At 38.4% G+C, this 57,671-nt stretch carries 56 protein-coding genes, 1 pseudogene and 1 riboswitch (1 of these 58 running past the window's edge); of the genes and pseudogenes, 46 read left to right on the plus strand and 11 right to left on the minus strand.

Features of this window, described 5'->3' with window-relative positions:
* Window positions 1–1,236 (plus strand): Rib/alpha-like domain-containing protein (locus HMPREF1117_RS06655; RefSeq protein WP_000585478.1); only part of this gene is annotated, 1,236 nt, incomplete at its 5' end.
* A 391-nt stretch (window positions 1,237–1,627) separates the two neighbouring features.
* Window positions 1,628–3,730: an AAA family ATPase gene (locus tag HMPREF1117_RS06660; RefSeq protein WP_001063445.1), complete on the plus strand. Its 2,103-nt coding sequence runs from the start codon at window positions 1,628–1,630 to the stop codon at window positions 3,728–3,730.
* A gap of 60 nt (window positions 3,731–3,790) precedes the next feature.
* On the opposite strand, the gene HMPREF1117_RS06665 is transcribed toward HMPREF1117_RS06660, so the two are convergent.
* Together HMPREF1117_RS06665 and HMPREF1117_RS06670 are read right to left on the minus strand one after the other, a co-directional pair.
* A complete protein-coding gene (locus HMPREF1117_RS06665) occupies window positions 3,791–4,273 on the minus strand; it encodes an S-ribosylhomocysteine lyase (protein ID WP_000159879.1) in 483 nt (160 codons plus the stop codon).
* A gap of 94 nt (window positions 4,274–4,367) precedes the next feature.
* The gene (locus HMPREF1117_RS06670) at window positions 4,368–5,852 is read right to left on the minus strand and encodes a DUF1846 domain-containing protein (RefSeq protein WP_000743633.1); all 1,485 of its coding nucleotides are present in this window, start codon (window positions 5,850–5,852) and stop codon (window positions 4,368–4,370) included.
* Between the two features lie 152 nt (window positions 5,853–6,004).
* Between HMPREF1117_RS06670 and HMPREF1117_RS06675 the strand changes: the two genes are divergently transcribed.
* From HMPREF1117_RS06675 to HMPREF1117_RS06755, 17 genes and pseudogenes are all read left to right on the plus strand, one after another.
* Entirely contained in the window at window positions 6,005–7,612 is a 1,608-nt protein-coding gene (locus tag HMPREF1117_RS06675; RefSeq protein ID WP_001156815.1) for a glycoside hydrolase family 13 protein, read from the plus strand.
* Between the two features lie 194 nt (window positions 7,613–7,806).
* Window positions 7,807–9,765, plus strand: coding sequence for a peptide ABC transporter substrate-binding protein (locus HMPREF1117_RS06680; RefSeq protein ID WP_000856956.1), 1,959 nt, complete (start codon window positions 7,807–7,809; stop codon window positions 9,763–9,765).
* A gap of 201 nt (window positions 9,766–9,966) precedes the next feature.
* A complete protein-coding gene (gene cpsA, locus HMPREF1117_RS06685; RefSeq protein WP_000040996.1) occupies window positions 9,967–11,412 on the plus strand; it encodes an LCP family glycopolymer transferase CpsA in 1,446 nt (481 codons plus the stop codon).
* Between the two features lie 6 nt (window positions 11,413–11,418).
* On the plus strand, window positions 11,419–12,150 hold the full coding sequence (gene cps4B, locus HMPREF1117_RS06690; RefSeq protein WP_000565387.1) for a capsular polysaccharide biosynthesis protein Cps4B: 732 nt from the start codon (window positions 11,419–11,421) through the stop codon (window positions 12,148–12,150).
* Window positions 12,151–12,158: 8 nt separating this feature from the next.
* Window positions 12,159–12,851: a CspC family polysaccharide chain length determinant protein gene (locus HMPREF1117_RS06695; RefSeq protein WP_000662190.1), complete on the plus strand. Its 693-nt coding sequence runs from the start codon at window positions 12,159–12,161 to the stop codon at window positions 12,849–12,851.
* 10 nt (window positions 12,852–12,861) lie between these two features.
* Window positions 12,862–13,563: a tyrosine-protein kinase gene (locus HMPREF1117_RS06700; RefSeq protein ID WP_000212228.1), complete on the plus strand. Its 702-nt coding sequence runs from the start codon at window positions 12,862–12,864 to the stop codon at window positions 13,561–13,563.
* 96 nt (window positions 13,564–13,659) lie between these two features.
* Window positions 13,660–14,253: a sugar transferase gene (locus tag HMPREF1117_RS06705; RefSeq protein ID WP_081480266.1), complete on the plus strand. Its 594-nt coding sequence runs from the start codon at window positions 13,660–13,662 to the stop codon at window positions 14,251–14,253.
* A gap of 215 nt (window positions 14,254–14,468) precedes the next feature.
* Entirely contained in the window at window positions 14,469–15,263 is a 795-nt protein-coding gene (locus HMPREF1117_RS06710) for a DUF4422 domain-containing protein (protein ID WP_000163434.1), read from the plus strand.
* Window positions 15,264–15,281: 18 nt separating this feature from the next.
* Entirely contained in the window at window positions 15,282–16,499 is a 1,218-nt protein-coding gene (locus HMPREF1117_RS06715) for a hypothetical protein (RefSeq protein ID WP_000707050.1), read from the plus strand.
* Between the two features lie 102 nt (window positions 16,500–16,601).
* Window positions 16,602–17,438, plus strand: coding sequence for a LicD family protein (locus HMPREF1117_RS06720; RefSeq protein WP_001280058.1), 837 nt, complete (start codon window positions 16,602–16,604; stop codon window positions 17,436–17,438).
* Window positions 17,439–17,445: 7 nt separating this feature from the next.
* A complete protein-coding gene (locus HMPREF1117_RS06725; RefSeq protein ID WP_000716960.1) occupies window positions 17,446–18,534 on the plus strand; it encodes a glycosyltransferase family 4 protein in 1,089 nt (362 codons plus the stop codon).
* Between the two features lie 8 nt (window positions 18,535–18,542).
* Window positions 18,543–19,547, plus strand: a complete 1,005-nt coding sequence (locus tag HMPREF1117_RS06730) for a glycosyltransferase family 2 protein (RefSeq protein WP_000650709.1) — start codon at window positions 18,543–18,545, stop codon at window positions 19,545–19,547.
* A gap of 1 nt (window position 19,548) precedes the next feature.
* Window positions 19,549–20,502, plus strand: coding sequence for a glycosyltransferase family 2 protein (locus HMPREF1117_RS06735; RefSeq protein ID WP_000275943.1), 954 nt, complete (start codon window positions 19,549–19,551; stop codon window positions 20,500–20,502).
* Window positions 20,503–20,639: 137 nt separating this feature from the next.
* Complete coding sequence (locus HMPREF1117_RS06740) at window positions 20,640–22,055, plus strand: flippase (protein WP_000866222.1); 1,416 nt, start codon at window positions 20,640–20,642, stop codon at window positions 22,053–22,055.
* Between the two features lies 1 nt (window position 22,056).
* Window positions 22,057–23,055: an acyltransferase gene (locus HMPREF1117_RS06745; protein ID WP_001173088.1), complete on the plus strand. Its 999-nt coding sequence runs from the start codon at window positions 22,057–22,059 to the stop codon at window positions 23,053–23,055.
* Window positions 23,056–23,068: 13 nt separating this feature from the next.
* Window positions 23,069–24,169, plus strand: a complete 1,101-nt coding sequence (glf, locus tag HMPREF1117_RS06750) for a UDP-galactopyranose mutase (protein ID WP_000272521.1) — start codon at window positions 23,069–23,071, stop codon at window positions 24,167–24,169.
* A 79-nt stretch (window positions 24,170–24,248) separates the two neighbouring features.
* Window positions 24,249–24,491: pseudogene (locus HMPREF1117_RS06755) on the plus strand (peptide ABC transporter ATP-binding protein); the annotation flags it as partial.
* 97 nt (window positions 24,492–24,588) lie between these two features.
* On the opposite strand, the gene recD2 reads toward HMPREF1117_RS06755, so the two are convergent.
* The 3 genes from recD2 to rnhC all read right to left on the minus strand — a co-directional run bounded on the left by recD2 (window position 24,589) and on the right by rnhC (window position 28,590).
* Complete coding sequence (gene recD2 / locus HMPREF1117_RS06760; RefSeq protein WP_000454454.1) at window positions 24,589–26,964, minus strand: SF1B family DNA helicase RecD2; 2,376 nt, start codon at window positions 26,962–26,964, stop codon at window positions 24,589–24,591.
* 126 nt (window positions 26,965–27,090) lie between these two features.
* Window positions 27,091–27,705, minus strand: coding sequence for a signal peptidase I (gene lepB / locus HMPREF1117_RS06765; RefSeq protein ID WP_000765270.1), 615 nt, complete (start codon window positions 27,703–27,705; stop codon window positions 27,091–27,093).
* A 3-nt stretch (window positions 27,706–27,708) separates the two neighbouring features.
* On the minus strand, window positions 27,709–28,590 hold the full coding sequence (gene rnhC, locus HMPREF1117_RS06770) for a ribonuclease HIII (protein WP_000146878.1): 882 nt from the start codon (window positions 28,588–28,590) through the stop codon (window positions 27,709–27,711).
* An 86-nt stretch (window positions 28,591–28,676) separates the two neighbouring features.
* Here rnhC and zapA point away from each other — a divergent pair, with 86 nt between their 5' ends.
* From zapA to HMPREF1117_RS06805, 7 genes are all read left to right on the plus strand, one after another.
* On the plus strand, window positions 28,677–28,979 hold the full coding sequence (gene zapA, locus HMPREF1117_RS06775; protein WP_000002024.1) for a cell division protein ZapA: 303 nt from the start codon (window positions 28,677–28,679) through the stop codon (window positions 28,977–28,979).
* Window positions 28,976–29,524 carry a CvpA family protein gene (locus tag HMPREF1117_RS06780; protein WP_000624350.1) on the plus strand — a complete coding sequence of 183 codons (549 nt, stop codon included), beginning with the start codon at window positions 28,976–28,978 and terminating at the stop codon, window positions 29,522–29,524. The genes zapA and HMPREF1117_RS06780 overlap by 4 nt, the downstream gene beginning before the upstream one ends.
* A gap of 121 nt (window positions 29,525–29,645) precedes the next feature.
* Complete coding sequence (locus HMPREF1117_RS06785) at window positions 29,646–31,982, plus strand: endonuclease MutS2 (protein ID WP_001035056.1); 2,337 nt, start codon at window positions 29,646–29,648, stop codon at window positions 31,980–31,982.
* Window positions 31,983–32,069: 87 nt separating this feature from the next.
* Window positions 32,070–33,623 (plus strand): DUF6287 domain-containing protein, encoded by a 1,554-nt coding sequence (locus HMPREF1117_RS06790; protein ID WP_000722588.1) that lies wholly within the window; start codon window positions 32,070–32,072, stop codon window positions 33,621–33,623.
* A 121-nt stretch (window positions 33,624–33,744) separates the two neighbouring features.
* Window positions 33,745–33,833: riboswitch (glycine riboswitch) on the plus strand.
* 90 nt (window positions 33,834–33,923) lie between these two features.
* Window positions 33,924–35,246, plus strand: coding sequence for an alanine/glycine:cation symporter family protein (locus HMPREF1117_RS06795; RefSeq protein ID WP_000891460.1), 1,323 nt, complete (start codon window positions 33,924–33,926; stop codon window positions 35,244–35,246).
* A 131-nt stretch (window positions 35,247–35,377) separates the two neighbouring features.
* Window positions 35,378–35,926: a carboxymuconolactone decarboxylase family protein gene (locus tag HMPREF1117_RS06800; RefSeq protein ID WP_000206768.1), complete on the plus strand. Its 549-nt coding sequence runs from the start codon at window positions 35,378–35,380 to the stop codon at window positions 35,924–35,926.
* A gap of 108 nt (window positions 35,927–36,034) precedes the next feature.
* Window positions 36,035–36,934 carry a TDT family transporter gene (locus HMPREF1117_RS06805; RefSeq protein WP_000735949.1) on the plus strand — a complete coding sequence of 300 codons (900 nt, stop codon included), beginning with the start codon at window positions 36,035–36,037 and terminating at the stop codon, window positions 36,932–36,934.
* Window positions 36,935–36,958: 24 nt separating this feature from the next.
* On the opposite strand, the gene serS is transcribed toward HMPREF1117_RS06805, so the two are convergent.
* From serS to HMPREF1117_RS06820, 3 genes are all read right to left on the minus strand, one after another.
* Window positions 36,959–38,233, minus strand: a complete 1,275-nt coding sequence (gene serS / locus HMPREF1117_RS06810) for a serine--tRNA ligase (protein ID WP_000884219.1) — start codon at window positions 38,231–38,233, stop codon at window positions 36,959–36,961.
* Window positions 38,234–38,448: 215 nt separating this feature from the next.
* Window positions 38,449–38,820, minus strand: a complete 372-nt coding sequence (locus HMPREF1117_RS06815; protein WP_000250839.1) for a DUF956 family protein — start codon at window positions 38,818–38,820, stop codon at window positions 38,449–38,451.
* A gap of 2 nt (window positions 38,821–38,822) precedes the next feature.
* Window positions 38,823–40,187: an aspartate kinase gene (locus HMPREF1117_RS06820; protein WP_000869656.1), complete on the minus strand. Its 1,365-nt coding sequence runs from the start codon at window positions 40,185–40,187 to the stop codon at window positions 38,823–38,825.
* Window positions 40,188–40,393: 206 nt separating this feature from the next.
* On the opposite strand from HMPREF1117_RS06820, the gene HMPREF1117_RS06825 reads away from it, so the two are divergent.
* From HMPREF1117_RS06825 to HMPREF1117_RS06885, 13 genes are all read left to right on the plus strand, one after another.
* Window positions 40,394–41,179, plus strand: a complete 786-nt coding sequence (locus tag HMPREF1117_RS06825; RefSeq protein ID WP_000400058.1) for an enoyl-CoA hydratase — start codon at window positions 40,394–40,396, stop codon at window positions 41,177–41,179.
* A gap of 92 nt (window positions 41,180–41,271) precedes the next feature.
* The gene (gene fabT / locus HMPREF1117_RS06830; RefSeq protein ID WP_000386360.1) at window positions 41,272–41,706 is read left to right on the plus strand and encodes a fatty acid biosynthesis transcriptional regulator FabT; all 435 of its coding nucleotides are present in this window, start codon (window positions 41,272–41,274) and stop codon (window positions 41,704–41,706) included.
* Window positions 41,706–42,680, plus strand: a complete 975-nt coding sequence (locus tag HMPREF1117_RS06835) for a beta-ketoacyl-ACP synthase III (protein WP_000852940.1) — start codon at window positions 41,706–41,708, stop codon at window positions 42,678–42,680. Before fabT ends, HMPREF1117_RS06835 begins: the two co-directional genes overlap by 1 nt.
* 57 nt (window positions 42,681–42,737) lie before the next feature.
* Entirely contained in the window at window positions 42,738–42,962 is a 225-nt protein-coding gene (locus HMPREF1117_RS06840) for an acyl carrier protein (protein ID WP_000257840.1), read from the plus strand.
* Window positions 42,963–43,032: 70 nt separating this feature from the next.
* Window positions 43,033–44,052, plus strand: coding sequence for an enoyl-[acyl-carrier-protein] reductase FabK (fabK, locus tag HMPREF1117_RS06845; RefSeq protein ID WP_196793360.1), 1,020 nt, complete (start codon window positions 43,033–43,035; stop codon window positions 44,050–44,052).
* Window positions 44,045–44,968 carry an ACP S-malonyltransferase gene (gene fabD, locus HMPREF1117_RS06850; RefSeq protein ID WP_000167618.1) on the plus strand — a complete coding sequence of 308 codons (924 nt, stop codon included), beginning with the start codon at window positions 44,045–44,047 and terminating at the stop codon, window positions 44,966–44,968. The genes fabK and fabD overlap by 8 nt, the downstream gene beginning before the upstream one ends.
* 43 nt (window positions 44,969–45,011) lie before the next feature.
* Window positions 45,012–45,743, plus strand: coding sequence for a 3-oxoacyl-[acyl-carrier-protein] reductase (gene fabG / locus HMPREF1117_RS06855; protein WP_001176109.1), 732 nt, complete (start codon window positions 45,012–45,014; stop codon window positions 45,741–45,743).
* 20 nt (window positions 45,744–45,763) lie between these two features.
* Entirely contained in the window at window positions 45,764–46,999 is a 1,236-nt protein-coding gene (gene fabF / locus HMPREF1117_RS06860; protein WP_000774057.1) for a beta-ketoacyl-ACP synthase II, read from the plus strand.
* 2 nt (window positions 47,000–47,001) lie between these two features.
* Complete coding sequence (gene accB / locus HMPREF1117_RS06865) at window positions 47,002–47,487, plus strand: acetyl-CoA carboxylase biotin carboxyl carrier protein (RefSeq protein WP_001052239.1); 486 nt, start codon at window positions 47,002–47,004, stop codon at window positions 47,485–47,487.
* Entirely contained in the window at window positions 47,484–47,906 is a 423-nt protein-coding gene (fabZ, locus tag HMPREF1117_RS06870; RefSeq protein WP_000565513.1) for a 3-hydroxyacyl-ACP dehydratase FabZ, read from the plus strand. Before accB ends, fabZ begins: the two co-directional genes overlap by 4 nt.
* A gap of 11 nt (window positions 47,907–47,917) precedes the next feature.
* Window positions 47,918–49,285 (plus strand): acetyl-CoA carboxylase biotin carboxylase subunit, encoded by a 1,368-nt coding sequence (gene accC / locus HMPREF1117_RS06875; RefSeq protein ID WP_000488673.1) that lies wholly within the window; start codon window positions 47,918–47,920, stop codon window positions 49,283–49,285.
* Window positions 49,286–49,321: 36 nt separating this feature from the next.
* Entirely contained in the window at window positions 49,322–50,188 is an 867-nt protein-coding gene (gene accD / locus HMPREF1117_RS06880; protein WP_001173349.1) for an acetyl-CoA carboxylase, carboxyltransferase subunit beta, read from the plus strand.
* A complete protein-coding gene (locus tag HMPREF1117_RS06885; RefSeq protein ID WP_001017404.1) occupies window positions 50,185–50,952 on the plus strand; it encodes an acetyl-CoA carboxylase carboxyl transferase subunit alpha in 768 nt (255 codons plus the stop codon). Before accD ends, HMPREF1117_RS06885 begins: the two co-directional genes overlap by 4 nt.
* Before the next feature lie 113 nt (window positions 50,953–51,065).
* Here the strand turns inward: HMPREF1117_RS06885 and nusB are convergent, their stop codons facing one another.
* From nusB to efp, 3 genes are read right to left on the minus strand one after another with little or no spacing between them, the layout of a single operon-like run.
* The gene (gene nusB / locus HMPREF1117_RS06890) at window positions 51,066–51,491 is read right to left on the minus strand and encodes a transcription antitermination factor NusB (protein ID WP_000203633.1); all 426 of its coding nucleotides are present in this window, start codon (window positions 51,489–51,491) and stop codon (window positions 51,066–51,068) included.
* Entirely contained in the window at window positions 51,484–51,873 is a 390-nt protein-coding gene (locus tag HMPREF1117_RS06895) for an Asp23/Gls24 family envelope stress response protein (RefSeq protein ID WP_000510578.1), read from the minus strand. Before HMPREF1117_RS06895 ends, nusB begins: the two co-directional genes overlap by 8 nt.
* Window positions 51,874–51,894: 21 nt before the next feature.
* Entirely contained in the window at window positions 51,895–52,455 is a 561-nt protein-coding gene (efp, locus tag HMPREF1117_RS06900; RefSeq protein ID WP_000568643.1) for an elongation factor P, read from the minus strand.
* A gap of 137 nt (window positions 52,456–52,592) precedes the next feature.
* On the opposite strand from efp, the gene HMPREF1117_RS12115 reads away from it, so the two are divergent.
* The 7 genes from HMPREF1117_RS12115 to HMPREF1117_RS06930 form a co-directional block, all read left to right on the plus strand.
* A complete protein-coding gene (locus tag HMPREF1117_RS12115; RefSeq protein ID WP_007556885.1) occupies window positions 52,593–52,724 on the plus strand; it encodes an LPXTG cell wall anchor domain-containing protein in 132 nt (43 codons plus the stop codon).
* 487 nt (window positions 52,725–53,211) lie between these two features.
* Window positions 53,212–54,189: an ABC transporter substrate-binding protein gene (locus HMPREF1117_RS06905; protein WP_000648932.1), complete on the plus strand. Its 978-nt coding sequence runs from the start codon at window positions 53,212–53,214 to the stop codon at window positions 54,187–54,189.
* A 10-nt stretch (window positions 54,190–54,199) separates the two neighbouring features.
* Window positions 54,200–55,093: an ABC transporter permease gene (locus HMPREF1117_RS06910; RefSeq protein WP_001012082.1), complete on the plus strand. Its 894-nt coding sequence runs from the start codon at window positions 54,200–54,202 to the stop codon at window positions 55,091–55,093.
* A gap of 12 nt (window positions 55,094–55,105) precedes the next feature.
* Window positions 55,106–55,909 (plus strand): ABC transporter ATP-binding protein, encoded by an 804-nt coding sequence (locus HMPREF1117_RS06915; protein WP_000157669.1) that lies wholly within the window; start codon window positions 55,106–55,108, stop codon window positions 55,907–55,909.
* A 330-nt stretch (window positions 55,910–56,239) separates the two neighbouring features.
* Entirely contained in the window at window positions 56,240–56,485 is a 246-nt protein-coding gene (locus HMPREF1117_RS06920) for a YneF family protein (RefSeq protein ID WP_001048971.1), read from the plus strand.
* 206 nt (window positions 56,486–56,691) lie between these two features.
* Window positions 56,692–57,486: a glutamate racemase gene (racE, locus tag HMPREF1117_RS06925; protein WP_000370388.1), complete on the plus strand. Its 795-nt coding sequence runs from the start codon at window positions 56,692–56,694 to the stop codon at window positions 57,484–57,486.
* Window positions 57,483–57,671, plus strand: partial view of a nucleoside-triphosphate diphosphatase gene (locus HMPREF1117_RS06930; RefSeq protein WP_000182448.1) — the start only. It continues 783 nt past the right edge of the window; only the first 189 of its 972 coding nucleotides appear in the window; its start codon is at window positions 57,483–57,485; its stop codon lies beyond the right edge, outside the window. The genes racE and HMPREF1117_RS06930 overlap by 4 nt, the downstream gene beginning before the upstream one ends.

The following is a 57,671-nucleotide window of genomic DNA, read 5'->3' on the forward strand; positions in this document are numbered from 1 at the left end:
AAAGGAATTAAGATTCCAGAAGGTGGAAAAGTAACGAATGTAGAAAACATTCCAGACTTGACAACTCCAGGTAAGAAAGACCCAGTTAAAGTAACGGTTGAATTACCAAATGGAAAAGTGATTACAGTCGAAGTTCCAGTAACAGTAACACCAACAAAAGACATCATTAAGAATGTTGGAGATCCAATTACAAATGATGATGTTGAGAAAAATGTTAAAATTCCAGAAGGTGGAAAAATCATTTCAATTGGTGAAAAACCAGGTACTGACACTCCGGGTGTGAAACCAGTGGTACCAGTAGTTATTGAATTACCAAATGGTAAACGAATTACAGTCGAAGTTCCAGTAATTGTTAAGCCTAAAGTTACCCCAGTGGTAGTAACGGTAGGAACTCCGGTTACCCAAGATGATGTCAAGAAACACATAGACTTACCTGAAGGATGGAAGATTACTAAGGTGGGAGATGTTCCAACAACAGAAACACCAGGGGCGAAACCGTTAGTACCAGTTGAGGTTGAGTTGCCAGACGGACGTAAGATTATTGTCGAAGTCCCAGTAATCGTAACACCTGGTGTGAGACCAATCATTGTTCCTCAAGGAACACCAGTAACACCAGAAGATGTGAAGAACCACATCGACATACCAAATGAACCAGGTTGGGAAATTATCGAAATTGGAGAAATTCCTTCAACAGTTCCGGCAGGAGTGAAACAAGGTGTTAAAGTGAAGATAAAAGTTCCTTCAGGAGAAATTATCGAAGTTGAAGTACCGGTTATTTCAACTCCTAAAGTAACGCCGATCGTTGTAGAAGTAGGTACACCAATTTCGAAAGAAGATGTGATTGGACGTATTGAACTTCCGAAAGAAAAAGGCTGGGAGATTGTAGAAGTTGGAGAAATACCTACAACAGAAACACCAGGTCAGAAATCAAGTGTTAAAGTTAAGGTTAAATTGCCAAATGGTCAAATTATTGAGTTAGAAGTACCGGTAACAGTAACTCCTAAATCAACAGCAACTCCAAGTCAAGAAATCCCTTCTAAACCTCAAGGGCAAACAAGTCCATCAACTCCGGAAGCACCAAAAGTTCTTGAATCTACAGAAGCTAAGGAAACGAAAGAAGTTGTAAAAGAATTGCCTAACACAGGTACAAAAGCCAATGCTAGTCTTGCAGCACTTGGACTTCTAGGAGCTTTAAGTGGATTTGGACTTCTTGGACGCAAGAAAAAAGAAGACTAATCACTGATTGACTTTTATTGTCGAAAATGAGTGAATAGACTTGAAAAACGATGAATCCTAGATTCATCGTTTTTTTTTAATTTATGTTTTAAAAAATAGTCAACTTTAGTCAAACAAAGTCATTGACTTTTACTGACCAAAGTGTTATATTAGGAACGTAAGGTAAATGAAAGCCTTACTAGAACACTTATTTAAAGTAAAATAGAAAGAGGTGGGTCTATGTTTAATCTAGAAATCTTCAGAAGTAAAGATAGTCTACTCCTGCTTGAAAAAGAAAAACCAGAAATAGTACGTAGAGTAGCGATTTAGCTAGTCTAAATTTTTTAAAACAAAGGTCAAAGATAGTCAATATCAGTAATCATAACTAAGTAAACAAAAAGAGGTAAAGAATATGAACAACAACTTTAATAATTTTAACAACATGGATGATTTATTTAACCAATTGATGGGTGGTATGCGTGGATATAGTTCAGAAAACCGTCGTTACTTGATTAACGGCCGTGAAGTAACGCCTGAAGAATTCGCTATTTACCGTCAAACTGGTCAACTTCCAAGCGAAGGAAGTGAACAAGCTCAGTACGTTCAAGGTAAAGGTATGAAACAAGATGGTGTCCTTGCTAAACTAGGGCGAAACTTGACAGCGGAAGCTCGTGAAGGAAAGTTAGATCCTGTTATCGGCCGAAACAAGGAAATTCAAGAGACTTCTGAGATCCTATCTCGTCGAACTAAAAACAACCCTGTTCTTGTCGGAGATGCAGGGGTTGGTAAAACGGCAGTAGTTGAAGGGCTAGCCCAAGCTATTGTAAATGGAGATGTCCCAGCTGCTATTAAGAACAATGAAATCATTTCAATCGATATCTCAGGTCTTGAGGCTGGTACTCAATACAGAGGTAGTTTTGAAGAAAATATTCAAAATCTAGTGAAGGAAGTAAAAGAAGCTGGGAATATCATTCTCTTCTTTGACGAAATTCATCAAATTCTTGGTGCGGGTTCAACAGGTGGAGACAGTGGTTCTAAGGGGCTTGCAGATATTCTCAAGCCAGCTCTTTCTCGAGGTGAATTGACAGTCATTGGGGCTACTACTCAGGATGAATACCGCAATACCATCTTGAAGAATGCAGCTCTTGCTCGTCGTTTCAATGAAGTCAAGGTCAATGCTCCTTCAGCAGAGGATACTTTTAAAATCCTTCAAGGTATTCGAGATCTTTATCAACAACACCACAATGTTATTTTGCCAGATGAAGTCTTAAAAGCTGCCGTTGATTACTCTGTTCAATATATTCCACAACGTAGCTTGCCAGATAAGGCTATCGACCTTGTCGATGTTACGGCGGCTCACTTGGCAGCTCAGCATCCAGTAACAGATGTTCATGCTGTTGAACGTGAAATTGAGGCAGAAAAAGACAAGCAAGAAAAAGCAGTTGAGGAAGAAGATTTTGAAGCAGCTCTAAACTATAAAACACGCATTGCAGAATTGGAAAAGAAAATCGAAAACCATACAGAAGATATGAAAGTGACTGCAAGTGTCAACGATGTGGCTGAATCTGTAGAACGAATGACCGGTATTCCAGTATCTCAAATGGGGGCTACGGACATCGAACGTTTGAAAGATATGGGTCATCGTTTGCAGACGAAAGTTATTGGTCAAGATAAGGCCGTGGAAGCAGTAGCAAAAGCTATTCGTCGTAACCGTGCCGGATTTGATGAGGGGAATCGTCCAATCGGCAGCTTCCTTTTTGTAGGGCCAACTGGAGTTGGTAAGACAGAGCTTGCTAAGCAATTGGCGCTCGATATGTTTGGTACCAAGGATGCTATCATCCGTTTGGATATGTCTGAGTATAGTGATCGCACAGCGGTTTCTAAGCTAATCGGTACAACTGCAGGGTATGTTGGTTACGATGACAACAACAATACCTTGACAGAACGCGTCCGTCGCAATCCATACTCAATCGTCCTTCTCGACGAAATTGAAAAGGCTGACCCTCAAGTCATCACCCTGCTACTTCAAGTCTTAGATGATGGTCGTTTGACTGATGGTCAAGGAAATACAGTGAACTTTAAAAACACTGTCATTATTGCGACATCAAATGCTGGATTTGGCTATGAAGCCAACTTGACTGAAGATGCGGACAAACCAGAATTGATGGATCGTTTGAAACCTTACTTCCGTCCAGAATTCCTTAACCGTTTCAATGCTGTCATCGAATTCTCACACTTGAGCAAAGAAGATCTTTCTAAGATTGTAGACTTGATGTTGGTTGAAGTTAACAAGACGCTTTCTAAGAAAGACATTGATTTGGCAGTGAGCGAAGCTGCTAAAGAATACATGACTGAGGAAGGCTACGATGAAGTCATGGGTGTTCGTCCACTCCGTCGTGTGGTTGAACAACAAATCCGTGACAAAGTCACAGACTTCCACTTGGATAACCTTGATGCTAAATACCTAGAAGCTGACATGGAAGATGGTGTTTTGGTCATTCGTGAAAAAGCCTAAGACAGAATTTTGAGCATAAAAAAGAAGGAGCCAGCTGAAAAACTGGTTCCTTTTTTGTGTTTAAATTACATGACGCTCAAAGGCATCATCTGAGATTCCTTGTTCCAGGATGAGTTTTGCCCATTCTTTGGCAGAAAAGAGACTGTGGTCCTTGTAGTTTCCACAAGATTCAATAGTTGTTCCTGGAACGTCTTCCCAAGTAGTAGTTTCAGCGATTTCCTTGAGTGAATCCTTGATAACAGCTGCAATTTCAGCGCTTGTGTGGCGTCCCCACATAATCATGTGAAAACCAGTACGGCATCCAAATGGTGAACAGTCAATCATGCCGTCGATTCGTGTGCGGATGAGTTTTGCCAAGAGGTGCTCGATAGTGTGAAGGCCAGCAGTAGGGATAGAGTCCTCATTTGGCTGCACCAGGCGAATATCATAGTTGGAGATGACATCTCCTTTTGGTCCTGTTTCTTCACCAATCAAGCGAACATAAGGGGCTTTAACAATGGTGTGGTCAAGTTCAAAACTTTCAACAATAACTTCTTTTGTCATGAGATTTCCTTTCAGTTTTCTTCTTTCATTATAACATAAAGCCGGCTTCTGAGACAGAGAGAAAACCTCTCCGAGGCTGGAGAGGTTGAAATCTTTACTTACGATATAAGCGATCGTATTGGTAGTAGGGGTCAAAGGTTACGTTGATACCTAATTTACGAAGGACATTCTTGTCTTCATCGGTCAAGATGATGGTTGAGTGGGCTTCGCTTCCTTTGAGGTTGCCAAGTTCTTCCATAGCACGAGCAGCATCAGGATTCTCCGTAGCTGTGATAGCAAGGGCAATGAGGATTTCATTTGAATGAAGGCGTGGATTGCGGCTACCTAGGTGGTTGATTTTCAGACCTTGAATTGGCTTAACAACTTCAGGCTCAATCAGTTTTACTTCTTTAGCGATGTTAGCTGATTTCTTGATAGCGTTGATAAGAGCAGCTGCTGTAGGACCAAAGAGTTCTGAGTTCTTACCAGTGACAATTTCTCCGCTTGGCAATTCAAGGGCTAGGGCAGGTCCGCCAGTTTCTTCTGCTTTTTGGCGAGCGGCAACAGCGACTTCACGGTCTGCTGGAGTGATGCCTAGGTCATTCATAAGTAACTCGATTTTCTTGACAGCTGCTTCACTAACTTTTTCGGCTTTAAAATCAAGAACAGTTTGATAGTAACGGCGGATGATTTCTTGCTTAGAAGCTTCGATAGCAGCGTCGTTATCAGTAATAGCAAAACCAACCATGTTGACACCCATATCTGTCGGTGAATCGTAAGGAGACTTACCTAGGATGCGTTCTAACATACGTTTAAGAACGGGGAAGATTTCGATATCACGGTTGTAATTGACAGTTGTTTCTCCATAGGTTTGGAGATGGAAGGGGTCAATCATGTTGACATCATCAAGGTCAGCTGTTGCTGCTTCATAGGCCAAGTTGACCGGATGATGAAGGGGCAGATTCCAAACTGGGAAGGTTTCAAACTTAGCGTAGCCAGACTTGATACCATTGATTTGGTCGTGGTACATATTGGACATACAGGTTGCCAATTTTCCTGAACCAGGTCCAGGAGCTGTAACGACAATTAAATTACGACTGGTTTTAATGTAGTCGTTTTTCCCCATGCCTTCTGGAGAAATGATGTGATCCATATCTGTTGGATATCCTTTGATAGGATAGTGGAGATAAGAATCAATTCCATTTTTCTCAAGCTGATTGCGGAAGGCATCTGCAGCTGGTTGACCAGCGTACTGTGTGATGACAACGGAGCCAACAAAAATTCCCAATTCATTGAATTTATCAATCAAACGAAGAACTTCTTGGTCATAAGAAATGCCCAAGTCACCACGGGCTTTGGAATGCTCGATGTTACTAGCATTGATGGCAATCACGACTTCGACCTGCTCTTTCAATTCCTGTAAGAGCTTGATTTTGTTGTCAGGCTCATAACCAGGAAGAACACGAGCAGCGTGGAAATCTTCTAACATTTTGCCACCAAACTCCAAGTAGAGCTTGCCGTCAAATTGGTTAATGCGCTCCAAAATGTGGTTGCGCTGTAGATTCAAATATTGTTCAGAACTAAAAGCTTGTTTTTTCATTTTTTTACCTCTGACCTCTATTATAATAAAAAATTGGAAGTTAGGAAACTATGGAGTTAAAAAAGGAATCAAAAAGATTAGGCAAACGCTTGCACAAAATTCTGAAAAGCGCTATCATAGACTATAGATTATTAAACTAATGAGGTAAGAAGATGCAAGAAAAATGGTGGCACAATGCCGTAGTCTATCAAGTCTATCCCAAGAGTTTTATGGACAGCAACGGAGATGGGATTGGCGATTTGCCAGGAATTACCAGTAAGTTGGACTATCTAGTCAAGTTAGGAATTACAGCGATTTGGCTTTCTCCCGTTTATGACAGCCCTATGGATGATAATGGCTATGATATTGCTGATTATCAAGCGATTGCAGCTATTTTCGGGACCATGGAGGATATGGACCAACTGATCGCAGAAGCTAAGAAGCGTGATATTCGTATCATCATGGACTTGGTGGTCAATCATACCTCTGATGAACATGCTTGGTTTGTAGAAGCCTGTGAAAATCCTGATAGCTCTGAGCGAGATTACTATATCTGGCGGGATGAGCCCAATGACCTTGATTCTATCTTTAGTGGATCTGCTTGGGAATATGATGAAAAGTCAGGTCAATACTATCTTCACTTTTTCAGCAAGAAACAGCCTGATCTCAACTGGGAAAATGAAAAACTTCGCCAGAAAATTTATGAGATGATGAACTTCTGGATTGATAAAGGCATTGGTGGTTTCCGCATGGATGTCATTGACATGATTGGGAAAATTCCTGACGAGAAGGTAGTCAATAATGGTCCCATGCTCCATCCCTATCTCAAGGAGATGAATCAGGCAACCTTTGGAGATAAGAATCTCTTGACAGTGGGGGAAACCTGGGGTGCAACTCCAGAGATTGCTAAGCTCTACTCTGATCCGGAGGGGCAAGAATTGTCTATGATTTTCCAGTTTGAACATATTTGTCTTCAGTATCAAGAAGGAGAGCCTAAATGGCACTATCAAAAAGAGCTGAATATCAGTAAGTTGAAAGAGATTTTCAACAAATGGCAGACAGAACTAGGAGTTGAGGACGGCTGGAATTCGCTCTTCTGGAACAATCATGACCTTCCTCGTATCGTCTCAATCTGGGGAAATGACCAAGAATACCGTGAAAAATCTGCCAAAGCCTTTGCAATTTTGCTTCATCTCATGAGAGGGACACCTTATATCTACCAGGGTGAGGAGATTGGGATGACCAATTATCCGTTTGAAACACTGGATCAAGTAGAAGATATTGAATCTCTCAACTATGCGCGTGAGGCTCTTGAAAAAGGTGTTTCGATGGAAGAAATCATGGACAGTATCCGTGTCATTGGACGTGACAATGCCCGTACCCCTATGCAATGGGACGAGAGCAAAAATGCTGGTTTCTCAACAGGTCAACCTTGGTTGGAAGTGAATCCAAACTATCAAGCAATCAACGTTCAAGAAGTGCTGGCGAATCCAGATTCTATTTTTTATACTTATCAGAAGTTGGTCCAAATCCGCAAGGAAAACAGCTGGCTGATTCAAGCCGACTTTGAATTGCTTGATACGGCTGACAAGGTCTTTGCTTATATCCGTAAAGATGGCGACCGTCGCTTCCTGGTTGTGGCTAACTTGTCCAATGAAAAACAAGACTTGACCGTAGAAGAAGAAGTCAAATCTGTCTTGATTGAAAACACCCTAGCTCAAGAAATCTTTGAAAAACATATCTTAGCTCCATGGGATGCTTTCTGTGTGGAATTACTATAGACATTTTTTACAGAAAAATCTAAAAATGAAATCGTATAAAAACAAGGGAGGACTGTATGAAAGACAGAAATCCTTTGCTTTTTTATGTATAAATCTTATAAAATTTCATTATAAAGTTTAAGTTTCTTTACAATTTGAGTGATTTTTGGTAAAATAAACTTATGTTATAAAAACTGACATATAAGGAGAGATGCATGAAAACTCAAAAGAAAGTCCTTGGTTTAGGCTTAACTTTTGCAGCGAGCTTGTTGTTAGCTGCTTGTGGCCAGTCAGGTACAGATACAAAAACTTACTCGTCAACCTTTAGTGGAAACCCAACAACATTTAATTATTTATTAGACTATTATGCAGATAATACGTCTATTATTACCAACTTGGTAGATGGTTTGTTAGAAAATGATAATTACGGGAACCTTGTTCCATCACTAGCAGAAGATTGGACTGTTTCTAAAGATGGGTTAACGTATACTTACAAACTAAGAAAAGATGCAAAATGGTTTACAGCCGATGGTGAAGAATATGCTCCAGTAAAAGCTCAAGATTTTGTTACGGGTATTAAATATGCAGTAGATAACAAATCACAGGCGCTTGACTTGATTCAAAATTCAATCAAGGGCTTAAATGATTATATTACAGGTGCTGATTCTGATTTTTCAAAAGTAGGTGTTAAAGCTTTAGATGACCATACAGTTGAGTATACTTTATCGCGTCCTGAGCCGTATTGGAACTCAAAAACGACTAACAATATTCTTTTCCCGGTTAACGAAGAATTTTTAAATTCAAAAGGCAAGGATTTTGGTACTCTTTCACCAGATAGCATTCTATACAGTGGTCCTTATTTGTTAAAAGAGTTCACATCAAAATCATCTATCGAGTATGTGAAGAATCCACATTACTATGATCAAGATAAAGTATCCATTGAACATGTAAAATTAGCTTACTTCGATGGTTCCGACCAAGAATTGACAATCCGTAATTTTGAAAGTGGAGCTTATTCAATTGCAAGTGTTTATCCAAATAGTTCAAATTTTGCTAAGACAAAAGAAAAATATAAGGATAATATCATTTATAGCTTGCAAGATAAGACTTCGTGGTACTTTAATTTCAATGTCAATCGTAAGGCTTACAATCATACTTCTAAAACAACAGATGAGCAGAAAAAGTCAACAGAAGCAGCTGTGTTAAATAAAAACTTCCGACAAGCGGTGAACTTTGCCTTGGATCGTACTGCCTACTCTGCCCAGTCAAATGGCGAAGAAGCAGCTAGCAAGACTCTGCGTAACATGTTAGTTCCACCAACATTTGTTCAAGTTGGAGATAAAACTTTTGGAGAAGTAGTGGCTTCAAAATTGGTAAACTACGGGACAGAGTGGTCAAACATGAACTTGGCTGATGCTCAAGATGCTTATTTTAACAAAGAAAAAGCTCAGGCTAAATTTGATAAAGCTAAAAAAGAGCTCTCAAGTCAAGGTGTGACCTTCCCAATTCATCTAGATGTAGCTGTTGATCAAACTAATAAAAATGTTGCGGCAGGTATGAACTCTATCAAGCAGACGCTTGAAACAGTTTTGGGTGCTGAAAATATTGTGATTGATGTACATCAACTTTCTACCGATGAATATACAAATGTCGCCTTTCTAGCACCAACCCCTGCAGATCGTGATTATGATTTGAATTTAGATGGTTGGTCACCGGATTACCAAGATCCATCTACTTATCTAAATCCGTTTAATGCAGAAGATGGTTTCTATCTTAAGATATTTGGACTAGACTCTAAAGCTGATCTAGAAAAGATTAAGAGCCTTGGTTTGGATACTTACACAAACATGCTGAAAGAAGCAGATGCTGAGAATAATAACGTTGAAAAACGTTATGAAAAATATGCCGATGCTCAGGCTTGGATGATTGACAATTCTTTACTAATGTCAGCTATGTCAAATGGTGGAACAGCCTCTGTCACCAAAGTGACTCCATTTACAAGAGGATTCTCATTAGTTGGTATCAAGGGTGACGGATTTAACTATAAATATATGAAGTTGCAAAAAGATACTGTGACAACTAAGCAGTTCGAAGAAGCTAAGAACAAGTGGGAGCAAGAAAGTAAAAAAGCAATCGAAAAAGCTCAAAAAGAAGCAGAAAAACATGTGAAATAATCTTTAGCAAGGTTCTATAAGGGACCTTGCTTTTTTATCAAAATCAGATAGTTATGTCAAATTTATACATGAAATGGTTTGAAAATGAAAAAAAGAGTGAGGAAAGTGGATGAAAACGCCTTACTGGAACGGATTTCCTCCACAATTATCTCTTTTTATGGTATAATGAAAGGAAATAAAAATTAAATACAGAGGTATATCGTGAGTAAGTTATCGAAGCGAACTCGTCAAGGGAAAACAAAAACAATCATTAGTTGGGGGTTGCTGCTTGTCTACACAATACTAGCGGTCTTTTTATTGTTTTTGATTTTTAGGTATAATCTGCTAGCATTTCGTTATTTGAATATCTTGGCTACGGTCTTGATTGTAGTGCTAGCTATTGTAATTTTCTACTTGATAAAAGCTAAAAAAGCTAAAAATTTTACTTTGTTTTTATTGATCTGTGGTATTTTGATTAATGGGACATCACTATTTGCAGTAGGACAGTTTATTGGCTTTACCAGTCACTTGAATGCCACATCTAATTACTCAAATTATTCTATGAGTGTAGCTGTACTTGCCGATAGTCCAATTGACAATATTGGAGAAGTGACTAGTCTTACAGCTCCAACTGCGACAGATAAGGCCAATATTCAACAGCTCCTAGAAGATATAAAGACTACTCAAAATAAGGAGCTAACAGTTGAAGAGAGTAGTTCTTATTTGGCAGCTTATAAGAGTTTGTTATCAGGTGAAGCAAAGGCTATCGTTTTAAATAGTGTATTTGAAAATATCATTGAAGCAGATTATCCTGATTATGCATCTAAGATCAAGAAAATTTATACAAAGGATCTAACAAAGACAGTTGAAACTCCCAAGTCTGTCAAGGGAGATAGTTTCAATATTTATGTAAGTGGTATTGATACTTATGGGCCTATTAGTTCCGTTTCTCGTTCAGATGTCAATATTATTATGACAGTGAATCGTGAAACGAAAAAGATTCTTTTAACAACAACACCTCGTGATTCTTATGTTTCAATCGCAGATGGTGGGAATAACCAAAAAGATAAATTAACCCATGCGGGTATCTATGGGGTAGATGCCTCCATTCATACTTTGGAAAATCTTTATGGAATTGATTTAAACTACTATGCTCGCTTAAATTTCACCTCTTTCTTGAAATTAATTGATTTGATTGGTGGAATTGATGTTTATAATGATCAGGAATTCAGAGCTCATACAAATGGGAAATTTTATCCTGTAGGAAATGTCCATCTTGACTCAGAACAGGCTCTTGGATTTGTTCGGGAAAGGTATTCATTAGCTGATGGGGATCGAGATCGTGGGCGCAATCAGCAAAAAGTAATCGTGGCGATTATTCAGAAGTTGACTTCATCTGAAGCTCTGAAAAATTATGATACGATTATTCAAGGCTTACAAGATTCACTACAGACTAATATGCCAATCGAAACTATGATTAGTTTAATAAATACTCAGCTTGAGCAGGGTGGTTCTTATCAGGTAACTTCACAGGACTTAAAAGGTACAGGTCGAATGGGCTTGCCATCATATGCAATGCCTGACAGTAACCTCTACATGATGGAAATTAGTGATAGTAGCTTAGAATCCGTGAAAACGGCTATCAAAGATGTGATGGAAGGAAGATAATATATCATGATTGATATTCATTCTCATATCGTATTTGGTGTGGATGATGGTCCAAAATCCAAGCAAGAAAGTAAAGCTCTCTTGACAGAAGCCTACAGACAAGGAGTTCGGACTATTGTATCGACCTCTCATCGACGCAAAGGGATGTTTGAAACTCCTGAGGAAGTGATAGAGGCTCATTTTAAAGAGGTTAAAGAACTGGCTAAAGAAGTGGCCCCTGACTTGACAATTCTTTATGGTGCAGAAATTTATTACACCCATGATGTACTTGAGAAATTAGAGAAGCAAGTGATTCCAAGACTCAATGAGACACGGTATGCCCTTATTGAGTTTAGTATGGCTACCCCTTATAGGGAAATTCATACTGCTTTAAGCAATGTTCTCATGCTTGGTATAACACCTGTAGTTGCTCACATTGAACGTTATCATGAGTTGGAAAATAACGAAAAGCGTGTCAAAGAGTTGATTGATATGGGGTGTTACACTCAAATCAATAGTTCCAGTATCTTAAAGCCAAAGTTATTTGGAGATACCTATAAATTTATGAAGAAACGAGCTCGGTATTTTCTTGATAGAGATTTGGTTCATGTTGTGGCAAGTGATATGCACAATCTAGATCAAAGACCTCCTTATATGGAAGAAGCATATGAGCTCATAGCAAAGAAATATGGTAAAAGAAGGGCGAGAGAACTCTTTATCGAAAATCCTCGCTTAATCATTGAAAATCAAATTATTTAGGAGTTAATATGAAAGAGAATAAAGAAATCTCAATTGATGTTTTTCAATTGTTAAAAATCCTTTGGAAGAAAAAAATTGTTATTCTACTAACAGCATTTGTTGCTGCTGTACTTTCTTTTGGAGTAAGTAGTTTTGTGCTGACGCCAGAGTACACAAGTACGACGCGTATTTATGTCGTTAACCGTAATCAGGGAGATAAACCAGGCTTGACCAACCAAGACTTGCAAGCTGGATCATACCTTGTAAAAGACTACAAGGAAATCATTCTTTCTCAGGATGTATTAGAAAAAGTTATTGCAAATCTCAAATTAGGGGCAACGGTTAAAGAGTTGGCTAAGAAGATACAGGTAACGGTACCGGTAGATACTCGTATTGTATCGATTGTTGTTAAAGATCATCAGCCAGAAGAGGCTAGTCGTATTGCAAACGCTGTTCGTGATGTCGCTGCTGAAAAAATTATTTCTGTAACTCGTGTCTCAGATGTGACAACTCTAGAGGATGCAAGACCCGCAGTAAATCCTTCCTCTCCTAATATCCGTCGCAATACCTTACTTGCTTTCTTAGTAGGTGCTACTGTGATGCTTGTTGCAGTGTTATTAATTGAATTGTTGGATGATCGTGTGAAACGACCAGAAGATGTGGAAGAGGTCATGCAGGTTTCGCTTCTAGGAATTATTCCTGATTTAGACAAGTTAAAATAAGGGAGAAAATATGGCAACATTAGAAATAGCACAAAAGCGTTTGGTTTTTGCAAAAAGAGCCGAAGAACATTATAATGCTTTGCGTACCAATATTCAATTGAGTGGTAATAATCTGAAGGTGATTTCTGTATCATCAGTAAAACCTGGTGAAGGAAAATCAACTACCTCAACAAATATAGCCTTGGCTTTTGCAAGAGCAGGTTATAAAACCTTATTAGTAGATGCTGATATTCGTAACTCGGTAATGTCTGGGGTCTTTAAATCACGGGAAAAAATTACTGGTTTAACTGACTTCTTATCAGGAACAACAGATTTATCTCATGGTTTGTGTGATACCAATGTTGACAATTTATTTGTGATTCAGGCAGGACCTATCTCACCAAATCCAACAGCTCTTCTCCAAAGTGAGAATTTCGACACTATGATTGATACATTACGTAAGTATTTTGATTATGTTATTGTCGATACAGCACCGATTGGGATGGTCATTGATGCGGCTATTATTGCTCAAAAATGTGACGCGTCTATTTTGGTAACAGCGGCAGGAGAAACAAAACGTCGTGATGTATTGAAGGCTAAAGAACAATTGGAACAGACTGGGGTACCATTTTTAGGTGTAGTCTTAAATAAATTTAACACAACAGTAGAGCGATACGGAGCTTATGGTGGATATGGATCCTATGGTTCCTATGGAAATTATGGGAAAAAGTAAGATTTTTCATAAATGAAAACCGTTTAGGATTATTATGAAGAGAGGAAGGATATTGTGAGAAAAAACAATATTATCTATATTGGTTTTAAAAAGATTATGGATATTGTAATTGGTTTTCTTGGGACAATATTTATAGTTTTACCGTGTTCTTTAATTATCTTTATAATTTATAAAGTAAAAGGCTATAAGGGAAGTATTTTCTTTACACAATATAGAGTAGGACGTTTTGGAAAAAAATTTAAAATTTATAAATTCAGATCAATGGTTGAAAATGCAGAGGAAATTTTAACTGATAATAAAGAGTTATATGCGAAATATAAAGAAAATAGTTACAAATTACCACCCGATGAAGATCCCAGACTTACTAATATTGGTGATTTTATAAGAAAAACAAGCATTGATGAATTTCCGCAGTTTATAAATTTGATACTAGGAGATATGAGTCTTATTGGACCAAGGCCGATTTTGGACAATGAGTTGAAAGAGTATTCTGAGGAAGAACAGAAAATTTTATTATCTGTGCGTCCAGGAATTACAGGGGTATGGCAAATTTCAGGAAGAAGTGAAGTTCATTACCCTGAGCGTTGTGAAATGGAGCTCTACTATCCAAAGAATCAGTCTTTTATGTTGGATGTGAAAATTTTCTTTTTAACTATAAAACAGGTGTTAATTAGAGAAGGAGCTCATTAAGTATAAAAGATACATTTTTAAAAAGATAATATTTGAAAATGAAACTGAATGCGAATCATTTTATAGTGCTATTCGCATTTCATTTTTTAGTAAAGAGATTATTAATAAATAATTTGGTTTATTATTTCTGGGGTTGAAGTTGATTGTGACTTTAACGAAAAGAATTGCTAAACCTTTTAAGATTTAGTTAGGGATTTTAAAACTAGGTTAAATAAATGACAAAAAAATATAAAATTATCGTGGCAACACACAAGAAATTTAAAATGCCTGTTGACAACGAACTATATTTTCCGATTCATGTTGGTAGTGAAGGAAAAACAAAATTAGGCTATCAATGTGATAATGAAGGTGATAATATCTCGCACTTAAATCCTTATTATTGTGAGTTAACTGGGCTATATTGGGCGTGGAAAAACTTAGACTGTGACTATCTTGGATTGGTACATTACCGTCGTTATTTTACATCAAAGAGTCAAACTTATCGCGAAGATCTTAATACGGATAATATCATTTTATCTAAATCAGAAGTCGAAAAATTAATGCTAGATTATGATGTTGTTGTTCCCCGTAAACGAAAATATTATATTGAAACTCTTTATTCTCACTATGCACATACACATGATGCAAGCCATCTAGATCTCACTCGCCAAATTATTTGTGAATTGAACCCAGATTATTTAGATATATTTGATAAGGTGATGAAACATCGTAGTGGATATATGTTTAACATGTTTATCATGTCAAAAGATAATGTAGTAGCATATTGTGAGTGGTTGTTCCCAATTATTGATGAGTTATACAAAAGATTGGATATTTCTGGATACTCTGATTTTGATGCTAGATTATTTGGACGTGTAAGCGAGCGGTTATTTAATGTTTGGTTGATCAATCAAGATTTACGTGTTAAAGAAGTGCCGTTTATTTATATGGAAAAAATTAGTCTGATAAAAAAATGTAAATCATTTTTACAGGCAAAATTTTTCGGGAAAAAATATGGACAGAGTTTTTAGTTAGGAATAAAAATAGTGATGAAAATAGTAGTACAAAAAAGGTCTTTGCCAGAAATTTTAGCTCTTGCTGCTCTAGGAATATTTTTAATTGTTTCAATTTTAGAAGCTACTTTTTATGTTCAACATCTACCAAGAATTGCTAATAAGGTTCTGATAACCCTCTCACTTGCTCTGTTAGGTATAAAAGAGTTATATAAAAAGGAATATGATTTTAGAGCTATTATAGGTTTAATTATTACAGTTTCAATTTATTTGATTATAGGGAAAATAAGTACTTTAAGCTCAAATATTGCAATAGGGATAATATTTATTTACGCTTTACGTGATATTCCTTTTAAAAGTGTAGCAAAAACTTCCTTACTAGTAAGTGTTCTGATGTTACTGTTTGTTATAGTTAGCGCAAATATGGGAGTTATTACAAACTATTTAGAAATTTCTGGGACTCGAGTTCGTAGTTATCTAGGGTTCAGATATGCCTTACTTCCATCGATCCTACTTATGAATGTAGTTGCTATTGTACTCTATATAAATAAAAACAATATAAGGTATTGGCAGTGGTTATTACTATCCTTGTCTGTGTATTGGATATATGGACAAACTGATTCTCGCTTAACATTTTACAATTCTTGTATATTGTTAGTCTTCAATATACTAATAAAGTGGTTCCCTAATATGTTATCTAAGTTAGGAAATGTGTTAAATGTTTTCAAACTTACCTTTATTGTAAATGCAATAATTAGCTTTTGGATTACAATAAATTATCTCGGATCAAACAATTCTTTTGTAAATAGTTTCTTATTCAAGTTAAATCAGATGTTAGGTGGTAGATTATACTTGGCTAATAAATCTCTGGAATTATTCGGTTTTGGTTTATTTGGGAAACCAGTTGAATGGAATGGCAATGGTCTGACCGTTGAAGGAGTTAGAAATTATCAGACATATCTGTATGTTGATAATTTGTATATTCAAGTTCTACAAAAATTTGGTTTACTCGTTCTAGTTTTAATGGTAACGCTATTAACGTTAACACTTTCTAAAGCTATCAAGAAAAATCAGTGGATTATTGCTTTTATTTTAATTGTGATGAGTTTTCAATCTATGATAGACGATCTAAACTTGTACCTTCATTACAATATCTTTTGGATTTTGATAGGAAGTTTAATTTACTCAGATTATCAATTTTCTGAATCAAGTAATGAGGAATTAGAGTATAATTTATTTGAAAAAAGCATGTAGTTAAACACCGAAATTATTAGTTAAATATAGGTTATCATATTCAAAAAGGTGCAGTATTGAAAAAAATAATCAACCTTCACTCTCTTTACGTAGGAGGAAAGTATGTCGGATATCAAAATTATTCAAGATAAAATTTTATCTATCTTGAAGGAGTTTATTAGCATTTGCAAAGATAATAACCTGACCTACTATGCTCTAGGTGGTACCTTACTAGGAGCTGTACGTCATAAAGGATTCATACCTTGGGATGATGATATAGATATTGGAATGCCAAGAGAAGATTATGAGAAATTTAAGAAAATAGCTTCAAATGCCTTGTCAGATAACTACAAGTTTTTAAGCGAAGACACATCAAATTATAAAAAAGCCTTCTCTGTGATTCGTGATGATTCTACAAAAATAATCATGAATTATAGCAATGAGGAACAGGAAGAGAGTTTGTGGATAGACATTTTTCCATTGGATGGGATGCCTTCTAACCCGTTAAAGAAAAAATATCATTCTTATAGATATTTATATACCAGAATGATGGTTCAGCTTTCACAATTCAACAGTCTAGTAAATCAGAAAAAAGAAAATCGTCCATGGTTTGAAAAAGTGATTATTAGAATTGCTAACGTGGTAAAAATAGAGAAGGTTGTTTCCTTCTCTTGGGCGCAAAAAAAATATTTACAGACAATCAAAAAATATTCTTTTAATGAAGGTTTCGCAGGGAATTATACGGGAGCTTATAAATTAAGAGAAATCGTACCAAGTGACTATTTTGGACAACCGGTCTTATTACAATTTGAAGATCTTAAACTTTCTTGTCCTCACAAATTTAGAGAGTATTTAACAGCAATTTATGGAGCGGATTATATGCAATTACCGCCGGAAGAAAAAAGGGTTTTTCACCACTATGAAATTATATCACTTGGTGAGAATGAAGGAAAAGTGTAGTTTAAAGATGAAAAAAATAGCAATTGTTAGATATAATCTTAGTAAAATTGGTGGGGCTGAGAAAGTAGCCATAAATATGGCGAATGAATTATCTCGCTTTTATGATGTGAAATTAGTCTCAATTCTTTTAGATGAAAACGGATTTATAAACTATGACATCAATTCAAATGTGGAATTAGTAAATTTTTTTAAAGGGGATATACGTATCAGAACTGCTATCTTAAAATTGACTTCTAAGCTAAGAGAGTATATAAAAAAAGAAAAAATAGAGGTGATTTTTTCGATAGCTCCATTAACAAATATCATGATAAAATTAGCTACTATTGGTCTAAAAGTCAAAATTGTTTTTTGCGATCACCATAGTTTAGAATTCCAGGACGGAAGAAGCCGTAAAATTCAAAGATATATAGGAGCAAAGTTTTTTGATAAAGTTATAACATTGACGGAAGAAGATCGTTTAAAATATTCACAACAATACAACATTCCTATCACGAAAGTTGACTCGATATATAATTGGATAGACGAAGTAAATTCAAACAATATTAAATATGACAAACTTGCGAAAAAAATAGTTACAGTTGGTAGATTTCATAACCAAAAGGGCTATGATTATCTCGCTGAAGTAGCTATAAAAGTATTATCTAAACATCCAGAGTGGCAGTGGGATATCTATGGATCAGGAGATAAGATTATTGAAAATGCCCTAAATAGGAAACTAGTACAAGGTGGTGTGTTGTCTCAAGTAAATTTTAAAGGTAATGTAAAGGGAACTGAAAATATTTATCCTAATCATAGTATCTATGTTATGACTTCTCGCTATGAGGGTCTGCCTCTAGTATTATTGGAAGCACAACAATATAATCTTCCTATTGTTAGCTTTAGTTGTCCGACAGGACCGAATGAAATTGTTGAAAATGGAGTTAATGGCTATCTGGTTGAGTGTTATGATACGGACAAGCTGAGTGAAGAATTGCTTGAACTGATGGAAGATGAAGTTTTGAGGCAGTCTTTCTCAGAACACGCAAAAGATAATATGGATAAATTCGATAAAGATAAAATTCTTAATCAATGGATTGAATTGATTGAGACTATTTAGGAGGTATGATGAAGGATTGTTTATTAACAGTTGTAATGCCTAGTTATAATATTCAGGACTATATTTCAAAAGGAATTGAATCTTTCCAACAAGTACACCCAGATTATAAAAATAAATTTGAAGTACTGGTTGTGAATGATGGAAGTACAGATGATACAGCTCAAGTGGCAGAAGAAATACTATCCAAAGATTCCTTGCTGAATGGGCGTGTAGTAACAAAAGAAAACGGTGGGCACGGTTCGACTATAAATCGTGGTATTCAAGAAGCAAAAGGAAAATTTTTTAAAGTGATTGATGGGGATGACTGGATCATTCCGTCAGATTTTGAAAAATTTTTAGATGTTCTTGAAACTGTTGATGTGGATATGGTGTTGACTGATTTTACAGAACAGCATGTCTATAACAACACTACAATACGAAATGATTTTGTTGACAAGTATGAAGTTGGTAAGAAATATTCAGGAATTCCAAATGTTCGAATTCCAATGCACTCGGTTACTTATAGGACCTCTATCTTATCAGATAACAAGATTCGTTTGAGTGAAAAAACATTTTATGTTGATATTCAATATACACTCTTTCCATTAGAGTATGTTCATAGTTTTAGTTATTGGAATTATGATATTTATCAATACTACATAGGTAGACCAGGACAAAGTATGAATATTGAGAGTATGAAGCGTAATGTTCATCACCATTTGACTGTTACAAAATCAGTACTAGACTATTTTTCAAAAATAAAAAGTGAACCCGTTCTAAATCTAGTTGTTTCTGAAACATTGGTTTATCTCATTAGCTTGCAGGTTGATTTGTCCTGGATGGTCAATGATTCTGAGAACTTGGTAAAAGAACTATATAGCAAAATTGATCAAAGTTCCTATAGGTATAACCCTGTAAAAAGATTTGATAGATTGTCTTATTTAAATTATAAAACAAACTATATTCTAAGATTGCTCTTTAATCCAATATTGAAGAAATACTCTAAAAAGAAAGAAAAGGAGAGAGGGATTTAGCATGTATATTAGCATTGTTGTTCCGGTATATAACGTCGCAGACTATTTACATTATGCGATAGAAAGTTTGCTGAAACAAACCTATCAAAACTTTGAAGTAATCCTCGTCAATGACGGTTCAACAGATGATTCCCCTCGCTTATGTGATGATTACGCTCAAAAATATGAAAATATCCATATTTTTCATAAGGAAAATGGTGGTTTGTCTGAAGCGCGTAATTTTGGAGTAACAAAAGCCAACTCGGATTGGATTTTCTTTTTAGATCCAGATGATTACCTTGAAGATTACACGCTTGAATTAATTGTAAAAATACAGGAAAAATTTCAAGCCGACTTGATTTCAACTAAGGTAAAAGCAACTTCAAAGTATAATGATTATAGTTCTTATCATCTTAAGACGTCAGACTATGAAGGTTTGAGCCTAATTTCAAAAGAAAAAGCTTTGGAATGGATGTTGGAAGATAAAATTGCGACAGTATCTGCTTGTGCTAAGCTCTATCGTAAGAGCATCTTAGAGAGTATTCCGTTTCCGGTCGGGAAAATCTATGAGGATTTTTATGTTGTAGCAGAGCATCTAGCATTAGCTGAAAAAATTGTTATAAGTCCTCTTGAAACTTACAATTACTATCGTAGGGAAGGAAGTATTGTTCGTTCAACCTTCACTGAAAAAAGATATGATTTTTTTGATGCTGTTGCGAAAAATGAGGAAGTTGTTAAGAGAGTATACAATCAAAGTGTAGGATTAAAACAATCTCTACAAGCGAAAAAATTAATGGGCGGTTTTGCAGTTATTGGATCAAAAGCTGATTCAGGTTTTACAGATTTTACTAGGGATCAATATTTGTTAAAGGTAAAACTAGGATCTTTAGTATTGAATAAAAAATTAACGTGGAAGTTAAAAATTAAATATTTGATTTTTAGTTTAAATCCGAAACTATATTTACGATTAAGATAGTATAAAAAACTTATCTTTGTTAAACTAAAAAAACAAATATAGTTTAATAGAGAGATTATGAAAAATATTTATAATGTAGTTTTTATGAAAATTGTTTTAAATATAGGTTTTAAAAATTATGAACAGGATGGAAAAATATGAAAGTTCTAAAAAACTACGTCTACAATCTCTCATATCAGTTGTTGGTAATTATACTACCTATCATTACAACTCCATATGTGACACGAGTCTTTTCATCAGATGATTTAGGATCATATGGTTATTTCAATTCGATAGTGACTTATTTTATCTTGTTAGCAACACTTGGGGTTGCTAACTATGGTACAAAGGTAATTTCAGGCCATCGTAAAAACATTGAAAAGAACTTTTGGGGTATCTATTCGTTACAATTAGGTGCGACAGTTCTTTCTCTGTTATTATATGTCCTTCTGTGTCTCACTGTATCTTTTATGAAAAATCCAGTAGCCTATATTCTTGGATTGAGTTTAATCTCAAAAGGGTTAGATATTTCCTGGCTTTTTCAAGGGATAGAGGATTTTCGAAAAATTACAGTAAGAAATATAACTGTGAAAATCATTGGGGTAACCTCGATTTTCTTATTTGTAAAATCAGCTAGTGACCTCTACCTTTATGTTTTTCTTTTAACGATATTTGAGTTATTAGGGCAACTTAGTATGTGGTTACCAGCTTGGAAATTTATTGGGAAACCACATTTTGATTGGGAATATGCTAAACAGCATCTGAAGCCAGTTATTTTATTATTTTTACCACAAGTTGCTATATCGCTCTATGCGATTTTAGATAGTACGATGCTTGGTTCTTTATCCTCAATAAGAGATGTTGGAATTTATGATCAATCTATGAAATTAGTAAAGATTCTATTAACTTTAGTAACTTCATTGGGGAGTGTCATGTTACCACGAGTCTCAAATCTTTTATCTTCAGGGGATCATAAAGCGGTTAACAAAATGCATGAGATGTCATTTCTGATTTATAATTTAGTGATTTTTCCAATGATGGCAGGAATTTTGATTGTGAATGATGATTTTGTTCAGTTTTTCCTTGGTCAAGATTTTCAGGATGCACGTTATGCAATCGCCATTATGATTTTCCGTATGTTCTTTATTGGTTGGACCAACATCATGGGAATTCAGATTTTAATTCCTCATAATAAAAATAAAGAATTCATGATTTCAACAACAGCTCCCGCAATTATCAGTGTAGGTTTGAACTTACTATTCCTTCCTAAACTTGGATATATCGGAGCAGCCATTGTTTCTGTTCTGACAGAGGCGTTAGTATGGGCGATACAATTATACTTTACTCGTAACTATCTAAAAGAAGTTCCTATTATTGGATCTTTGACAAAAATTGTTCTAGCGTCAGCTACCATGTATGGCATTCTGGTAGGTTTAAAAACAGTTATACATTTTTCACCAACTATAAATGTTTTAGTATTTGCAGTGCTTGGTGGAATCATTTATCTTTTTGCAATTCTTTCTCTGAAAGTGGTAGATGTGGAAGAATTAAAACAAATTATTGGGAAGAAATAGAATGCAGAAAACTAGGAATATTAATTTAGACTTACTAAAAGTGCTTGCGTGTGTTGGAGTGGTTTTACTCCACACAGCTATGGGTGGGTTTAAAGAGGCAGGTTCATGGAATATTTTGACATATTTATATTATTTAGGAACCTATTCAATCCCTCTATTTTTTATGGTTAATGGTTATTTATTATTAGGAAAGAGAGAAATTACCTATTCCTATATATTTCAGAAAATAAAATGGATTCTAATAACAGTGGTGTCATGGACCCTTATCGTTTGGGTATTTAAACTGGATTTTGCAGTTAATCCAATAAAAAAACTTATAGGCTCGTTGGTGCAAAAAGGTTATTTCTTTCAGTTTTGGTTTTTTGGTGCATTGATTCTTATTTATCTATGTTTACCAGTTATGAAAATAATTTTAAATTCCAAAAGAAGTTATTTATACATTTTATCTTTATTGGCAGTCATCGGTTTGATTTTTGAGTTAACAAACATTGTGCTTCAAATGCCGATACAAATATATGTTATACAAACCTTTAGATTATGGACTTGGCTTTTCTATTATCTTTTAGGTGGTTTTATAGCTCATTTTGATATAAATACTATCAAACATAGGTTTAAGAGATGGATGAAAATAGCTACGATATTTTTATTCTTAGTCTCGCCCGTGATACTATTTTTATTAGCAAAGACTACTTACCATAATTTTTTTGCTGAATATTTTTATGATGTTCTATTTGTAAAAGTTGTAAGTTTAGGATTATTTCTAACTATATTCTCACTTTCATTGAATCAAGACAGAAACAAATGGATTGTTTTTCTTGCTAATCAAACCATGGGAGTTTTTATAATTCATACTTATATTATGAAAGTGTGGGAAAAACTATTTGGTTTTAATTTTGTCGGAGCATATTTACTTTTTGCTCTGTTTACATTAAGTGTTAGTTTTATTATTGTTGGAATGTTAATGAAGATTCCTTACTTCAATCGAATCGTCAAATTATAAAAAGGAGAACAAGATGTACGATTATCTAATCGTTGGTGCTGGGTTGTCTGGAGCAATTTTTGCTTATGAGGCAACCAAGCGTGGAAAAAAAGTAAAAGTTATTGATAAACGTGACCACATTGGTGGGAATATCTATTGTGAGAATGTTGAAGGAGTTAATGTTCATAAATATGGTGCCCATATCTTCCATACTTCTAATAAGAAAGTTTGGGATTATGTTAATCAGTTTGCTGAGTTTAACAACTACATCAACTCGCCTGTAGCTAATTACAAGGGTATCCTTTATAATCTACCTTTCAATATGAATACTTTCTATGCTATGTGGGGGACAAAAACTCCTCAAGAAGTCAAAGATAAGATTGCTGAGCAAACGGCTCATATGAAGGATGTTGAACCTAAAAACTTGGAAGAACAGGCCATCAAGTTGATCGGTCCAGATATTTATGAAAAGTTGATTAAAGGATATACTGAAAAGCAATGGGGACGTTCTGCGACTGACCTTCCACCGTTTATCATCAAACGTCTACCAGTTCGTTTGACTTTTGATAATAACTACTTCAATGACCGTTACCAAGGAATTCCAATCGGTGGCTATAATGTTATCATCGAAAATATGCTGAAGGATGTAGAAGTAGAACTTGGAGTTGACTTTTTTGCTAATCGTCAAGAATTAGAAGCTTCTGCTGAAAAGGTTGTCTTTACAGGGATGATTGATCAATACTTTGACTACAAACATGGTGAATTAGAATACCGTAGCCTTCGTTTTGAGCATGAAGTTTTAGATGAAGAAAACTATCAAGGAAATGCTGTTGTAAACTACACAGAACGAGAAATTCCTTATACTCGCATTATTGAGCATAAACATTTTGAGTATGGTACGCAAGATAAAACGGTCATTACTCGTGAATACCCAGCTGATTGGAAACGTGGTGATGAACCTTATTATCCAATCAATGATGAGAGAAACAATGCTATGTTTGCTAAATATCAAGAAGAAGCAGCGCAGAATGATAAGGTAATTTTCTGTGGTCGCTTAGCAGACTACAAATACTATGACATGCATGTAGTCATTGAACGTGCACTGAATGTTGTAGAGGAAGAATTAGGTAACTAAAGAGGCTATTCAATATTCCTATAAGTGAAATGAGAAGCTAAAATATGGAGAAGACCATCTTGGTATTCTCTTTTTTTATGTAACAAAACGTTATAATAAGTATGCTGAAGCCCAAGCTTAGTTGACAGATGGTGCTTTGATTATTTCAACGACATCTCGTACAGGTCGTCCAATCTTGTCTAAAATGGTACCATTTACTTTAGCAGGTAACAAAGGTACAAGTGAACCACTCTTGTACAAATATTTAGAAATTCAAGGTAAGGCAGTTACTGCAGATGAGTATCAAAAAGCGCAAGAAGAACTTGCAAAACATGTCAAATAATATAAAAAGGAGTTAGCTCATATGCGAGCAACTCCTTTTATGTCTATACAATGTTTTAGTTCGATAATATCAACGGTGACTTTATTTACTGTAAATGTTATAGTGGTGTAGTTCCAAAAATTTCTGCTAAATCTGCATCTGTTATTCCAATCATAGCTGGAATACTAGTCCAGTTTTCTTCTGTCAGGATATAAGATTGTTTGGAATCGATTTGAGTGCTGGATTCAGTAGAGGCTGTGCTTGATTCCTTAGAGGTTTCTAGTAGATCATTGAAGCGTTCAATCAGATAAGTCTTGCGGGCAGTTCCAATGTGTTGGGTAGCATAGTCGAAGGCCTGTAATTCACCTAGCAGTATGAGCTTACTTTTTGCGCGTGTGATAGCTGTGTAGATCAGATTGCGCTCTAACATACGTTTGCTAGAACTGGTAATGGGCAGGATGACAACTGGGAATTCACTTCCTTGAGACTTATGAATACTCATGGCATAGGCTAGGCGAATCTTGTACCATTCGTTACGGGGGTAATTGACTTCGTTGCCATCAAAATCAAGAATAATCTCGTCCTGTTTGGATTCGGTGTATTTGCCAGGAATCAAATCAGTGATGTATCCTAAATCGCCATTGAAGACATTAATTTCCGCATCGTTAACTAGGTGAATGATCTTGTCTCCTTTACGATAATGGCATTGGGGAGCTTCAAAACTGAGTTGGTCTTTTTGCTGGGGATTGAGGAGGTCCTGCATGAGCTGATTAATGGCATCAATCCCAGCTGTTCCTCTATACATGGGGGCTAGAACTTGAATATCGTAAGCGGGAATACCACTTCTTAGGGCTGCAGCTATGATTTTCTCAATACTTGCTGGGATAAGGCTGCTTGCAATTTCAAAATAGGAACGGTCTGCCTTTTTCTGGGTGAAGTCTGCAGGTAGTATCCCCTGTCTAATCTGACTAGCTAGGGTTACAATAGTGGATTCTTCACTCTGGCGGTAAATTTTCTCTAAGCGGGTCTGGGGGATCAGTGGAATATGAAGCAGATCAGCTAAAACCTGCCCAGGACTGACAGAAGGTAACTGGTCGCTATCTCCTACGATAAGGATTTTACTACTAGAGGAAATGTTAGAAAAGAGCTGGTTGGCGAGCCACGTATCTACCATAGAGAATTCATCTACAATGATAAAGTCAGCGTCCAGATAATCCTCTAGGTGGCTGGTGTCATCATCTCCGGTCATTCCCAAATGACGGTGAATAGTAGAACTTGGTAAACCAGTTAGTTCATTCATACGGCGTGCTGCTCGACCAGTTGGAGCAGCTAGTAGTATGGGTAGGTTACTTTTTTTTCTGAGATCAAGTCCTTCTAAAAGGGCGTAAACAGCGATAATACCATTGATAACAGTGGTCTTACCTGTGCCAGGTCCACCTGTTAGGATAAAGACTTTATGTTGAATGGCATCACAGATAGCCTGCTTTTGGATAGTGTCGTAGTGAATACCCAATTCTTCCTCGACAGTTGCGATATGTTGTTGAATTGTGTCTAAGTTTTGGCTTTTTTGTTTTCCTTTTTCAAGGATACGCATGAGATGGCTACGGATACCTTCTTCAGCGAAAAAGAGGCTGTTATCAAAAATTTTAGTATCAATTTGTTGAACTTTGTCTTCGTCTATGAGAGAAGATAGTTCTTGGGCAACATGACTCGGATCTAATTCGACTGGACGAGAGGATTCAAGGAGAGTCAGGGTTTGTTCTAGTAAATCCCTAGCTTCAACATAGGTATCTCCAGTCTCCATAGAAGCCTGAAAAAGGCTATGGATGAGTCCAGCGCGAAAGCGTTCGGGAGCCTGACTTTCAATTCCTAGTTCCTCAGCTAGTTGGTCTGCGATGGTAAAGCCTAAGCCTTTAATATCCTCGACTAGTTGGTAGGGATAGTTTTCAACTACATCCAGTGTTTCTTCCTTGTAAAAATCTTGAATTTGAAAGGCTAGTTTGTTAGGAATACCGTAATTGGCAAGTTTAGCCAAGACCATCTCTGTTCCGTAGTTGAGTCGGAGAGTAGAGACAAATGCTTCACGATTTTTAGCAGAGAGTCCTGAAATGCTCTCTAGCTTTTTTGGATCTTGTAGAATGTCATCAATGGTATTGTCGCCATAAATATCAACAATTTTTTGAGCTGTCTTCAGACCGATGCCCTTAAAGTGGTTGCTTGAAAAGTACTTGACCAACCCTTTTTTAGTTGGTTTTGCTCGCTCGTAGCGGCTGATTTGTAATTGTTCGCCGTATTTTGAGTGTTGAACGATTTGTCCCCAAAAAGTATAGTCTTCGCCCTCAATCACATCAGCCATGGTTCCTGTGACAATGATTTCAACATCATCAAAATCTTCGGTGTCTGTATCTTCGATATCTAAGAGAAGGATGCGATAAAAATTACTGGGATTTTCAAAAATAATTCGTTCAATAGTTCCTGAAAAATAAACTTCCATAAAATTCCTTTACATAAATGAGTAAGAGCAGGTTTCACCTTTCTATTTAGATTAGAAAGGTGTTGGGCTTTTTCTTATGATAGAAGAAAAAGGCAGAGAGTGATGATTCTCGGCCTTTTAGTCGTTTTAAAATGTTCCGATACGATTCATCGGCCATAGACGGAATTTAGCTTCTCCAGTAATATCTTTGGCTTTGAATGTTCCGACATGACGGCTATCGCTTGAAACTAAGCGATCGTCTCCGAGGAGAAGATATTCTCCTTCAGGAACAGTAAAGCTAAAGTTAGTATTGTAGTTGACATCAACTGTAAAGGCTTGGGCTTTTTGAGCGATACTTCTAAAGAAAGTTCCTTTGTCTCCTTCAAAACCTGCACCAGAGTATGTGCTTTGTAGCTTGTCTTCTTTGAAACGTTTGATGTAGTCAGCTAGATAAGGCTCATCAGTTTCTTTGTCATTGATGTAGAGCTTATCATTTTGGTAACGAATCGTATCACCGGGCATTCCGATGACGCGCTTCACAATATCTTTATTCCCATCATCTTCATGCGCAACCACGATGTCAAAACGGTTAATCGGAAGGTGTTTGACAACAAATAGGACTTCGCCATCGGCTAGGGTTGGGTCCATAGAGTGTCCTTCTACACGGACGTTGCTCCAAAGGAAGAGACGGCTTAAAACTAGGAGGGTCATAATCAGGATGATTCCTCCCCATTCTTTTAAAAATCGTTTAAATAATTTCATAACTTACCTTTCTATACGTTTTTGAGCTTTTTCAGTATTTTTAAAGTGTAGTTTGGCAGAGAAGTTGAGCCCCTGAATGCCATAAGCTTGTAAGATTTGACTCGCTACCTTATCAGATTGCGTTCCAGCCCCACTAGGAAGTTGGTAGCCTAGTTCTTTACCAAGATTTTCAAGATTTTCAAGGAATAAATCACGCGCTATGATGGAAGAAACGGCTACGGCTAAGTATTTACCTTCAGCCTTTTCTTCTAAGCTGATAGGATTGCTGAAACGATTGGTTTCTTGCATTAAGTACTTGTCATAATTTTTAGCACTAGTAAAGGCATCAATCACTATTTTCTCTGGCTCAACTCCTTTTTGAAGGAGAAGATAGATAGCCTGATTATGGAGGGCCACTTTGACTGAAACAGCATTATAGCGTTCTCCGATGACCTCATTGTACTTGCTTGGTGAGAGAAGTAGGGCTTGATGTTGGATTTTTTCCTTGAGAATTGGAGCAATCTGACGAATTTTTTGGTCGGTCAGAGTTTTAGAATCCCCCACACCGAGTTTTCGTAAGAAGTCATGCTGGTCTGGTGTGACAAAGGAAGCCACGACTGCAAGACCACCAAAGTAGGAACCATTTCCCACCTCGTCTGTTCCAATCAAAGGGAAGTTTTGTCCACCATTTTCCTCTACAACTTGATAGCCAAAGAAACTGGCGTATTTCTCAGCTCCTTCTCCTTGTAACAAAACCTTTCCAGAAGTATAGATGGAAACCGTTGCTTGAGGAAGTCTCAAGAAATAGCGTATATAGGGATTGTTGCTAGAAGTGATCCTGGTTTGATTGGCTTTAATAAAAGCTTGAATTTCTTTTTCACTAGGTGTTAGTGTGATACTTGCCATAGCTTCTATTTTACCATAAAAGAGAGAGAATTTGTTAAAAATGACAAAATTAGCGAATTTTGGTATAATATCGTGAGGTGAATTTTATGGCAAATTTAAATCGATTCAAATTTACATTCGGGAAAAAAACATTAACATTGACGAGTGAGCATGATAATCTCTTTATGGAGGAAATTGCCAGGGTTGCAACTGAAAAATACCAAGCAATTAAAGAACAAATGCCTAGTGCAGATGATGAGACAATCGCTATTTTGTTAGCAGTCAACTGTCTCTCGACTCAACTCAGCCGTGAAATTGAGTTTGATGATAAGGAACAGGAATTAGAAGAACTTCGTCACAAGCTCGTGACTTGTAAGCAAGAACAAAGCAAGATTGAGGATTCTTTATGATTTCACTCTTTCTTCTATTGGTTTTGGCTTGGGGATTTTATATTGGCTATCGTAGAGGTCTCCTTTTACAGGTTTATTACCTGATCTCAGCCATGATTTCAGCCTATATAGCGGGGCAATTTTACAAGAGTCTTGGAGATCAATTTCATTTACTCGTTCCTTATACAAATCCTCAAGAAGGTCAGGGAACTTTTTTCTTTCCTTCAGATCAACTTTTCCAGCTGGATAAGGTATTTTATGCAGGTATCGGCTATTTACTCGTATTTGGGCTTGTTTATTGTCTCAGCCGTTTGCTTGGACTCTTTTTGCATCTAATTCCTAGTCAAAAATTAGGAGGCAAATACTTTCAAGTTGCAGCAGGCATCTTGTCTATGTTGGTGACCTTATTTGTTTTGCAAATGGGCTTGACTATACTTGCGACTATTCCTATGGCAGCTATACAAAACCCACTTGAAAAAAGTATCGTAGCAAAACACATCATCCAGAGCATACCACTAACAACCAGTTTGCTCAAACAAATCTGGGTGACAAATTTAATCGGATAAAAAGGGCAGGAATTTTCCTAGCCCTTTGTTTACAGATTTCACTAAAAAGTAGAAGAAGGATTAGGTCTTGTAATCGAGAATTTACAAGTTTTTCCTATCTATCAAAAACAAGGAAATAAAAATGAACAAGAAAATTTTAGAAACATTAGAGTTCAGTAAGGTCAAAGCCTTATTCGAACCTCATTTGTTGACCGAACAGGGCTTGGAGCAACTGAGGGAGTTGGCTCCAACAGGGAAGGTAGATAAAATCAAACAAGCCTTTGCTGAGATGGAGGAAATGCAGGCCCTATTTGTTGAACAACCGCATTTTGCGATTCTAGCAACTAAGGAAATCGCAGGAGTCTGTAAGCGCCTAGAGATGGGGGCTGACCTCAATATCGAGGAGTTTTTGCTCTTGAAGCGTGTGCTTCTCTCTAGCCGAGAGTTGCAAAGTTTTTATGATGATTTAGAAAATATCAGCCTGCAAGAACTAGCCATCTGGTTTGAAAAGTTGCATGATTTCCCGCATTTGCAAGGCAATCTGCAAGCCTTTAATGATGCAGGATTTATTGAAAATTTCGCTAGTGAGGAATTGGCTCGTATCCGTCGAAAAATCCATGATAGTGAAAGTCAGGTTCGAGATGTCTTGCAAGATTTGCTCAAACAAAAAGCACAGATGTTGACAGAAGGCATTGTAGCAAGCAGAAATGGTCGTCAAGTCTTACCAGTAAAAAATACCTTTCGTAACAAAATTGCAGGTGTAGTTCATGATATTTCTGCTAGTGGGAATACCGTTTATATAGAGCCTCGTGAAGTTGTCAAACTGAGTGAAGAAATTGCTAGCCTGCGAGCAGACGAGCGTTATGAAATGCTTCACATTCTACAAGAAATTTCTGAACGTGTTCGTCCTCATGCAGCAGAGATTGCCAATGACGCTTGGATTATTGGTCACCTAGACTTGATTCGCGCTAAGGTTCGTTATATCCAAGAAAGTCAAGCGGTTGTTCCTAAACTATCAGAGCAACAGGAGATTCAATTACTTCACGCGCGCCATCCACTCGTTAAAAATGCAGTTGCAAATGATATTCATTTTGGGAAAGACTTGACAGCTATTGTCATTACAGGTCCTAATACAGGTGGGAAGACCATCATGCTCAAAACCTTAGGCTTGACTCAGGTCATGGCCCAGTCAGGTTTACCGATTTTAGCGGATAAGGGAAGTCGTGTTGCTGTCTTTGACCAAATCTTTGCGGATATTGGGGATGAGCAGTCTATTGAGCAGAGCTTATCTACCTTCTCGAGCCACATGACCAACATCGTGCAGATTCTTGGACAGGTGAATCAAAACTCACTCTTACTTTTAGACGAGTTGGGTGCGGGTACTGATCCGCAAGAGGGAGCAGCACTTGCTATGGCCATCTTGGAAGATCTTCGTCTTCGTCAGGTCAAGACCATGGCGACAACCCACTATCCAGAACTCAAGGCCTATGGTATTGAGACAGCCTTTGTGCAAAATGCAAGCATGGAGTTTGACACAGCTTCGCTTCGACCAACTTATCGCTTTATGCAGGGGGTTCCTGGTCGAAGTAATGCCTTTGAGATTGCCAAACGTTTGGGCTTATCAGAGGTTATTGTAGGAGATGCTAGTCAGCAAGTCGATCAGGACAATGATGTTAACCGTATCATTGAACAATTAGAAGAGCAAACCTTGGAAAGTCGCAAACGCTTGGACAATATCCGTGAGGTGGAACAAGAAAACCTCAAGATGAACCGAGCCCTCAAGAAACTTTATAATGAACTCAATCGAGAAAAAGAAACCGAGCTCAATAAAGCGCGTGAACAAGCTGCTGAAATTGTAGATATGGCCTTGAGTGAAAGTGATCAGATTCTGAAAAATCTTCACAGTAAATCCCAACTCAAGCCCCACGAAATCATTGAAGCTAAGGCCAAATTGAAAAAATTGGCTCCAGAAAAAGTAGATTTGTCTAAGAACAAGGTCCTTCAAAAGGCCAAGAAAAAAAGGGCTCCCAAGGTTGGAGATGATATCATTGTACTTAGTTATGGTCAGCGTGGTACCTTAACCAGTCATCTAAAGGACGGTCGATGGGAAGCTCAAGTAGGACTGATTAAGATGACCTTGGAAGAAAAAGAATTTGACCTAGTTCAGGCTCAACAAGAAAAGCCAGTCAAGAAGAAACAAGTCAACATTGTCAAACGTGCATCAGGTCGGGGACCACAAGCAAGATTGGATCTCCGTGGTAAACGCTACGAAGAAGCCATGAATGAGCTTGACGCTTTTATCGACCAAGCCTTGCTTAATAATATGGCTCAGGTTGATATCATACATGGTATCGGTACGGGTGTCATTCGTGAGGGAGTTACTAAGTACTTACAAAGAAACAAACATGTCAAGAGTTTTGGTTATGCTCCACAAAATGCTGGAGGTAGTGGTGCTACCATTGTGACCTTTAAAGGATAAATAAGTGATAAAAGTTCAAAACACAATGGAGAGAAGGATAAGGGACTAGTCTAGTATACTTCCTTTCTCTTAGCTAAGGGAGAAAATATGAAAAAGATATTACTTGTAACAACGCTTTTACTGCCACTAGTTTTAGGAGGCTGTCAGTATCTACCTTGGAATAAAACAGCTGAACCAGCTGCTGATAATAAGACTACAAATAAAGACTATAGCTACTATAATAAAGTTCTGGATGATTATGAAAAAGTAGCTAAAGGAAGTGCATCTAGTGATATGGATGTCAATCCTTTAGCGAGTCAAATCAAGTCTTCTCAAGGTTTTTATACAGATCTGGTATACCATACCACAGACTTGAACAATGACGGAGTGGATGAACTTTTGATTGCCCTTGAAATGAAGAGTGGAGAAAAGAGTCTGCTTGATATTCGTACTCTAAAAGATGACAAGGTCATTCGTCTGACCAATCAAGAAAACCGCTTGGATCAGATTGGAGAGAGGATGACGGTCAATATCTTACCAGATAATTCTCTACTCTATCGTGGAGCAGGTTCAGCTACTAGCCACATCTATTCCCATTATCAGTTCAGCCAAGATGGACAGTCTTTAGTGAAGGCTAAGGAAGCTCAAGAATTAGCAGATCTTGGAACAGGTGCCCCCGTTTCTCTTGAAACCTTAAACTGGAAGTCTGTTTCCGAAAAAATTCCTGGGGTAGCTGGTTCGGATAAAGTACAGGTCGAAACTAAGCCTGCTGTAGAGTATAGCCCCTATAATCGTATTTTGGAGGATTATGAGTTTCTTCTAGATCATAGGTCAGAAGTTAAAGATAGCATAAATACAATGGCAAATATCTATGCAGGTATGGCAGATCGCAGTCAAGCATTTACCTACACAATGGTTGATATGGATAAAAATGGTGTGGATGAGCTAATTGTATCATCCAAAAATGGTAGTGAATTGTTAGATATCTTTACTTTAAAAGATAGCAAAGTTACTCGCCTTACCAATGCTGAAAATAAAATGCAGATGCTTGGAACTCGTTTTAAGGCTTATCTATTAGAAGATGGTAATCTCTATACTCAATGGAACCCTTTTGCAGGAGATCCTAAAACCTTCTATGCTGTTTGGAAATTAAATAGTAGTGGTGAAAAACTAGAAAAAATCAAAGAGGCATTGACGGAAGAAGAATTGAATCCGGGAACTCGAATGAATTTAACTAATTTGACTTGGAAGTCAGTAACAGAAAAGTTTGCGGAAGTGGCACCTTCAACGAACCAAAATGCTTCAGGTAAAATGGATATCAATGCTATCAAAAATGGAGATTTTTCAAGTATAGAAGGAAGATGGAGTACAGGAAATGGGGGCCAAGATCTAGTTTTTAGTAAAAATGGATTAATAGAGCCAGCAGAATTTTATGTAGATATAAATGGTGCAGTCTTTCGTGATGGCTACCTGATTACTGGGTATAGAGCACCAACAATTGGAGCTCAACTAGATATGATTCCCGCAGGCGTCGTGATTCCAACTGTAACTGAACCAAATTATGTGAAAGATGCTTCTTATACTAGCAAGGATCGGATGATTATTCACCAAGCGCCTCATGCGCATGGAAATGCTGGAAGTTTTTACTACAAAGTTAAATAAGTTTTCCAAAAATAGATTGACAAAATCCAACAGTTTTTGTAAAATAAGAATCAATTAAATACCAACACCGAATGAAGTTTAATAGAAGTGGTAAATCGTTTGATTTTTCATGACTGTAAATGGACGGAACTCTGGAGAGACCGTAAAGGCACCGAAGGGGCAAGGCAGGCAACTGCTCAAACTCTCAGGTAAAAGGACAGAGCTAGGATAGACCGCTTTTTAGCATTTATCTAAGCATTCCAGAGTACATGTATCTTGCATGTGCTCTTTCTTTTGGGGTTGAAAAGATAGGAGAAGGAAATGTTAGAATTGCTTAAATCAATCGATGCTTTTGCTTGGGGACCTCCCCTCTTGATTTTATTGGTAGGAACGGGGATTTATTTAACTGCTCGTCTGGGTTTCCTACAGGTTTTGCGTCTACCTAAGGCTTTCCAGCTTATTTTTACTAAGGATAAGGGACATGGTGATGTATCCAGCTTTGCGGCTTTGTGTACGGCGCTAGCAGCGACGGTTGGTACTGGAAACATTATTGGGGTGGCAACTGCGATTAAGGTTGGTGGACCTGGCGCCCTATTTTGGATGTGGATAGCTGCATTCTTTGGAATGGCAACTAAGTATGCGGAAGGCTTATTAGCCATTAAATACCGGACCAAGGATGACAACGGTGCTGTCGCAGGAGGTCCCATGCACTACATCCTTTTGGGTATGGGCGAAAAATGGCGTCTCCTTGCTATCTTCTTTGCCCTTGCAGGAGTACTAGTTGCCTTATTAGGTATAGGGACTTTCACTCAAGTGAACTCCATTACAGAATCTATCCAAAATACGACGACGATTTCGCCAGCCATCACAGCTCTTGTCTTGTCTGTCTTTGTAGCGATTGCAGTTTTTGGCGGGCTCAAATCCATTTCAAAGGTTTCAACAACCGTTGTTCCTTTTATGGCCATCATCTATATTTTGGGAACTCTTACAGTTATTTTCTTTAATATTGAGAAAATCCCTGCTACAATCGCTTTAATCTTGACATCCGCTTTTAGTCCTGTTGCTGCGGTAGGTGGATTTGCCGGTGCTAGCATTCGGATGGCTATTCAAAATGGTGTGGCGCGTGGTGTCTTTTCAAACGAATCTGGTCTAGGTTCTGCTCCCATTGCAGCTGCTGCAGCTAAGACAAATGAACCAGTAGAGCAAGGTTTGATTTCCATGACAGGAACCTTTATTGATACCCTCATCATTTGTACTCTAACTGGTTTGACCATCTTGGTAACTGGAGTATGGAATAGTGACTTGAATGGAGTGGCTTTGACTCAGTCAGCCTTCTCAACAGTCTTTTCACACTTTGGGCCTGCCCTCTTGACCATCTTCCTTGTACTTTTTGCCTTTACAACGATTCTAGGTTGGAACTACTATGGAGAACGCTGTTTCGAGTTCCTCTTTGGTGTTCGTTTTATCTGGCTTTACCGTGTGATTTTTGTGCTCATGGTCTTGCTAGGAGGATTTATCGAGTTGGATATGGTATGGATTATTGCTGATATTGTCAACGCTTTGATGGCTCTGCCAAACTTGATTGCTCTCTTAGTTTTATCACCAGTTGTTATTGCTGAGACTAAAAAGTATTTTAATAAATAATAGAATCACACATCGCGTGTGATTTTTTGCTTTCATAAAAAATTTCTATCGATGCAATTTAAAATATATATTATACACGGTATAGAATCTGTGATAGACTAGGTTTCAACAACATGAAAAGAGGTTTTATAATGACAACATTTACCATCCATACAGTAGAATCAGCACCAGCAGAAGTGAAAGAAGTTCTTGAAACAGTAGAAAAAGATAACAATGGCTATATTCCTAACCTAATCGGTCTCTTGGCTAATGCACCAACTGCTTTAGAGGCTTACCGTACTGTCGGAGCTATCAACCGTCGCAACAGCCTGACACCTGTTGAGCGCGAAGTAGTGCAAATCACGGCAGCTGTGACAAATGGTTGTGCCTTCTGCGTCGCAGGTCACACAGCCTTTTCAATTAAACAAATCCAGATGAACGATGACCTTCTTCAAGCCCTTCGCAATCGTACTCCAATTGAAACAGATCCTAAATTGGACACCCTAGCTAAGTTTACCTTAGCAGTTATCAATACCAAGGGTCGTGTAGGAGATGAAGCCCTAGCTGAGTTTCTAGAAGCTGGCTACACTCAACAAAATGCCTTGGATGTGGTTCTTGGTGTCAGCCTAGCAAGTCTCTGTAACTATGCCAACAATCTAGCCAATACACCAATTAACCCAGAATTGCAACCTTATGCTTAATTCATATCTGAGTAAAATGAAGTCTGAAATAATCGGACTTCATTTTTTATCCCCTCATTTAAGCGCTTTTATGATATACTGAAACTAACATGATTATTGGAGGTTAGGATGAAAAAACTCCCCTTGGTATTTTCTGGTTGTTTGCTAGGTTTGGCAGGAGCTGGAAATCTTATTTTAGATATTTGGCCACTTTTGTCACATGTCTTTAGTCTGACAGGTTTGGTTTTGTGGGTTTATTTTCTTATTCTTCATCTGAGTAATTGGTCAGAAACCAAGCAGGAATTAAGCAAACCGCCTCTTTTGTCAGGTATGGCCACCTTTCCCATGGCTGGGATGATTTTATCGACTTATGTCCTACGCCTGTTCCCTCATTTTCCTCTTTTAGCACAAGGACTTTGGTGGTTTTCTTTTCTTTTAGATGTGACGTTGATTCTTTACTTTACAGTCAATTATGCCCGTCCAGGTCGTCGGGTCAATTCGACACCAAGTTGGACTGTTCTATATGTAGGTATAGCAGTAGCAACTTTGACTTATCCAGTTGTAGGTCTTGTAGAAATTGCTTATGGCGCCTTGATCTTTGGCTTTCTCTTGACTTTTTGTCTCTATCCCCTTATCTATAGGGATTTACAAAAAAATCCTCTTCCTCCAGCACTCTTGGGACAAGAAGGAATCTATTGTGCTCCTTTCTCTCTACTCTTGGCCTCACTGGTTCGAGTTGGAGGAGCAAGCCTACCGACTTGGCTCTTGATCGTCATGATCTTGGCTTCCCAATCCTTCTTTTTCTTTGTTTTGACTCGCCTGCCCAATATTTTAGAACAAGGTTTTCAACCAGCATTCTCAGCCCTCACTTTCCCAACTATTATCACAGCAACATCTCTTAAGATGGCTCAGGGTATTTTGAAACTTTCAATTTTAGATTATCTGGTACTGGCTGAAACAGCTATTTGCTTAATTAATTTACTCTTTGTATTAGGTGCTTATATGATTTGGTTACGAAAAAAGGTCTAGCTAGAAATAGCTAAACCTTATTTTTTATGGTTTGATAACTTCAGCACCACCCATGTATGGACGAAGTACTTCAGGAATAGTAACAGAACCATCAGCATTTTGGTAGTTTTCAAGAATAGCAGCCACTGTACGTCCGACAGCAAGTCCAGAACCGTTCAAAGTGTGAAGAAGTTTAACTTTACCATCAGCCTCGTCACGGTAACGGATTTGAGCACGACGAGCTTGGAAATCTTCCGTATTTGAACAGCTTGAGATTTCACGGTAAGTATTTTGCGCTGGAATCCAAACTTCCAAGTCGTAAGTCTTAGCAGCTGAGAAGCCCATATCTCCAGTTGAGAGGGCAACGACACGGTATGGAAGGTTGAGTTTTTGAAGGATATTTTCAGCGTTAGCTGTCATTTTTTCTAATTCTTCATAAGATTCTTCTGGTTTGGCAAATTTCACCATTTCAACCTTGTGGAATTGGTGCAAACGAATCAATCCACGAGTATCACGACCAGCTGAACCAGCCTCAGAACGGAAAGAAGGACTCATAGCTGTAAAGTAGATTGGAAGATCCTTACCATCAAGAATTTCATCGCGGTAGTAGTTTGTAAGAGGCACTTCAGCAGTTGGGATCAAGACAAAGTTGGTATCGCTAAGTTCAAAAGTATCTTCCTTGAATTTTGGATATTGACCAGTTCCAAACATTGAATCGTGGTTAACTATGTAAGGCGTGATGACTTCAGTGTAGCCTTCTTTTCCATGCTCATCTAGCATAAAGTTGTAGATAGCACGTTCTAGACGAGCTCCAAGCCCTTTATAGAAGAGGAAGCGAGCACCAGTAACTTTTGCTCCACGTTCCCAGTCAAGAATATCAAGGTCTTCACCAAGGTCCCAGTGAGCTTTTGGCTCGAAGTCAAACTCACGTGGAGTACCCCAACGGCGAACTTCCACATTGTCATCTTCATCAGCTCCAACAGGAACGCTGTCAGCAGGGATGTTTGGAAGAGTCGTTGTAAATTCTGTTAATTTAGCATCGATTTCAGCCAATTCAGCGTCCAAAGCTTTGACCTCAGCAGATAGAGTTTGCATAGCGGCAATCTTGTCATCTGCATTTTCCTTGTTGCGCTTAGCTTGGGCAATTTCAGCTGAAACTGTGTTACGTTCTGCCTTGAGGGTTTCAACCTTGACCAAGATGTCACGACGTTTAGCATCGATTTCTTTCATCTCATTCAAGATAGCAGCATCTACACCACGTGTAGCTAATTTTTCAGCTACAGCATCAAAGTCCGTACGAATACGTTTGATATCTAACATATGAACTCCTTTTTATGAAAAAAGCACACCTGATAAAGTGTTGGAGTGGCAGGGCCACGGTTCCATCCAACTTCACAGGTGTGCACTTAATTGTGTATTGAATTGTTGACAACGGTAGAATTTCGCTTATCTCCCCTATCTGCTCACAGCACCCGCAGACTTTCTGAAAGAAGAGGATAACCTACTTATCCGTTGCTTTGATTATACTAAAGTTTCTACTTTTTTGCAAATAGATTTTTAAATTTTTGACAGATAGTTTGGATCAATGTTGGTAGTTTCACAACTTTGTCATTTCCTAACTTTTCACGAGCAATTTTAAGAATAGCCCCTGAGTCTTTTGATGCAAAGAGGAATTTTCCTCGATCTGTGAAGACTTCGAAGTGGCGACTGATTTTACGACCAGTGACATTGGCTCCAATCTGGTTGATATGGTTCCAAGGAATCTGGATAAATTGTTCTACATTGACATCTGGGTAAAACTCTAAAGCCTGATCTCCGACAAGGAATTTCCCAACTTTTCCAGCTATAGAGAGGTAGGACGTACCTGTTGTATTGAGTAGCACTGTTTTGTTAAGAGATTGGACCATGATTAGTCTTCCTTACTTTCACCGAAAAAGGCATTGTAGAGAGCTTTGATAGCTGCTTTTTCTTGATCTTTATTGACAACAAACATAATAGAAACTTCACTAGAGCCCTGAGACATCATCTGTATGTTGATCTTGTTTTCAGACAGAGCACGTGTAGCAGTGGCAGTTACTCCGATATGACTCTTCATTTTTTCACCTACAATCATTATGATTGAGAGGTCGTGTTCAATTTCAGCATGGTCAACTTCAGCCTTTTGAACTAGCTGACGAAGAATCTCCTCCTCTTTAATAGGAGTTAATTCACGAGAACGAAGGATGATAGACAAATCATCGATTCCTGTTGGCATGTGCTCCCAACTGATATTGAGATCTTCAAGAATTTGTAGAACCTTTCTACCAAAACCAATTTCGCGGTTCATTAGGTACTTAGAAATATTAATGCTAACAAAACCAGAGTCACCAGCAATTCCGACTACTGGGAATTTATCGTTAGTATGTTTAAGAAGGATACGAGTACCTGGATGTTCAGGATTATTGGTATTTTTGATAACAAGTGGAATTTTCCCACGATAGGCAGGAAGCAGGGCTTCGTCATGAAGGACAGAGAATCCTGCGTAGGCCAATTCACGCATTTCACGGTATGTTAATTCTGGGATAGAGTGTGGTTGGTGGATGATACCAGGATGAGCTGCAAAGATACCATCAACATCTGTAAAGTTTTCGTAGAGATCGGCCTTGACACCTGCGGCAATGATAGATCCTGTAATGTCTGATCCCCCACGTGAGAAGGTACAGATTTGATTTTCTTTAGTTACACCAAAGAAACCAGGAATGACAAGGACTTCAGTACTATTTGTTAATTCTTCAATCTTATCATAGCTTGATGGAATAATACGAGCATTCCCTGGTTCACTCGTTACGACAATACCAGCTTCTCTTGGGTGAACATAACGCGCATCTAGGCCATTTTGGTTAAAGTAGGCAGCAATGAGCTTGGCATTGTTGTTTTCTCCAGCTGCAAGGAAAGTATCGTAGAGAAATTCATTCTCTTCAATAGGTAGTGTTGCTAAGGTACGAATGCTTTTTGAAATTTTTTCTAAAACAGCTGGCTTTAATCCTAGTTCATTAACCATAGCAGCATAGCGTTCGATGATCCAGTTCTGGCTTTTACTAATATCGTTTCCAGCTACATAATCACGATAATATTTGATTAAGGCATCGGTAACCTTTGTATCCTCTGCATTGCGTTTTCCGGGTGCAGAAACAACCACAAAACGACGTTCCTGATCGCTTTTTACAATGTTTAAAACTTTTTCTAATTGACTAGCAGAAGCGAGAGAACTTCCACCAAATTTTACAACTTTCATAAGGGCTCCTCAAGTAAGTATTTTATACGATTATAGCAGAAAGAGGTGCTTTTTTCAATGAAGAAAATACGATGATTATTCGGAAAAAAGCAAATCTTATTTTCGGATGAGACACATTTGGTTTATTTTTACTTGATTTCTACTTTTTAAAAATATATACTTTGATAATAAAATAATTTAACTATCGTAGGAAAAAAGGAGTCCTGATGGAACATATTATTTATCATTTTGAAAATGATTTAGCAATCATTACGTTAAACCGGCCTGAGGTCGCTAATGGTTTTCATATTCCAATGTGTGAAGAGATTCTAGAAGCCCTATCCTTGGCAGAGGAGGATCCGGCTGTACATTTTATATTAATCAATGCTAATGGGAAAGTTTTTTCAGTTGGTGGTGACTTGGTTGAAATGAAACGTGCAGTGGATGAGGATGATATTCCTTCATTAACGAAAATTGCGGAATTGGTTAATACGATTTCTTATAAGATGAAACAAATACCTAAACCAGTTTTGATGGAGGTAGATGGTGCAGTTGCTGGAGCAGCTGCCAATATGGCTGTTGCGGCTGATTTCTGTTTGGCTACAGATAAAGCTAAATTCATTCAAGCTTTTGTCGGAGTAGGGTTAGCCCCGGATGCTGGAGGCATTCACTTATTGAGTCGCAGCATCGGTGTCACTCGTGCTGCCCAGCTCGCAATGACAGGAGAATCTTTGACAGCAGAAAAAGCCTTAGAGTGGGGTCTTGTTTATAAGCTTTGTGATGCTACTACATTGGAAAAGACTAGAGATCAAGTTCTAAAAAAATTAAGACGTGGGGCAGCTAATTCTTATGCAGCAATTAAGAAGTTGGTTTGGGAGAGCCAATTTAAAGATTGGGAAGATTATGCTCGACTGGAACTAAATCTTCAAGCAACCCTTGCCCAGACAGAGGATTTTAAAGAAGGAGTTCGAGCACACTCGGAACGAAGACGACCTAAATTTAGTGGAAAGTGAAAAAAATACTTGCAGTATTCTTTGTAGTTTGATATAATTCCGTTATCAAATGTTTTGATAATAAAAGTTTTTTTGATTAAGGGGGGAGAAAATTGGACTACCAACGAATTAATGAATATTTAACATCTATTTTTAACAATGTCCTTGTTATTGAGGAAGTTAGCTTGAGAGGTAGTCGTTTCAGAGATATCTCTATCAAAGAAATGCATACGATTGATGTGATTGGGAAGTTCCCAGAGGTAACACCTAGTAAGGTTTCTAAAGAATTAATGGTAACCTTAGGGACAGTTACAACAAGTTTAAATAACCTAGAAAGAAAAGGTTATATCGAGCGTATTCGTTCTGATCAGGATCGTCGTGTTGTTTATCTACATTTGACTAAAAAGGGGCGCTTGGTTCATAGACTCCATAAACGTTTCCACAAGGCCATGGTTGAAAAAATCATTGACGGTATGAGCCCTGAGGAGATGGAGGTTATGAGCAAGGGCTTGACCAATCTTTATCAATTTTTGGAGGATTTGAGATAATGGCTTTTGCGAAAATAAGCCAAGTGGCTCATTATGTGCCAGAGCAGGTAGTCACAAATGATGACTTGGCTCAGATAATGGATACCAATGATGAGTGGATCTCAAGTCGAACAGGAATTAAACAAAGGCATATTTCAAGGACAGAGTCAACTAGCGACTTAGCGACGGAGGTTGCTAAGAAACTGCTAAAACAAGCTGGAATTAGAGGAGAGGATCTAGATTTTATTATCTTAGCTACTATTACTCCGGATTCTATGATGCCATCTACAGCTGCGCGTGTTCAAGCCAATATCGGTGCCAAAAAGGCATTTGCTTTTGACCTTACAGCTGCTTGTAGTGGATTTGTTTTTGCCTTATCGACTGCTGAGAAGTTCATCTCTTCTGACCGCTTTCAAAAAGGCTTGGTGATTGGTAGTGAAACCCTCTCTAAAGCAGTCGATTGGTCAGACCGATCAACAGCTGTTTTGTTTGGAGATGGCGCAGGTGGTGTCTTAATAGAATCTAATGAAATCCCTCATTTCTTGGCTGAGAGTCTCAATAGTGATGGAAGTCGGAGTGAGTGTCTGACTTACGGGCATTCGGGTTTGAATTCTCCATTTTCAGATCAAGAAAATGCAGATTCATTTTTGAAGATGGATGGTCGTGCGGTCTTTGATTTTGCTATTCGAGATGTTGCCAAGTCTATCAAAGAGACAATAGGAGTTTCGTCTATTGAGGCAAGAGACTTAGATTATCTTCTACTCCATCAAGCCAATATCCGTATTTTGGACAAAATGGCTAAAAAAATTGGTGTAGACCGAGAAAAACTTCCAGCTAATATGATGGAGTATGGAAATACGAGCGCTGCAAGTATCCCGATTCTACTTTCTGAGTGTGTGGAAAAAGATTTGATCCATTTGGATGGGAGCCAAACGATTCTGTTATCAGGCTTCGGTGGGGGTCTGACTTGGGGCACACTCATTCTTACAATTTAGGTAACAATGTGGTAAACACATTTTTATAAAAAACTATTTATTTTAAAGGAGTCTATCATGGCAGTATTTGAAAAAGTACAAGAAATTATTGTTGAAGAACTTGGGAAAGATGCATCAGAAGTAACACTTGAATCTACTTTTGATGACTTAGATGCAGATTCATTGGACTTGTTCCAAGTAATCTCTGAAATTGAAGATGCTTTTGATATCCAAATCGAAGCAGAAGATAACTTGAAAACAGTAGGTGACCTAGTTGCCTATGTTGAAGAACAAACAAAATAAACAGAATATGATTAGAAGGAGTAGGGAAACCCGCTCCCTCTTGTTTAGGTAATAGTTTGATTTTCAAATTATGATAATATCAAACTATTACGTAAGCAAGTCAGATGGAGGCACTATGAAAACACGTATTACAGAATTATTAAATATTGATTATCCTATTTTCCAAGGTGGAATGGCTTGGGTTGCTGATGGTGATTTGGCAGGGGCTGTTTCCAAGGCTGGAGGACTAGGGATTATCGGTGGGGGGAATGCCCCTAAAGAAGTTGTCAAGGCAAATATTGATAAAATCAAATCATTGACTGATAAACCCTTTGGTGTCAATATCATGCTCTTGTCTCCCTTTGTGGAAGATATTGTAGACCTCGTTATAGAGGAAGGTGTTAAAGTAGTGACAACAGGAGCAGGAAATCCAAGTAAGTACATGGAACGTTTTCATGCTGCTGGTATCACGGTTATTCCAGTTGTACCAAGTGTTGCCCTAGCTAAACGTATGGAAAAAATTGGTGCGGATGCCGTTATTGCTGAAGGTATGGAAGCTGGGGGTCATATTGGGAAATTAACGACCATGACCTTAGTCAGCCAAGTAGCTGCAGCTGTTTCTATTCCTGTCATTGCAGCTGGAGGAATTGCAGATGGTGAAGGTGCAGCTGCAGGCTTTATGCTAGGTGCTGAAGCAATACAAGTAGGGACACGTTTTGTAGTCGCAAAAGAGTCCAATGCCCATCCAAATTACAAGGCTAAAATTTTAAAAGCCAGAGATATTGATACTACAATTTCAGCTCAACACTTTGGGCATGCTGTTCGTGCTATTAAAAATCAGTTGACTCGTGATTTTGAGCAGGCTGAGAAAGATGCCTTTAAACAGGAAAATCCAGATCTCGAAATTTTTGAACAAATGGGTGCAGGAGCCTTAGCAAAAGCAGTTGTACATGGAGATGTGGACGGTGGTTCTGTTATGGCCGGTCAAATTGCAGGTCTCGTTTCTAAAGAAGAAACGGTTGAAGAAATCCTAAAAGATTTGTACTATGGAGCAGCTAAGAAAATTCAAGAAGAAGCCTCTCGTTGGGCAGGAGTTGTAAGAAATGACTAAAACAGCCTTTTTATTTGCCGGGCAAGGAGCCCAATATCTTGGGATGGCACGAGACCTTTATGATTACTATCCTATCGTTAAAGAAACAATTGACCAAGCAAGTCGGGTGCTAGGATATGATTTGAGACAACTCATCGATACAGATGAAGAAAAGCTCAATCAAACTCGTTATACGCAACCAGCTATTTTAGCGACTTCTGTTGCTATCTATCGTTTGCTTTTAGAAAAGGGACATGAACCTGATATGGTAGCTGGCCTATCTCTAGGAGAATACTCAGCCTTGGTAGCTAGTGGAGCCTTGGAGTTTGAAGATGCGGTAGACTTGGTAGCCAAACGAGGTGCTTATATGGAGGAAGCTGCTCCGGCTGGCTCTGGTAAGATGGTAGCGGTTCTTAATACACCGATAGAAGTTATTGAAGAAGCTTGTAAAAAAGCATCTAAGCTTGGAATTGTGGCACCAGCGAATTACAACACACCCACACAAATTGTGATCGGTGGAGAGGTTGCTACGGTGGACCATGCAGTCCAACTTTTGCAAGAAGCAGGTGCGAAACGCTTGATTCCTTTAAATGTCTCTGGTCCCTTCCATACAGCTCTTCTTGAGTCCGCTAGCCAGAAATTAGCTGAAGCCTTATCTCAAGTAAACTTTTCAGACTTTACGTGTTCCTTAGTCGGAAATACAGAAGCAAGAGTCATGAAAAAAGAAGAAATTGTTCCCCTTTTGACACGTCAGGTCAAGGAACCGGTTCGCTTCTATGAAAGTATCGCAGTTATGCAAGAGGCTGGTGTGACCAACTTTATTGAAATTGGTCCGGGAAAAGTTTTATCAGGTTTTGTTAAAAAAATCGATAAAACAGCTAAACTTGCCAATATTGAAGATAAAGCTAGCCTAGAAGTCTTACTAGCAAATAACTAACCTATTCTCCTATAACCAGAAGAGAAAAGAGGAAACAAAAAGAATGCAACTAAAAGATAAAAATGTACTGATTACGGGATCGAGTCGTGGAATCGGACTAGCCGTTGCCCACAAATTTGCTCAAGCAGGAGCCAATATCGTTTTAAATAGTCGTAGTCCCATCTCTGAGAACTTGTTGGCAGAATTTAGAGATTATGGGGTTAAGGTGGTTCCCATCTCTGGAGATGTGTCCGATTTTGCAGACGCTAAGCGTATGGTTGAAGAAGCTATTGCAGAGCTGGGTTCAGTAGATGTTTTGGTCAATAATGCAGGGATTACCAAAGATACCCTTATGCTCAAGATGACTGAGGAAGATTTTGAAAAGGTTCTTAAGGTCAACTTGACCGGTGCCTTTAATATGACACAGGCTGTCTTGAAGCAGATGATGAAAGCCAGAGAAGGTGCAATCATTAATATGTCCAGTGTTGTAGGTTTGATGGGGAATGTTGGTCAAGCAAACTATGCAGCTTCAAAGGCTGGTTTGATTGGTTTTACCAAGTCTGTCGCGCGTGAGGTTGCTAATCGCAATGTCAGGGTCAATGCAATCGCACCTGGTATGATCCAGTCGGACATGACAGCTGTGTTATCAGATAAAGTAAAAGAGGTTATGTTAGCGCAAATTCCTATGAAAGAATTTGGGCAGGCAGAGCAGGTTGCAGATTTAACAGTATTTTTAGCAGGCCAAGATTATCTTACTGGCCAAGTAGTTGCCATTGATGGTGGCTTAAGTATGTAGCGAAAGCTAGAGGTGAAAAGATGAAACTAAATCGTGTAGTTGTAACTGGTTATGGAGTAACATCTCCAATCGGAAATACACCAGAAGAATTTTGGAATAGTTTGGCAACTGGGAAAATTGGAATCGGTGAAATTACTAAATTTGATCATAGTGACTTTGATGTCCATATTGCTGCAGAGATTCAAGACTTTCCTTTTGATAAATACTTTGTAAAAAAAGATACCAACCGTTTTGATTATTATTCCTTATATGCCTTGTATGCTGCTCAAGAAGCGGTAAATCATGCCAATCTTGATGTAGAGGCTCTTGACAAGGATCGTTTTGGTGTTATTGTTGCATCAGGGATTGGGGGAATCAAGGAAATTGAAGATCAAATTCTTCGTCTTCATGAAAAGGGACCGAAACGTCTGAAACCATTGACTCTTCCTAAGGCACTACCGAATATGGCTTCAGGTAATGTTGCTATGCGTTTTGGAGCAAATGGTATTTGTAAATCCATCAATACTGCCTGTGCTTCATCAAATGATGCAATTGGAGATGCTTTCCGCTCCATCAAGTTTGGATTCCAAGATGTGATGTTAGTAGGTGGTTCAGAAGCCTCTATTACACCTTTTGCGATTGCTGGTTTCCAAGCTCTGACAGCTCTCTCTACTACAGAGGATCCAAGCCGAGCTTCAATCCCATTTGACAAGGATCGTAATGGGTTTGTCATGGGAGAAGGTTCAGGAATGTTGGTTCTTGAAAGTCTTGAACATGCTGAAAAACGTGGAGCTACTATCTTGGCTGAAGTGGTTGGTTACGGAAACACTTGTGATGCCTATCATATGACTTCCCCACATCCAGAAGGTCAGGGAGCTATCAAGGCCATCAAACTAGCTTTAGAAGAAGCAGAGATTGCACCAGAACAAGTAGCCTATGTCAATGCCCACGGAACATCGACTCCTGCTAATGAAAAGGGAGAAAGCGGAGCAGTTGTTGCGGTTCTTGGCAAGGAAGTTCCTATCTCCTCAACCAAGTCCTTTACAGGACATTTACTTGGTGCAGCAGGTGCGGTGGAAGCCATTGCCACAATTGAGGCTATGCGCCATAACTATGTTCCAATGACAGCTGGAACAAGTGAAGTATCAGACTATATCGAAGCCAATGTCGTTTATGGACAAGGCTTGGAGCAAGAAATTCCATACGCTATTTCAAATACTTTTGGTTTTGGTGGCCACAATGCAGTTCTTGCTTTCAAACGTTGGGAGAGTAAATAACGATGAATTTAAACGATATTAAAGACTTGATGTCCCAATTTGACCAATCAAGTTTGAGAGAATTTTCTTATAAAAATGGAACGGATGAGTTGCAGTTTAGCAAGAATGAAGCTAGACTTGTGCCTGAAGTTGCAGCTCCAGTCGCTTCAGCACCCGTTCTAGCAACACCAAGTCCAGTAGCTCCTGTATCTGTTCCAGCAGAAACTGCAGTGGAAGAAATTTCGACGCCAGCTGAAACAAGTGTAGCTCCTGAGGGGGATATTCTGGAAAGTCCACTTGTTGGGGTGGCTTACCTAGCTGCAGGACCTGATAAACCAGCTTTTGTTACAGTTGGAGATAGTGTCAAGAAAGGCCAAACTTTGGTTATTATTGAAGCCATGAAAGTCATGAATGAGATCCCAGCTCCTAAGGATGGTGTGGTAACAGAAATTCTCGTTTCTAACGAAGAAATGGTAGAGTTTGGTAAAGGATTGGTACGTATCAAATGATTGATATTCAAGGAATCAAAGAGGCTCTACCCCACCGTTACCCTATGCTCCTAGTAGACCGTGTCTTGGAAGTGAGCGAGGATACTATTGTTGCTATCAAAAATGTGACCATTAACGAGCCCTTCTTCAACGGTCATTTTCCTCAATACCCTGTCATGCCAGGTGTTCTGATCATGGAAGCATTGGCGCAAACAGCTGGTGTCTTGGAGTTGTCAAAACCTGAAAATAAAGGAAAACTGGTCTTTTACGCTGGTATGGATAAGGTTAAGTTCAAGAAGCAAGTTGTACCAGGCGATCAATTAGTTATGACGGCCACCTTTGTCAAACGTCGCGGTAGCATTGCCGTGGTTGAAGCAAAGGCTGAAGTGGGTGGCAAGCTTGCAGCAAGTGGCACCTTAACCTTTGCAATCGGGAGCTAAGGAGGTTCTCCATGTTTCGAAAAATTTTAATTGCCAATCGTGGTGAAATTGCGGTTCGAATTATCCGTGCGGCGCGTGAATTGGGGATTGCGACGGTGGCGGTTTATTCAACTGCTGATAAGGAAGCTCTTCATACGCTTTTGGCAGATGAAGCAGTTTGTATCGGCCCTGGTAAGGCAACAGAGTCTTATCTCAATATAAATGCGGTTCTATCAGCTGCAGTTTTGACTGAGGCAGAAGCCATTCACCCAGGTTTTGGATTTCTCAGTGAAAATTCCAAATTTGCTACTATGTGTGAAGAGGTGGGGATTAAGTTTATCGGTCCATCTGGTCATGTCATGGATATGATGGGGGATAAGATCAATGCACGTGCTCAGATGATTAAAGCAGGTGTGCCTGTCATTCCAGGTTCAGATGGAGAAGTACATGACTCAGAAGAAGCTCTTCTGGTTGCTGAAAAAATTGGTTATCCTGTTATGCTCAAGGCTTCAGCAGGTGGTGGTGGTAAAGGGATTCGTAAGGTTGAAAAACCAGAAGACCTCGTTTCCGCCTTTGATACTGCTTCAAGTGAAGCCAAGGCTAACTATGGTAATGGTGCTATGTACATAGAGCGGGTTATTTATCCAGCTCGCCATATTGAGGTTCAAATCCTAGGAGATGAGCATGGACATGTGATTCACTTGGGTGAACGGGATTGTTCTCTTCAACGGAATAACCAAAAGGTTTTGGAAGAAAGTCCTTCGATTGCAATCGGGAAAACATTACGCCATGAAATCGGTGCTGCTGCTGTTCGAGCGGCAGAGTCTGTTGGCTACGAGAATGCAGGGACCATTGAGTTTCTCCTTGATGAAGCTAGCGGTAAATTCTATTTTATGGAGATGAATACTCGTGTACAAGTAGAACATCCAGTAACAGAATTTGTTTCAGGTGTGGATATCGTTAAGGAACAGATTCGCATTGCGGCAGGTCAACCCTTGTCTCTTAAGCAAGAAGATATTGTTCTACGAGGTCATGCTATTGAATGTCGTATCAATGCAGAAAACCCAACCTTCAACTTTGCTCCAAGTCCAGGTAAGATTACCAATCTCTATCTTCCAAGTGGAGGTGTTGGCTTGCGCGTGGATTCAGCAGTTTATCCAGGCTATACCATTCCCCCCTATTATGATAGTATGATTGCCAAAGTCATCGTTCATGGAGAGAATCGTTTCGATGCCTTGATGAAAATGCAACGAGCCCTTTATGAATTAGAGATTGAGGGAGTACAGACTAATGCGGACTTCCAGCTTGACCTCATTTCAGATCGCCATGTTATTGCTGGAGATTATGACACTTCCTTCTTGATGGAAACCTTCTTACCTAAATATCAAGAAAAAGAATAAAATGACTTCAAGAGTTTAAACCAAAAAGGGGAATCAATGGCTCTATTTAGTAAAAAAGATAAGTATATTCGAATCAACCCCAATCGTTCGGTGAGGGAAAAACCTCAAGCTAAACCAGAGGTTCCAGATGAACTATTTTCCAAATGTCCGAGTTGTAAACACACCATCTATCAGAAAGATTTGGGAAGTGACCGTATTTGCCCACAGTGTAGTTATACCTTTCGTATTTCTGCCCAAGAACGCTTGGCTTTGACGATTGATACGGGAACCTTTAAGGAATTATTTACAGGGATTGAAAGCAAGGATCCCCTAAATTTCCCTGGATATCAAAAGAAACTAGCAACTATGCGTGAAAAAACAGGTCTGGATGAAGCCGTTGTGACAGGAACTGCTCTTATTAAAGGTCAGACTGTGGCTCTTGGGATTATGGATTCCAACTTTATCATGGCTTCTATGGGTACAGTTGTTGGCGAGAAAATCACTCGCTTGTTTGAATATGCGACGGTTGAACAGTTGCCAGTTGTTCTCTTCACAGCTTCTGGTGGAGCTCGTATGCAGGAGGGAATCATGAGTCTCATGCAAATGGCTAAGATTTCTGCAGCAGTTAAACGTCATTCAAATGCTGGCCTCTTTTACCTGACCATTTTGACAGATCCAACGACAGGTGGTGTGACAGCTTCCTTCGCTATGGAAGGAGATATTATTTTGGCTGAACCACAGAGTTTGGTTGGCTTTGCTGGGCGCAGGGTTATTGAAAATACGGTTCGTGAAACCTTGCCAGATGATTTCCAAAAGGCAGAATTCCTGCTTGAACATGGATTTGTAGATGCTATTGTCAAGAGAAGAGAACTACCAGATATAATCGCTCGTTTGGTCAGATTACACGGAGGTAGTCCAAGATGAATATAGCAAAAATAGTCAGAGAAGCGCGTGAACAGAGCCGATTGACAACCTTGGATTTTGCAACAAGCATTTTTGATGAATTTATTGAATTGCATGGCGATAGATCTTTTCGAGATGATGGCGCGGTTGTTGGTGGTATCGGCTGGCTTGGAGAGCAAGCTGTAACCGTGGTTGGTATCCAAAAAGGCAAGAGTTTGCAAGACAACCTCAAACGGAATTTTGGACAACCGCATCCAGAAGGCTACCGCAAGGCCTTGCGTTTGATGAAACAGGCTGAAAAATTTGGTCGCCCAGTTGTGACCTTTATCAACACTGCTGGTGCCTATCCAGGTGTGGGAGCTGAAGAACGCGGTCAAGGTGAAGCAATTGCCCGCAATCTTATGGAAATGAGTGATCTGAAAGTTCCTATAATTGCCATCATTATTGGTGAAGGTGGTTCAGGAGGGGCTTTGGCTCTAGCAGTTGCTGATCGTGTCTGGATGCTGGAAAACTCTATTTATGCTATTCTCAGTCCAGAAGGTTTCGCATCTATCCTATGGAAGGATGGTAGTCGTGCTATGGAAGCTGCGGAATTGATGAAGATTACCTCACATGAATTGCTAGAAATGGAAATTGTTGATAAGGTGATTTCTGAAACAGGGCTTTCTAGTAAAGAATTGATTCAAAAGGTTAAAGGAGAGATTCAAACGGAATTGACCAGATTAGCTCAGTTGCCCTTGGAACAATTACTAGAAAATCGCTACCAACGATTTAGAAAATACTAGTTCTTCAAAAGAATACATAAAAACTAGAGTTGATAATCAGCTCTAGTTTTTATTTGATTCTAACTGAGTGTCGAAAACAAAAGGTGCCTGATAAGGACCAAACACCTTTTAGATTATTTACTTTCTTCTGTTACAAACTGACTAAGCAGTCCATTGATAAAACGGGCAGACTTTTGATCTGAGAAGTTCTTTGCAAGCTCAATGGCTTCATTTACAGCGACAAGTTGAGGAGTATCAAATGAAGTGATTTCAAAGATTCCCAAACGCAGTAAATTCTTTTCGACCAAGGTTAAGCGTTCAACAGTCCAACCAGACCTGAGGTGCTGATTGATTTGTTTATCCAACTCTGTTTTGTGAGTTTGGATACCAGACACCAAGTCTCTTAGAAAGGCAGGGACTTGCACATCCGTATCTTCACGATCATGTGTGTAGGCAAAATGACAAGCCGTTTCAATATCAGTGCCGAATTCAAGACTCATGAGTGCCTGAAAAGCACATTTACGAAGTTCACGTCTAGATTCTAATAGTGGACTAGTCATTGAGGAAGTCCTCGTTAAATAAGTCTTTCAACTCTGGTTTTGGTGTTTTATCTGGTACGATTCCTGTAACATGAATGTTGATAGCAGTGAGCTCTACATCAGCCATATCACGAACTGCATCTTTGACTGCTTTTTGAATGGCTACAGCGACTTTAGGCACTTTGACACCATACTCAAGGTAAAGATAGATGTCAGCTGTTAAGTCTTCTTCAGTGTTTTTAAGGTAAACACCACGGCCAAGTGAAAGTTTTGAGAGGGTGTCAGATACAGATTTGTTTGAAAATGAATGGACACCTTCTACCTTAGCAGTAGCGATAGCAATAATTTTTTCAAGTACACGTGGAGCGATAACGATTTCGCCAAACTGTTCTTCAATTCCCATAGAATGACCTCTTTCTAGAGATTAGGCACGAGAAACGTAAGTTCCTTCTGCAGTGTTGATGATCAATTTTTGTCCAGCTTCGATGAAGTCTGGAACGTTGACAACAAGTCCAGTTTCCATAGTTGCTGGTTTACCAGAACCTGTAACAGTAGCACCTTTGATAGATGGTTGTGTTTCAGCAACTGTCAACTCAACAGTAGTAGGTACAGTTACACCGATCACTTCAGTTCCGTAGAATTGGATTTTAACATCAGAGTTTTCAAGGATGTAAAGCAATTCATTTTCAACATTTACGACTGGAATTTCGTATTGGTCGTAAGTTTCAGTATTCATGAAGTAGGCAGTTTCATCCATCTTGTACAAGTATTGAGCTGGAACAGTTTCGATAATAGCTTGTTCGAATTTTTCTTCTGGACGGTAGCTTGTGTCAAAAGTAGAACCAGTACGGACATCACGTAATTTCATACGCATGATTGTGTTCCCTTTACCTGGTTTGTGGTGGCTAGCTTCCAAAACACGGATCAATTTTCCGTCTGCAGTTTCAAATGTCATACCAGCTTTCAATTTGCTTGCTTCAATCATGTTTTTACCTCTTTAATAAATATTATTACTCCTTATTTTACCACAAAATGAGTTAAAAAGAAAGATACAGGTAGAATAATGAAGATATTTGCAGAATTCAATCGAAAATTCCAGTTGAGTCAGTTTAATAGGTAGAGGTGAAAGAAACTGAAGCTAAATGCGAATTGCCTAATACTGGTACAAAAAATTACATCAGCATTGTAGCATTTGGATTTCTTGGAGTCTTGAGTGGATTTAGATTGATTGATCGTAAGAAGAAAGTTTATTAATATTTCTCAATGCTATTCATAGATTTAAATGGACAGATAATCCTAAAAATGATAAATCAAGTGATTCATCAATTTTTTAGGAAAATTATAAACTTTTTTGTTGGACTTGTTTTAAAAGCATCCTGAAAGAATTTTCGAAAAATTTTAAAAAATTCTGAAATATTCTTGACAGGTGATGAAAAAGATAGTAAGATAAGAAACATCAAAAAAGAAAGCAGAAAAAGAATGATTAAAAGACAAGCTTTAACTATGAATCAAAACTTTTACTTTAGCTACTTTAGATAGTGTTTGTAGACATGTCACCATGGATGCAAACAGTTCAAGCAATTTGTTTGTATCTATGTGGCTAAGATTTTTGATTGTGGTCCATATAGATGAATATCTAAATGGACTAGCAAAGTTATAACTTGTTAGATTATTTCAAGCATCCGTTTAGATATTATCTAGGCGGTTTTTTGTTTTATCTTTTCTGAGAAGGAGTTTCATTATGAAAGCTGTTCGAAAATTACTAGCCCCTCTCTTGGTTGTAGGGATTCTCTTGACCTCTCTGATCAGTTTGCATCAGTTGAAGGCAAATAAGAAAAAAGATGTGTTTCGTATTGGTATTTCGCAATTTATTACCCACCAGTCTTTGGATGCTACTCGAGAAGGTTTTATGGATGAGCTAGCTAAACAAGGCTATGTTGAGGGGGAAAATATTGAGATTGATTTGCAAAATGCACAGGGTGAGCAACGAAATCTAAAAACTATTTCCCAGCAGTTAGCAGAATCTAGTGATGTCGTATTAGCTATTGCAACGCCTTCTGCCCAGAGCTTGGCCAATACGACGCAAACAACACCGGTTGTCTTTTCAGCGGTAACAGATCCTGTCAGTGCCAAATTGGTTGAGTCAAAAGAGCATCCTGGCGGCAATGTAACTGGAACTAGCGACCAATCATCAGATGCTATTTCAACTCAAATCAATTTGATAAAGAAAGTGTTACCAAAGGCTAAAACGATTGGGATCCTTTATACTCAGAGTGAGCCCAATTCAGTTGTCCAAAAGGATGAAGCTAAGCGCCTTCTGGAAGAAAAAGGTTTTACCGTTGTTGAAAAAACAATCTTGGACAGTAACAACGTCAAGGTGGCAGCAGATAGCTTGATGACAGAGGTGGATATGGTTTTTGTACCAACGGATAATATTATTTCGTCAACTATGGAAACAGTTAAGCAGGTTTCTATTAAACACAAGGTTCCAGTATTTGGTGGATCAACAGAAATGGTTGCGGTTGGTGGCTTGTATAATTACGGAACCAATTATGAAGAATTGGGAAGACAGACAGCAAGAATGCTGGTTCGTATTTTAAAAGGTGAGAAGCCAGACAATATAGCAGTTGAGTTGCCTGAAAAACTGGAATTGCATACCAATCAAGAAATTGCAACTGCACTAGGAATTGATATTAGTAGGTTAGAAGGCAAGGAATAGGAGGTTTAAGATGAATTTTGTATTATCTAGTTTATCAGAAGGTTTGTTATGGTCGATTATGGCTATTGGAGTCTACTTGACTTTCCGTATTTTGGATATTGCGGATATGACTGCGGAAGGAGCCTTTCCTCTGGGGGCAGCTGTCGTTGTATCACAGATACAGGCAGGGACAAATCCTTGGATTGCGACCTTACTAGCTTTGCTGGCAGGTATGGTAGCAGGTCTTGTATCAGGAATGCTCCACACTAAGATGAAAATTCCAGCTCTCTTGACAGGGATTGTGACCTTGACAGGGCTTTATTCCATCAATATTAAAATCATGGGAAGCGTGCCTAATCTTTCCTTGGGAGATTCTGCAACCGTATTTAAACAATTGGCGAGCTTGGGGCTGACAACTGAAGAAGCTGTTTTCTCTCTCAGCTTGACATGTCTCTTACTTGTTTGTCTGGTCTTGACTCTCTTGATGAAAACAGAGATTGGCTTGGTCTTGCGTTCAACTGGGGACAATATTCCGATGAGTGAGGCCAATGGGGTTAATGTAGACACCATGAAGATTTTTGGTTATATGATTTCAAACGGTTTGATTGCTCTATGTGGTTCTTTGTTTGCTCAAAATGATGGATTTTCAGATGTAACTTCAGGGACAGGAACTATTGTTGTTGGTTTGAGCGCGGTGATTATTGCGGAAGTTTTGATTCACGATTTGACCATTGGAGGCCGCTTGTTATCTATCGGAATCGGTGCGATTGTTTACCGTTTGATTATTTTAAATATCTATGAAATTCCAAATCTAGATCAAAATTTGGTTCGTCTCTTTAATGCAATTTTGCTCGCCTTGGTTTTATTTGCACCAGAATTGCAAAAGAGGTTAAAAATTCGTGGTCTGAAACTGAGAAATGAATAGGAGGAGAAAGTTATGGCAAGTTTGTTAACACTTGAAAATATTCACAAAACATTTGAAGCAGGGACGGTCAATGAGAACCATGTCCTCAAAGGATTAGATTTAGAAGTTGAAGAAGGAGATTTTATCTCTGTGATTGGTGGAAATGGAGCAGGAAAATCCACTTTGATGAATATCTTGGCTGGCAATCTATCGGTAGACGAAGGAGACCTCTTACTGGAGGGGAAATCCATTAAAAATCTGAGCGTTCGCAAAAGATCTAAGGATATTGCCCGTGTTTTTCAAGATCCTAAGATGGGGACAGCTTCTCGTTTGACAATTGAGGAGAATATGGCTATTGCCTTAAGACGTGGGCAGAAGAGAGGGCTTGGCTGGGGCGTAAAGGAGAAGGATAGAATCCAGTTCCAAGAGGCCTTGAAGGAGTTGAATATTGGTCTTGAAAACCGCTTGAAAGTGGATACTCAATACCTCTCAGGAGGACAAAGGCAGGCCTTGACCCTAGTCATGGCAGCCCTGGTGAAACCCAAACTTTTGCTTTTGGATGAACACACTGCGGCACTTGATCCTAAAACGAGTCAAATGGTGATGGATTTGACGCAAAAAATTGTGGAACAGCATCAGTTGACCACTTTGATGATTACCCATGATATGAACCATGCTATTGAGTTTGGAAATCGTCTCATTATGCTCTATCAAGGCAAAATAGTGGTGGATGTCAAGGGAGAGGAGAAAAAGCATTTGACGGTTGAAGATCTCATGCATCTCTTCCATAAAAATAGTGGCCAAAGTCTAGTCAGTGATGAATTGGTTTTGGGATAAAGAAAAAGGCTGAGAACCAGTGTCTCAGTCTTTTATTTCTTGCATTTTGCAAAATCTACAAATCGGAATTCATATAGGTTACCTTATATCTAGTAGCCTACCCAAAAGAACAAATTTTGATTTTGAATTATGAAGATGCAGAAGTGTCTAAAAAATTCTACTCAAACCTTATCAAACATTGGCTAACTATGTGAGTTAAACTTAGAAAGGAGCTCTCTTTTTAAACAATTGAGGATAGTTAATCCGTAGGTGAAAGCGTAAATCAAACTAGTCAGTTTGCCTTCTTTGTGTTATAATAGTATAGACTCAAAAAGGAACAGGAGAAATGTTATGAATCTTATTTTAGCAATTGTATTGATTGTTTTAGCAGCCTTAGGGGGCGCTCTTGGAGGCATGTACTTGGTTCGTAAGCAAATTGAAAAAGAATTTGCTGATAACCCACGTTTGAATGCAGAAGCAGTTCGTACTTTATTAAGTGCAAATGGTCAAAAACCAAGCGAAGCAAAAGTACAACAGGTTTACCACCAAATCATCCGTCAACAAAAAGCAGCTCTTGCAAACAATAAAAAGAAATAAATAGGAAAAGTCTGGGATGAAAGTTCCAGACTTCTCACTATGTTTAATAGTTCTCAAGGATAATCCTTTTTCCTTGCATTCTATTGATATTTGATTATGATTAAGAGGGAGATAGTTGGATTTTCTCAATTTATCAGTAATATATTCAAGTTGTGTTAATCATGATGAACTATCAATCAGAAAAAGAAAACTAGAAAGAAGACTGTATGGATAATCGACCAATTGGTTTTTTGGATTCGGGTGTCGGGGGCTTGACCGTTGTGCGCGAACTCATGCGCCAGCTTCCTCATGAAGAGATCGTCTATATTGGAGATTCAGCGCGGGCACCATATGGGCCTCGTTCTGATGAGCAAATTCGTGAATATACTTGGCAGTTGGTTAACTTTCTCTTAACCAAGGATGTCAAAATGATTGTCCTTGCTTGTAACACTGCAACAGCAGTCGTTTGGGAAGAAGTTAAGGCTAAGCTAGATATTCCTGTGCTTGGAGTCATTTTGCCAGGTGCTTCAGCTGCTATCAAATCCAGTCAAGGTAAGAAAATAGGTGTGATTGGAACGCCTATGACTGTACACTCTGACATTTATCGTAAAAAGATTCAAGATCTGGATCCAGACCTACAAGTGGAAAGTTTGGCATGCCCTAAGTTTGTACCCTTGGTCGAGTCAGGGGCTTTATCAACTAGTGTGACTAAAAAGGTCGTATATGAAACCCTAAGACCCTTGGTTGGTAAGGTGGACAGTTTAATCTTAGGCTGTACCCACTATCCGCTCCTCAGGCCTATTATTCAAAATGTTATGGGACCGAATGTCAAACTCATCGATAGTGGAGCGGAATGTGTGCGAGATATCTCCGTCTTACTCAATTATTTTGAAATCAATCGTGGTCGCGATGCCGGACCACTCCATCACCGTTTTTACACAACAGCCAGCAGCCAAAGTTTTGCACAAATTGGTGAAGAATGGCTGGAAAAAGAGATTCATGTGGAGCATGTAGAATTATGACAAATAAAATTTATGAATACAAGGATGAACAGGACTGGTATGTCGGGTCCTATGGTATTTTTGGTGGCGTCCGGACGTTGACGGATGATGACTTGGATTTTCCTCTATTGGAGTTTGCCCAAAGATTTCGAGATGAGGATCGAGGTTTTCCTGTTTCTGTTACTGTTTTACGCTATGGTTCTCTC

It is taken from the genome of Streptococcus sp. SK643, assembly GCF_000259505.1.
GTDB lineage: Bacteria > Bacillota > Bacilli > Lactobacillales > Streptococcaceae > Streptococcus.

Coding starts and splice junctions, on each gene's coding strand:
- HMPREF1117_RS06660 (WP_001063445.1), top strand. CDS start 1,628: ATGAACAACAACTTTAATAATTTTAACAACATGGATGATTTATTTAAC.
- HMPREF1117_RS06665 (WP_000159879.1), bottom strand. CDS start 4,273: ATGACAAAAGAAGTTATTGTTGAAAGTTTTGAACTTGACCACACCATT.
- HMPREF1117_RS06670 (WP_000743633.1), bottom strand. CDS start 5,852: ATGAAAAAACAAGCTTTTAGTTCTGAACAATATTTGAATCTACAGCGC.
- HMPREF1117_RS06675 (WP_001156815.1), top strand. CDS start 6,005: ATGCAAGAAAAATGGTGGCACAATGCCGTAGTCTATCAAGTCTATCCC.
- HMPREF1117_RS06680 (WP_000856956.1), top strand. CDS start 7,807: ATGAAAACTCAAAAGAAAGTCCTTGGTTTAGGCTTAACTTTTGCAGCG.
- cps4B (WP_000565387.1), top strand. CDS start 11,419: ATGATTGATATTCATTCTCATATCGTATTTGGTGTGGATGATGGTCCA.
- HMPREF1117_RS06695 (WP_000662190.1), top strand. CDS start 12,159: ATGAAAGAGAATAAAGAAATCTCAATTGATGTTTTTCAATTGTTAAAA.
- HMPREF1117_RS06700 (WP_000212228.1), top strand. CDS start 12,862: ATGGCAACATTAGAAATAGCACAAAAGCGTTTGGTTTTTGCAAAAAGA.
- HMPREF1117_RS06705 (WP_081480266.1), top strand. CDS start 13,660: ATGGATATTGTAATTGGTTTTCTTGGGACAATATTTATAGTTTTACCG.
- HMPREF1117_RS06710 (WP_000163434.1), top strand. CDS start 14,469: ATGACAAAAAAATATAAAATTATCGTGGCAACACACAAGAAATTTAAA.
- HMPREF1117_RS06715 (WP_000707050.1), top strand. CDS start 15,282: ATGAAAATAGTAGTACAAAAAAGGTCTTTGCCAGAAATTTTAGCTCTT.
- HMPREF1117_RS06720 (WP_001280058.1), top strand. CDS start 16,602: ATGTCGGATATCAAAATTATTCAAGATAAAATTTTATCTATCTTGAAG.
- HMPREF1117_RS06725 (WP_000716960.1), top strand. CDS start 17,446: ATGAAAAAAATAGCAATTGTTAGATATAATCTTAGTAAAATTGGTGGG.
- HMPREF1117_RS06730 (WP_000650709.1), top strand. CDS start 18,543: ATGAAGGATTGTTTATTAACAGTTGTAATGCCTAGTTATAATATTCAG.
- HMPREF1117_RS06735 (WP_000275943.1), top strand. CDS start 19,549: ATGTATATTAGCATTGTTGTTCCGGTATATAACGTCGCAGACTATTTA.
- HMPREF1117_RS06740 (WP_000866222.1), top strand. CDS start 20,640: ATGAAAGTTCTAAAAAACTACGTCTACAATCTCTCATATCAGTTGTTG.
- HMPREF1117_RS06745 (WP_001173088.1), top strand. CDS start 22,057: ATGCAGAAAACTAGGAATATTAATTTAGACTTACTAAAAGTGCTTGCG.
- glf (WP_000272521.1), top strand. CDS start 23,069: ATGTACGATTATCTAATCGTTGGTGCTGGGTTGTCTGGAGCAATTTTT.
- recD2 (WP_000454454.1), bottom strand. CDS start 26,964: ATGGAAGTTTATTTTTCAGGAACTATTGAACGAATTATTTTTGAAAAT.
- lepB (WP_000765270.1), bottom strand. CDS start 27,705: ATGAAATTATTTAAACGATTTTTAAAAGAATGGGGAGGAATCATCCTG.
- rnhC (WP_000146878.1), bottom strand. CDS start 28,590: ATGGCAAGTATCACACTAACACCTAGTGAAAAAGAAATTCAAGCTTTT.
- zapA (WP_000002024.1), top strand. CDS start 28,677: ATGGCAAATTTAAATCGATTCAAATTTACATTCGGGAAAAAAACATTA.
- HMPREF1117_RS06780 (WP_000624350.1), top strand. CDS start 28,976: ATGATTTCACTCTTTCTTCTATTGGTTTTGGCTTGGGGATTTTATATT.
- HMPREF1117_RS06785 (WP_001035056.1), top strand. CDS start 29,646: ATGAACAAGAAAATTTTAGAAACATTAGAGTTCAGTAAGGTCAAAGCC.
- HMPREF1117_RS06790 (WP_000722588.1), top strand. CDS start 32,070: ATGAAAAAGATATTACTTGTAACAACGCTTTTACTGCCACTAGTTTTA.
- HMPREF1117_RS06795 (WP_000891460.1), top strand. CDS start 33,924: ATGTTAGAATTGCTTAAATCAATCGATGCTTTTGCTTGGGGACCTCCC.
- HMPREF1117_RS06800 (WP_000206768.1), top strand. CDS start 35,378: ATGACAACATTTACCATCCATACAGTAGAATCAGCACCAGCAGAAGTG.
- HMPREF1117_RS06805 (WP_000735949.1), top strand. CDS start 36,035: ATGAAAAAACTCCCCTTGGTATTTTCTGGTTGTTTGCTAGGTTTGGCA.
- serS (WP_000884219.1), bottom strand. CDS start 38,233: ATGTTAGATATCAAACGTATTCGTACGGACTTTGATGCTGTAGCTGAA.
- HMPREF1117_RS06815 (WP_000250839.1), bottom strand. CDS start 38,820: ATGGTCCAATCTCTTAACAAAACAGTGCTACTCAATACAACAGGTACG.
- HMPREF1117_RS06820 (WP_000869656.1), bottom strand. CDS start 40,187: ATGAAAGTTGTAAAATTTGGTGGAAGTTCTCTCGCTTCTGCTAGTCAA.
- HMPREF1117_RS06825 (WP_000400058.1), top strand. CDS start 40,394: ATGGAACATATTATTTATCATTTTGAAAATGATTTAGCAATCATTACG.
- HMPREF1117_RS06835 (WP_000852940.1), top strand. CDS start 41,706: ATGGCTTTTGCGAAAATAAGCCAAGTGGCTCATTATGTGCCAGAGCAG.
- HMPREF1117_RS06840 (WP_000257840.1), top strand. CDS start 42,738: ATGGCAGTATTTGAAAAAGTACAAGAAATTATTGTTGAAGAACTTGGG.
- fabK (WP_196793360.1), top strand. CDS start 43,033: ATGATAATATCAAACTATTACGTAAGCAAGTCAGATGGAGGCACTATG.
- fabD (WP_000167618.1), top strand. CDS start 44,045: ATGACTAAAACAGCCTTTTTATTTGCCGGGCAAGGAGCCCAATATCTT.
- fabG (WP_001176109.1), top strand. CDS start 45,012: ATGCAACTAAAAGATAAAAATGTACTGATTACGGGATCGAGTCGTGGA.
- fabF (WP_000774057.1), top strand. CDS start 45,764: ATGAAACTAAATCGTGTAGTTGTAACTGGTTATGGAGTAACATCTCCA.
- accB (WP_001052239.1), top strand. CDS start 47,002: ATGAATTTAAACGATATTAAAGACTTGATGTCCCAATTTGACCAATCA.
- fabZ (WP_000565513.1), top strand. CDS start 47,484: ATGATTGATATTCAAGGAATCAAAGAGGCTCTACCCCACCGTTACCCT.
- accC (WP_000488673.1), top strand. CDS start 47,918: ATGTTTCGAAAAATTTTAATTGCCAATCGTGGTGAAATTGCGGTTCGA.
- accD (WP_001173349.1), top strand. CDS start 49,322: ATGGCTCTATTTAGTAAAAAAGATAAGTATATTCGAATCAACCCCAAT.
- HMPREF1117_RS06885 (WP_001017404.1), top strand. CDS start 50,185: ATGAATATAGCAAAAATAGTCAGAGAAGCGCGTGAACAGAGCCGATTG.
- nusB (WP_000203633.1), bottom strand. CDS start 51,491: ATGACTAGTCCACTATTAGAATCTAGACGTGAACTTCGTAAATGTGCT.
- HMPREF1117_RS06895 (WP_000510578.1), bottom strand. CDS start 51,873: ATGGGAATTGAAGAACAGTTTGGCGAAATCGTTATCGCTCCACGTGTA.
- efp (WP_000568643.1), bottom strand. CDS start 52,455: ATGATTGAAGCAAGCAAATTGAAAGCTGGTATGACATTTGAAACTGCA.
- HMPREF1117_RS06905 (WP_000648932.1), top strand. CDS start 53,212: ATGAAAGCTGTTCGAAAATTACTAGCCCCTCTCTTGGTTGTAGGGATT.
- HMPREF1117_RS06910 (WP_001012082.1), top strand. CDS start 54,200: ATGAATTTTGTATTATCTAGTTTATCAGAAGGTTTGTTATGGTCGATT.
- HMPREF1117_RS06915 (WP_000157669.1), top strand. CDS start 55,106: ATGGCAAGTTTGTTAACACTTGAAAATATTCACAAAACATTTGAAGCA.
- HMPREF1117_RS06920 (WP_001048971.1), top strand. CDS start 56,240: ATGAATCTTATTTTAGCAATTGTATTGATTGTTTTAGCAGCCTTAGGG.
- racE (WP_000370388.1), top strand. CDS start 56,692: ATGGATAATCGACCAATTGGTTTTTTGGATTCGGGTGTCGGGGGCTTG.